Consider the following 56,928-nt stretch of genomic DNA (forward strand, 5'->3'; position numbering starts at 1 on the left):
GACAACGGCAAACCGATCCGGGAAAGCCGCGACATCGACGTGCCTCTGGCCATCCGGCATTTCTACCACCACGCAGGCTTTGCCCAACTGATGCGCACGGAACTGCCCGACCGCGAGCCGCTGGGCGTTTGCGGACAGATCATCCCATGGAACTTCCCGCTGCTGATGCTGGCGTGGAAAATTGCGCCAGCGCTGGCGATGGGCAACACGGTCGTCCTGAAGCCCGCCGAATACACATCGCTGACGGCGATGATCTTCGCCGAAATCTGCACCGAAGCAGGCGTACCCCCCGGTGTGGTCAACATCGTCACTGGCGATGGGGAAACCGGGGCCGCGCTGGTAAACGCCAAGGTCGATAAAATCGCATTCACGGGGTCGACGGAAGTCGGGCGGAAAATCCGCGAAGCGACTGCCGGATCGGGCAAGGCGCTCTCGCTCGAACTCGGCGGCAAAAGCCCCTATATCGTCTTTGACGACGCCGACATGGACTCCGCCGTCGAAGGGCTGGTCGATGCGATCTGGTTCAATCAGGGCCAGGTCTGCTGCGCCGGGTCGCGCCTGCTGGTACAGGAAGGCATCGCTGATCGGTTCTACGCGAAACTGAAATCGCGCATGGACAGGCTCCGCATTGGTGACCCGCTCGACAAATGCATTGATGTCGGCGCGATTGTTCACCCGGTGCAATTGGACCAGATCACAAAAATGGTCAACGCCAACGCCGAAGGCGAAACCTACCAAACCAAAGCCCCCGAGGGCTGTTTCTACCCCCCGACCCTGATCACCGGCCTCGCCCCTGCATCAACGCTGATGCAAGAAGAAATCTTTGGCCCCGTCCTTGCCGCGACAACCTTCCGCACACCTGCCGAGGCCGTCGAAATTGCCAATAACACGCGCTACGGGCTGGCGGCCTCTGTCTGGTCCGAGAACATCAACCTTGCGCTGGATGTCGCCCCCAAGCTCGCCGCGGGGATCGTCTGGGTCAATGGAACCAACATGATGGATGCCGCTGCCGGTTTCGGCGGAGTACGCGAAAGCGGTTTCGGGCGTGAAGGTGGCTGGGAAGGCCTGGCAGGCTACACCAAACCCAAAGGCACCCCCAAGCCGATCAGGAAAATCGACGCCTTCACCACCGAAGACGGGCAGCCCGCCGATCCGCTGGACAGGACGGCCAAGCTCTATATCGGGGGAAAACAGGCGCGGCCCGATGGCGGCTACTCCACCCCCGTCTATAGCCCCAAAGGCAAACTGCTCGGCCACGCGTCCAAGGCCAATCGCAAAGATATCCGCAATGCGGTGGAGGCCTGCAATGCCGCCAAATCCTGGTCCAGGACCACGGGGCATCTGCGCGCACAGATCCTCTATTACATTGCCGAAAACCTCTCGGCCCGGGCAGAAGAGTTTTCCGGCCGGATCAACAACATGACCGGCAAGAAGACCGGGGAAGATGAGGTCGAAACAGCGATCCGCACATTATTCACCTATGCTGCATGGGCAGACAAGTATGACGGGCAAGCCCACGGGGTGCCTATTCGGGGCGTCGCAATGGCGATGAAGGAACCGGTCGGCACGATCGGCATCCTCTGCGACGACGCACAGCCACTTGCGGGTCTGGTGAACACCGTGGCACCCGCCATCGCGATGGGGAACCGCATTGTTGTGGTCGCCAGCGAACCTTTCCCGCTTGCTGCAACGGATTTCTATCAGGTGCTGGAAACATCCGATTTGCCGGCGGGGGTGGTGAACATCCTCACAGGCAACCATGCCGAGCTCGCTACCACCCTGGCGGCGCATATGGATGTGGATGCGGTCTGGTCGTTTTCCAGCAGCGATGTATCCGCCGATATCGAGCGGGCAAGCGCCGGAAACCTCAAACGCAGCTGGGTGAACAATGCAACGGCGCTTGATGCTACGGCGCATGACTATCTGGCCGCCAGCACAGAGGTTAAAAATATCTGGATACCCTACGGGGAATAGCGCCAGACAATAATGTCGTCGGCGTCAGCCGTCCGTTGTTTCACTTCTTGGCGCGCCAGGTGTCCAGCCAGCGACTGATCCGGCCGCGCCGTTCGGCGACGCCTGCCTGTACCTCATCAACCTGTTCGCCAGCCGCATCCAGCAGCGGATCGACCGAGCGTTCCCAGAATTGACGCCACATGGCCCGAACGAAGGCAAAAACAAAGGCCAGGAACATGAAAAACACGATGTTGAACCACGGGATGATGGTGACATCGGGTCCTGCGACTGTCCGTACCCCCACCGCATTTGGATAGATGCTTGCCCAGCGTATCCGCCAGCCATAATGGGTCACCACCGCCCATTCATCCCCGCGCGCAATGCTGGCAGCCTCGGCCTGCAGATCGGAGCTGTCAAATTTGAAATAGGGCGGCCAGATCCAGCCTGTGTCTTCGTTGCGATATACCATGACTTCGGAACTGTCGCGCGGAACAAAGCCCAGCAAAAATGTCTTTTGCTTTTGCGTATTGATCAGGCGCAGGTCGCGTGTCGGCTGCTCGGTCGCGCCACTGTCGGCCTGCGCAAAGAACAAACGGTTATAAGAGCTGAAATCAGTACGAATAATCTCGGTCGATGTGATCTTGACCACGTCGTGCTGTGGCAGAACATAATGCAGCAGCAGCCCGATCAGGACAAAAGCCAGTACGCGAAAAACAGTCTTAATCTTGCGCATGTGATATCCTTAATTCGTGTTGACCACGTAGACGATAACCGAAACGACAACCACGGGGACGACGTAGACAAGTCCGATCAGTTTGGGCCGGATCGAGTTATGATACGCCTCCATCCCGTTCTTGATATAGGCATCGCGGGCCGCGGCGTCAGCCCCTTCCGGCGGATTGGCGTCAAATTCCTTTTCCAATCGTTCGCGCCGGACCGATTTGGAATAAAGCGAAATAGAAAAGTAGATAATGGTCAGGGCAACAAACCCGAAAACGACCAGCCGTACAAATTGCATCAACGCCTCCCTGTCACTGCGCCCCACGGGCCAACGCGTGTGATCAAATCCGGCTTTGGCGCCGCTGGGGCAGGTTCTGCCATGTCATCCTCGGCCCCGAAAAGGGCCGCGCGGGTCCCCGCCTTGTCGACTTGATATTCGCGTTCCAGAAACGCCGCCACATAGGCCTTCTTCTCTTCGGGCCAGCTTGCGTAGGCCCGGTAGAATACCTCCTTGTGACAGATAAAGAGCTGCCGGATATCAAGCGGCGCCAACTCCGCAAGCAACATGTTGACCAAATCAGAATCCGCCCGTGGCTTGGCCCGTAACGTATAGAAATAGGCCGGATGCTCGGACGTGATTTTGGGCCATGGGCCATCTTCGTCCGCCCAGCGCACCAATGCGGCCAATCCTTTCCATTCCTCGGGCAGATCGCGCGCATATTGACGACCCAGCCGACGCAAATCCCGGCGGCTTGCGCCGGCCAGGTCCTCACCCATTTTTGCGGCAACAGACACGACCAGAAAATCCATCTTCTGGCGCAATATTGCACTGGAATCGACACCGCGGGCTGCGATGATCGGCTCGACCAGATCATTCAGTTCCAGAAATTTTGCGATGGCTGACCTATCGTCAAAGTCAAAGACATAAGGGATCGGCAACTCCCCGACGCCATCCTTACCACCGGCCAAAATGGCCGCCGGATGCTCGACACCGCGAAAGACATACATGCCGCCAAAGTGATCCGTCCAGAAATTGTCCTGACTGAATTCCATCTGCTTGAGCCTGACGGGGTTGCGCACCACATCACCTGTTTTTTTGGCCATGCCGATCATCTGTGCAATCAACACATCGTCATGCCAGGCGTCAGGCTCGGTTTTGAAACGATCAATCATCCCGCCCAATGCGTCGGCCATGGCCACCGTGCCAGAAGTCGTATCGGCCTCAATCTGCAATTTGCGGATATCAAACAGGCGCGCGGGGGTGTCGGCCAGGTAAACCGAATTGACGATCTCTCCGGCCACCGCATCCTGGGCCGTCAGCGCAAAAAGCTGGGCCCGGTTTTCTTCGATGAATTGCTTGAGGATCCCGCGAGAGGTTGAGAATTTCGCATTCAGCAGCGGGGCGCTACTCTGCTCTGTCGTCAAAAGAATGAATTGCCGGTTGACGCCCTGATGGTTCAGATACAACGCATCATCCAACTCATCACCGATCTCGGGGCTATAGCCGGAAATGTCGATGTGAAAGGCATCCAGCGCTGTCTTGCGCCCCGACAGATGCTGTAGCGCACGATTGTAGCGTTCGACCAGCACCGGCGCATCCACCCGGATCAAGTTTCCAAACATCAGTCCTTTTTCGATCAGGCGGTGCATGGCACATCCTTCCATCTGCGGATGACTTCGGGGCTCACAGGTCATCCTCCCACATCATGAACATGACACCCAACCCGGCAACCAGCCATAGCGCCAATGCGATGGCGGTACTTTGCAGAACGGCCAGCTGATGTGGCCAACTGCGGGTGACGATGTCGAATTCGTTGAAATCAAGATAAAGCTGGAACAGCTTGTCCCAAGAGGTGAGGTCCGGCAGGCCCTGCATCGTGCTGAGCGAACTGATCAGTTGCAAAAGCCCGAACGCAAGGCTAAGCGCGATACCGACCTGGATCAGACTGGCCACCAAACGCGTTTGCGTCTGATTGACCAAAAGCCGCCCCGTCACTGCACCGGCAAACATGCACCCCAGCCAGATCAGCAGGTGAACCGGCCAAAGCTGCATGATCAGAACATCGCTCATCGTTACCAGGTCTCCTTTACCCAGCGCCTGGGCAGGCCGGCCACGGACAAAAGCATAATCGGGGCCCATATGATGGCCGCCATCAGCCCGAGCTTTCCGAAAAACGCAACATTCGCGGCCAGTCCGGGGGCCAGAATTTCCGCCACCGGCGTTCCCTGCCAAAGATAAAGACAGACGAAAAAAGCCGCACTCAGCACAAACAGGATCAGGGTCGACAAAAACGCGTTCAGCAAGAGCGGGCGCACCCCTTCGGGCAAGATGCGCGCAAGGCCGCGCGGCACCACAAACCCAAGCACCGCAATCATCAGCGCGGGCCAAAACAACGTATCGGAAATAAGACTGCCCACGGCCTACTTTCCGACCACAGCGTGATGGATGCGGCCCCGGATCATGTCTTGCTCTCAAGATACCGTTTCTTGGCGATCTCCTGGCGGCCAAAGTCACGCACCATAGCATCAATGGCAACTTCGTCGGACTTATCGGCATAGCGGAATTCACTGTCGGCGTAGCGGTTGATCTCTTGGATGACCATGTCCACCGTGATCGGCTGGCGCAGTTCGGAAATCATACCCTTTTTGGTGTCATAATCCTTGAACAGGAACAGGTCGGGCTCTTCCATCCATTCATCGGGCAGTTCAAAATCCATCGCGCGGACCTTCACCGCATCGGTGATGTTCTTGATCGCCCGACCGGTAAAGCGTTCATCCGCCTCCTGTATCCCTTTCAAATAGGTGCCCAGCTTAGCAATCGTGTCCAGATCACCCACCTGCGCATGGACCTGATCAAATACCTTCAGCAACCCGTCCTCATGAGGGCGGGCGTGGCTTTCAAAGGATGCGGCGACAGCCTTTTTGATTTCCTGTGCGCTAAAGACGTCATGCGCGCCAACCGGGATATCGTGGTTCTTGCCCATCAACAGATATAGAATGTCGATGTAATCCTCGCGGGTCTGCGGGCCATCAACCAAAAACCGGGCGCCGGCCCGCTGGCGCAATGCGTCATCCACATTCTCCGGGTAGTTCGAAAACATGCCGAATGTGCAATTGCCGCGCACAACCGTATTGGCCCCGGCAAAGCTTTCCATCAAAACGGCTGTGATCTCCAGCTGGCCAGCCGATGACTGGCGATCCCCGCGCTTGCCCGCCAATTGGTCGATATCATCAATCGTGCCAAAGCCGATGACACCGGGATCTAGCACGTTGCGGATAAAGGCCTTGGCGTTCTGGCCAGACTTGCCCTGATAGCTGTCGATATTGTCGGTACTCAGGTTTTGATAGCGGAACGGATAGCCGGCGGTCTGGCAATACTCATTGATCAGGCCGGCCATCATCTGGATCAGTGTGGTTTTCCCGGTCCCCGGTTTGCCATCCCCCATGAACGTAAAGATGAAACCTCCAAGCTCTGCGAAAGGGTTCAGCTTGCGGTCAAAATCATAGGCCATGACCATCTTGGCCAGCTTCATCGCCTGATATTTTGCAATATGGTTGCCAACGACCTCATTGGGCTTCTTGAAGGTCATCGTCAGGCTAGACCCTTTGGCCTTCCGGGCGGGCGAGAACCCGTTGATGGTGAAATCATCCGCCTCGACCCGCCAGCTTGCGGTGTTGAAACTTTCCAGCCGGCCTGCGGTGCTTGCGCGCAAGGCCACCTTGTCCATCAACTGCTCGGCATAGGCCAGCATCGTGGCAATCAGGGTCGGTTCATCCTTGGCAAATTCACCCAGCTTCTGATCAAGTTCCCAGATCGCGCCATGCAGGGCCAGTGGGGCGTTATCGGTCAACACCTCATCAACGGCGCCAACCTCGACGCTGGCCTCGGTTGAATGTGCGGCCAGCAGGTAAGACGCGGCATTTGCGAATGTGTACAAGGCCACAAGCGCCTCGGCAGCCAGATATTCGGTAAACTCCGCCGCGCGGGCATCGGGCAAACGGCCTTCCAGGTTGATGCGCTTCAATTCGGTCAGCGGCGTCTGGTCGGCATAAGCATCCGCAACCGTCAGGGCAATCGACAACGCGCGGCGCAAGGCATGCGCAACCGCGGCCTGTGCGGGGGATGTCAGCGGATCATCATCGTCCGTCTCGGCAATGCGGTCCAGCAGGCGCACGCCGCCTGCCGGGGCAGTGGTCCGGGACAAAAGGCCAGGGGTTGTTGACCGAAAGCGACGGCGGGTTGCCACGACATCCGGGGACTTTTCCGGCGTCTGCAATGACAGGCGGGCCTTGGCGATGCGTGGCGTATGGTCCAACTGCATCAACATCTCTGCCGCCGGAATATAATGCTTGCGGATATCATCCTCGCGCAGTTCCATCTGATCGCTTGTCTGGCTCATCGTGTTGTCATTTCCTCTGTTCGGTCATCTTCTGCATCACGCCACGGCGTAGGATGGGTCTTGACCCATCTTACCTGTAGCTCAGGACCCGGCCGCCATCGCTGACGACAAATTTGTGTACCTGGCTGAACCCGGGGGGATTGCGCTCTGCCAGCGCCTGATACGGGCGTTGCGGCATGATCAATGATCGTTCCATGCGGGTCGCCCCGGTATCGCCGCCGCCGCCCTCAAACGGATCAAGCGCAAAGATCTGGCGTTCCACGCTGCCGAACCAGCCTGATTTCACTTTCTCGACACGCGCCGACACCAATTCTTCCTCGGTCCAGACCAGGGCCCAATCCTCGCCCACAGGGGCCTTCGCGGCTTTCAGCACCTCGCGCAACGGGCCCGATTGCTGGGTGAACGCAGATGAATACATCGGGCCCACGTGAAAGCGGCGCAAACGGGTCGGGTGCAAATCGTCAAAATCCGCGTCAAAGCCCTTTGCAATTGTCAAAAGCTTCAGATGCGCAACAGACTGGGCCATCAGATGGGCCTGCGCCTCGGGCCAGCGGCGTTCATCCTTGGGCAGGCCCGTGCGGCCGCTATCCTCAAGATCCATCAGATAGATCGTGGGCAGATTGACCTGACTGTCATACACGGCCCAATGGATCTGAAACCGGCGGCGATCGCCCTTGTTCTCAATCCAGACGGCCTGCGGATCATTGCGCGCCCAGAACAGGCCCCCTCGCGCCAGTTCTTCATAGTAGAGCCGTTGCGACAGGGCAAATTGAAGCTTCGTGGGGATTTCTTGTTCCCCCAAAATCACCCGCACCATCTGGTCTTTCAGCGCATCGACCGATGGCTGGGATGCCAGATGCCGGTCGGCCTGAAGCGCATCATTGGCCATCTCCAGCAGCTCTTGATAAACAGGAAAGCCACTTTCATGGCGGTCAAAAGTCAGCGCACCCGCATGGGCATAACGACCCGAGAAATGGTATTTGTGCGACAAGGCCGTGAAGGTCCAATTAAGACCAACCAGATACTGCGCAAGAGCTTCAATATCAGCCCGTGAAAACCTGCCCTCGGCCTCCATCGTTGCGGCAACCTTGGTCAAATGCTCGGTAATCCTGGCAAACTTGCCAAAATACCGGCGCGTCACGCGGGTATCTTCCAGCTTCATGTGATCGGCTTGGAGGTCTGACTGAGTCATGGCTCAACCTCCGGCGATGACGTGGTCAGCGGTAGACAGAGGTCCCGGATCACGTCCGGGACGGCACCCTACCTTCAAGAGTCAGCCCCATATTGATTGCTGTCATGCTTCTCGACGATCTTCTGGAAACGGCGGACGAAACGCTCATCGGCCTTTGCCTTTTGCTCCAGAACCTCGCGCGCAAACACCATATGGTCTTCATGGGCTTCCATCATATCCGCCATCCGGGCATTTGTGGCCGAGCCAATGGCAGCCATGGCTGTCTGCGCCTCTTGGTCGGTTTTGACACCAATCTCGTTGATCTGGTGTGCAACATCCTGCTGCTGGGCCGTCTTCAAGGATTTTGACAGGGCGTCATAAAGCACAACGCGCTGCTTGGTGTCTGTCTGCAACTTGTTGATCAGGACCATCTGGGTCGCAGCCTGGTTCTGCAGACTGTCGATCCAGGTCTTGCCCTTCTCAATATAGCGTTCCAGCGTCTGGGACTTGGCCAGATGCACCTGCTCTTGCTGGACCATCTCGTTATATTTGCCGTTCAAAGCGGCCAATTCGGTTTCCAGCTTGGTGCGGGCGGCGGCATCCTGCTCGACCGAGATTTTGCCCTCAAGCTCGATGATCTTCGGATCCATCGCCAGAATATCCGCACGCACGGTCTCAAGCGCACCGACGGTTGCCTCGCGCTCTTCCAATGTGCCTGAGAGGTTCTGTTCAACGCTGACCTTCTGTTCGTTCAGAACACCCAACTGTCCCTCCAGCAGCTTCATGATCACGTCGGATTTGCTGATCAGATCCTGTAACTTGTCGTCAATATTCGCTGTCCGCACCCGTTCCTGGCGCATGCTGTCGGCCTTGGCTTTGCTGAAGAAGCCGATAAAGCTTTCCATCCCGGTCTTTGAGCGCATCTCGTCAAAGTCTTTGGAAAAGGCAGAGGTGACATCATCGAGACCCATGATCAGTTCGGCGATATTCGCATTCATCAGCTCGGTATGGGCGTGCACATCCGAAAGGCTGGCATTTTCAATATCCACCGAAATATCCGTCCCCTCGGCCATCTTGGCGCGCGCCGTCTCGATCCGGCTGGTCAGCTCGGAGATCTTGCTTTGCGCCTCGGCGACCTGCGATTGCGATTCCTGAATCTGGGTTTCAAAATTTGCCATCCAATGTCCCTCTTTTGTTATGCATTAGCAGTTACTTAAGTAGTGCTGACCCATTTTTCAATCAGGCACGCAAAAATCGCGCGCCGGTTGCACGCGATTTTGGACCCAGAATACGGCAAAGAAAAGACGTTATGCGTCGTCGAATTCCGGCGGGCGATCCAGCGCTTCCGCTTCCGGCCCCAGCAATTCTTCGGGCGAGATGATCTTGGCCGGCAGTTCAATACCGCGCCCGTAGTTTTCGGGATCAACACGCAAGGATTCCTCGCGCGACCGAATAAGAACCTTCATCGGCGCCTCGATCTGGTTGTACAGGTGGATCACATCCTGATTGAACATCCTGATACAACCGGCCGATCCGGAATTCCCGATTGATTCCAGATCATTGGTCCCGTGGATCCGGTAAAACGTATCCCGACTACCCCGGTAGAGATAAAGTGCGCGGGCACCCAACGGGCTGCGCAACCCGCCCGGAATACCCGCACGGAAGGGGCCGTAAACCTCGGGCTCTGTCCGCAGCATGTTCTGTGTGGGGGTCCAGCCTGGCCATTCCCGCATCAGTTTCATCGTCGCGCTGCCGCGAATAGAGCGCCCTGCCCGTCCTACGCCAACCGGATAGCGGGTCGTCGTGCCATCCCGCCGCACGTGATACAAAAACTTGGCATATGGATCGACATCCAGCGTATTTGGGCCCGCTTCGCCATTATAGATCCCCGACATCCGCCGGTTCACGCCTTGTAAATATTCGGTCGGGATGCCCGGCAAATTATAACCGGCATCCTGTATCGGGCCGTAGCCTTCGAGAAATGGCTGGACCTCGGGCAAAGGCGGGATTGCGGGCGGCCGCGCACAGGCGGCAGTGCTGGCCAACATCATTGCGCCAAATGAGCGCCGGGAAAACTTCGTCACTGTGGTCATCACACTACCTTGTTTCTGCGAATCCCCTCTTATCATTCCCCCGGGAAAGGGCAAAACCGACAGCGATCAATTCATGGCGAACTGTTGCACGTCCCGGGACCATCCGATGATTTAGATGCAGGAAATCCGATATCAACAAGGATTGCTGACAAAACGGACGGGCAGCCGACTGCGCGACAGGCAAAATGTCTGCAACCCACGACAGAATCGGATGTATTCCATCGCGCAGGACGGCAGCGGACCTGCCCTGACTTCACCAAATGTTACAATATTACGGCTGGTTCACGTCGATATCAGTGTCTGGCCGGCATTGTTTCAAGCTCTGTTTCAATCTTGCAGCAACGCGTCACCCCTGCGTGAGGGGGCTGCACAACTGACCGGAAAGGTTGGATAAAACGGGCAATCGAAATGAATACCACCGCATACAAAGGATCGCTCACATGAAAAATAACATCTTCTCCGTACTCGCAGCCGGCGCTTTCGCAACCATCGCATTTGATGCGTTTGGCCAGGGGCTGAGCCCGCTATTTGGCTACGCAAAACTAGCGCCCGTCGGTCTGGCCAACCAGACAATCAAAACCGTCTTCGGCGCCAGCCCGTCTGGTCTGGCCCACTTGCTGCACGTCTTTACGGGCATGATTGCCTATACGCTTGGCTATCTTCTGATCGCCCGTCCGCTGCAGCAAAAGATCATGCCCTCACTGCCATGGATCGCCACCGCCACCGCTTACGGCGTCGTGCTGTGGGTCTTTGCGCTTTACGTGATGGCGCATCTGGTTGCAGGCAATAAGCCATTCCTGGGCTTTACCGGTATCACCTGGGTTGCCTTGTGGGGTCACATCGTTTTCGCCATCGTCGCAGCCTGGGTGCTTGAGGCACGCGGTGTGGTCAAGTCACCTGCCCCCAAGGCAATGCCAGCCCACGCCTAAACCCAAATTATCCCTCCCAAGACGTCAACAGCCGGGTCAAGCCCGGCTGTTTTCGTTTCAACGACCATCCGGGTATTCGGCAGGTCCCTTGATCTCGAGCTTGTTGCCGAACGGATCGAAAATGTAGAATGAATGCCCAACCCCGCGGGCACCACCATGAACCGCCTCGCGGTCGATCTGCACCTGATGCGCCGCCAGATGGGCGCGCATGTCTTCGGGTGCGAAGGGCGAGGTTGCGATGCAAACATGGTCGACATTCCGACCGCCCTGAACAGGCGGAATGGCCGCCGCAGCCCCCGGGTGGGTGGTATCCCACAAAACAATCAATGCCGCACCGGCCCAGACCTGCTCCATCCCCAGATCAGGATAGGAATATCCCGGCTGGCACCCAAGAACATCCCTGTAGAACGCCATGGCGCGGGGCATATCATCGACCAGAAAAACGACGTGATCTATCCCCACAAGGGTAAAGGGCTGATTGCGGCTCATGTGATCTGCACCCCCAGATCGAGGCCGCGCAAGGCCTCGGCCGCCGACATGGGCCGCTTGCCTGATCGCTGAACCTGCGTGACCTCAACGGCCCCCTCCCCGCAAGCAATGGTGAACCCCGACAGCACGCGCCCCGGTGCGCCAGGACCATCCGCCAGCCGGGACCCAAGCAGTTTGACGCGCTCGCCCGCGACCTCGCACCAGGCACCGGGGAAAGGTGACAGACCGCGGATCAGCTGATCGACCTGCGGGGCCGGGGCAGTCCAATCGACGCGCGCCTCGGCCTTGTCTATCTTGGCAGCATAGGTGACCCCGTCTTCGGGCTGTGGGATGGCGGCAAGATCGGGAAGCCTGTCCAACGCAGTCACGATCAGGCCGGCCCCCATGGCCGCCAGTTGATCATGCAGCGCGCCGGTGGTCGTCTCGGCCCCAATTTGTACGACGTCACGCAGCAGGACCGGCCCTGTATCCAACCCCGCCTCCATCTGCATGATGCAGACCCCGGTTTCTGCATCGCCCGCCATGATCGCCCGATGAATAGGGGCCGCACCGCGCCAACGCGGCAAAAGCGAGGCATGGATATTCAGGCAGCCGAGGCGCGGCGCATCCAGCACCGGTTGCGGCAGGATAAGGCCATAGGCCACGACAATGGCGATATCAGCCTCTAACGCAGCAAATGCGGCCTGCGCCTCGGGCGATTTCAGCGAAACGGGGGATCGTACAGGCAGACCCAACGCCTCTGCCCGTTTCTGCACCGGCGAGGGGCGATCTTTCTTACCGCGACCCGCAGGGCGCGGCGGCTGCGAATAAACGGCAAGGATATCGTGACCTGCATCCACCAATGCCTGCAGAACAGGCACGGAAAAATCAGGCGTCCCCATAAAAATGATTTTCAATGTGGTCCCCTTTCGGCCAAGCCCGTCACGGGGCTTTGCGGCGGAGTTAGATCAAAAAACGATCTGTCGCAAACAAACCGACATGGTCAACCCGGGGAAGCGCGCCGCATCGGCACAGTCCGTGGGGCCCGCATGGAGGTCAGGTCGCGCGTTTTCTGGACTTTTTGATCAACATCTCGCGTTTGGTACGGCTGAGCCGGTCAAAAAACATCTTGCCATGCAAATGGTCGATCTGGTGCTGCACCGATGTGGCCCATAGCCCCACAAGGTCCTTGCGATCCCAGACCCCCTGATCATTGAGAAAACGCACGGTTACCGCGCGTGGACGGCTCAGCTTGGCCCAGACGCCCGGCAGGTTGGGCGAGCCTTCCTCGTGATCGCGAAATTCAACGCTTGTATGCAGGATTTCGGGATTTGCCATGCGGATCGCCTGCCCCCGGCTATCGGATGCATCAACGACGGCCAGCGCCAGATCAATCCCCAACTGCGGTGCGGCCAGCCCCACGCCCGGCATTGTATCCATGGCCACAATCATTTCGTCCCAGATGACGCGCAGATCGTCTGTGATCTCGGTGACCGGTGCGGCAGGTTTGCGCAAGATCGGGTGCGGCCACATGACAAAAGGGCGGTGGGTCATATTTCCGACCCCGTCTGGGTGATCAGCAAGCCGTTCAGATGATCCAACTCGTGGCAGACACAGACCGCGCCAATCCCCTGAAACCGGGCCGTCTGCCGGATACCTGCAGGGCTGGTCCAGGCCAGATCCACCCATACCGGGCGGGCCACATCAAAGCTGCGGTCAGGAATGGACAGGCACGCCTCGGGGCCTTGCTGTCGAAATGGGGCGGCCGCGACAATTTCCGGGTTCACAAAGGCAAGCGGCTGCTTTTCGCCCTCTTTCCAAGTCGTATCAGTCACAAATACCCGGTCCGCCACACCGATCTGCGGGGCAGCCAGACCGCGACCATGGGCGTCATACATCGTCTCGAAAAGATCGGCGATCAGGGTTTGCAGACCATCGCCGAAATGGGTCACGGGTGCGGCAGTTTCGGCAAGGATCGGATCACCCTCGAACCGCAGGGGGCGCACCGCCATCAGCTACGCGCCATTTCGCGTTTCAGCTTTTGCATCTTGCGGGTGATCATCTGCCGCCTGAGCGGCTTGAGGTAGTCAATGAACAGCTTGCCATCCAAGTGGTCGATCTCGTGCTGGACACATGTGGCCCACAGCCCGTCAAAACGCTCGCGCTGGGTCGTGCCGGACAGGTCCATCCAGGCGACCTCCACCTCGGCGGGGCGCTCAACCTCGGCATATTGGTCGGGGATCGACAGGCAACCCTCGTCATAGACATTGCGTTCGTCCGAGGACCAGACAACAGCCGGGTTGATCAGAACCATGGGGCGGGTATTCGCCCCCTCTTCCTTTTCGCAATCCATCACGATCAGCCGCTGCATTTCAGCCACTTGCGGGGCGGCAAGGCCAATCCCGGGCGCATCATACATGGTTTCAAGCATGTCATCGGCCAATCGGCGGATGTCATCGGTTACCTCCACCACGGGTGCTGTGGTTTTCTTCAACCGGGGATCGGGGTGAATAAGGATCTTGCGTAATGCCATGGCGCAGATTTAGGCGGCACTTCGCGAAATTGCAACAAGAGCAAAAGTTACCTTGAGGTTACATACGGGGTGAACTATGTAACCCTTAGGTGACTTATCAAGCGTGGGAGACGTGGAATGAACATTGTTGCAACAACCCGTTTTGTCGCGAATCTGCTGCTTGTCCTGGTTATCTTGCTGCTCTGGGTGAATATCGGCATGGATCGCCAGATATCGGGGCTGGCCTGGGCAATCGGTATTTTCATCCTCGCCGCAGGGTGTGGCCTGATCGAGGTCGCAATCGCATTTCTCAAACCAAAACAAGCCGTTGCTGCCTGGGACGAACAGGCGCGGGCATCGGTGCGGCTGTCCTATGCATGGGGCTATTGGATCGCGATGGCCGCGTTCCTGATCCTGCTGGCCGCAAGCCTGACAGATCACATTGATCCGGCATTTGCGTTCTACATCATGGGAACACCGCTGGCGGTCGGGCCGCCTATCATCATGATCTGGGCCTATGTGACGGGACGCGCGGGGTGAAGTTGCGCAACACGCTGCGCGAACACCGCAAGGCGGCCGGTCTGACCCAGGCGGCACTTGCCAATCAGGTCGATGTCAGTCGCAAGACGATCAACACGGTCGAAAACGGGGTCTTCATCCCCTCCACTGTGCTGGCGCTGAAACTGGCGCACGCATTGGGTACATCGGTCGAGACCCTCTTTCAGATCCCCGAATAGGTCTTGCGCTCGGCCTGACCTGCGATAGCTTGCGCGAGACCCAGGCCGGAGACCACAAATGACATTCGACAACACCCCAGATCGCCGCAACACGCATTGTGTCAAATGGGACGGGATGGAGGCCGCCTATGGCGTAAGCCCGGATGACGGTCTGTCGATGTGGGTGGCGGATATGGAATTTCAGGCCCCGCCCTGCGTGCAAAAGGCAGTGCAGGATATGGTCGATCACGGGGTCTATGGCTATTTCGGGGACGAAACCAAATACCGGGATGCCATTGGCTGGTGGATGGACACACGGCACAATTGGCAGATTGATCCCTCATGGGTGTTCACCACCCATGGGCTGGTGAATGGCGCGGCAATGTGTGTGGACGCATTTACCAAACCCGGTGACGGGATCGTGCTGTTCACGCCGGTCTATCACGCATTTGCGCGGGTCATAAACGCGGCCGACCGCAAAGTGGTCGAATGCCCGCTTGTGAACAATGCCGGCCGATACGAAATGGATTTCGAGGCCTATGATGCGCAGATGACCGGCACGGAACGGATGGTGATCCTGTGTTCGCCGCATAACCCGGGGGGGCGCGTCTGGTCGCATGCGGAATTGCAGGCGGTCGCGGCCTTTGCAGAACGGCATGAATTGATCATCGTCTCTGACGAAATCCACCACGATCTGACTATGCCGGGGCAAACACATATCCCCATGACGCATATCAGCGGGATCACCGACCGGCTTGTCATGATGACCGCGACGACCAAAACCTTCAACATCGCGGGCAGTCATTCTGGAAACGTCATCATCGAAGACCCCGACCTGCGGGCGCGTTTTGCCAAACGCATGGCAGGGCTTGGACTATCGGCAAACAGTTTCGGGCTGTTCATGAGCACGGCCGCCTATTCGCCCGAAGGGGCCGCCTGGGTTGATGAGCTATGCGCCTATCTTGATACGAACCGCAAGATCCTTGATGCGGGGCTTAACGCGATCCCGGGGGTCGCCTCCATGCGGCTGGAATCAACTTATCTGGCATGGGTCGATTTCAGCAATACCGGCATGGCGCCCTCCGAATTTATCGACCGGGTTCAATCCAGGGCCAAGATTGCGGCCAACCATGGAACGACCTTCGGCAAGGGCGGTGAGACCTTTTTGCGGTTCAACTTCGGGGCGCCGCGGGCACAGATCGAAGACGCTGTTGCGCGGCTGCAGGATGCATTCAGCGACCTGCAATAGCCGCATCTGTGCGCTTCCAGAATGACGTGGTGCGCAGGCGCGCTGACCCGTTCGCCTTGCGTCCACACGATCCGGCGCTAGGCTCGACGCACAGATATCGGAGAGCCCCATGCGCCATAAATTCCTGACCGCCATCATCCTCAGCCTTGTGACCAGCACGGCAAATGCACAGGTCTGCGGCGGATCCGTCGGCGACTTCATCGCGGGCATCAAGACCGAAGCCATCGCACAGGGCATTGCTGCCAGCAGTGCCGATGCCTTTTTCCAGGGCGCGCAAATTGACCCAAAGGTGCTGGCGGCGGACCGGGCGCAAGGGGTTTTCCAAAAGGACTTTATCAGCTTTTCGAGGGCGCTGATCAGCCAGAACCGCATTGATAACGGGCGCATCTACGGGCAGCGCTACGACGATACTTTTGATACGATCCAAGCACGGTTCGGCATCCCGCGTGGTGTGCTACTGGCATTCTGGGCCTTCGAGACCGATTATGGGCAGGTGCAGGGCAGCTTCAACACGCGCAATGCGCTTCTGACACTGGCCCATGATTGCAGACGCTCGGAATTGTTCAGGCCGCAACTGATCGCGGCAATCCGGCTGTTTGAACAAGGCGGTATGGATCCCGCAACCACGACGGGCGCCTGGGCAGGCGAAATCGGGCAGTTGCAAAAACTCCCGCGCGAGATTGTCGAAAAAGGCCTAGATGGGGATGGCGACGGGGTTGTGAACCTCAAGACATCCGCGCCGGACGCGCTGATGACCGGGGCAAACGTGCTGTCATCCCTCGGCTGGCGACCGAACGAGCCCTGGCTGCAAGAGGTGCAATTGCCCGACACGCTTGATTGGGCGCAAACCGGATTGGGCAAAACCGCATCCGTCAGCGACTGGGCCGCACGCGGCGTGGTCGCCCGGCAGGGCAATCTTGCAGATGGAAATCTGCAAGCCGCTATTCTGCTTCCAATGGGGCGCAACGGGCCGGCCTTTCTGGCCTATCCGAACTTCAACGTCTATTTCGACTGGAACAAAAGCTTTGTCTACGTCACAACGGCCGCCTATTTCGGAACGCGGCTGGAGGGGGCGCAAATCTACAACGCAGGCAATCCCAGCCCGGCCCTGTCAGGTCAGCAAATGCAGGCGCTGCAGCAGAAACTGACCGCGCGGGGCCATGACGTCGGTGGAATTGACGGAATTCTGGGGGCCAAAACACGCGACGCGGTACAGGCCGAACAGGGGCGGTTGGGCCTGCCCGCCGATGCGTGGCCAACCCAGGAGCTGCTTAACAGGCTTTAGGGTCAGTATCGCGATAACGGGATGGCGGGCGGGGCGCATTGCGCAGCAATAGCGACGGCCGTCATCACGCCACCATCGCAGCCGCCTTTTTCAGATCAACAGATACCAATTGCGACACACCCTGTTCGCCCATCGTCACACCGAACAGGCGATCCATCCGGCTCATGGTGACGGCATGGTGGGTGATGATCAAAAACCGGGTTTCTGTCCGGCGGGTCATTTCATCCAACAGATCGCAGAACCGGGTCACGTTGGCATCATCCAGCGGGGCATCCACCTCGTCCAGCACACAAATCGGGGCGGGATTGGCAAGGAACACCGCAAAGATCAGGGCCAGTGCGGTCAATGTCTGTTCACCGCCCGACAGCAGGGACAGCGTGCTCAGCTTCTTTCCGGGTGGCTGACACATGATTTCCAGCCCCGCCTCAAGTGGGTCATCGGATTCCACCAGCACCAGCTTGGCCTCGCCGCCGCCAAACAGATGGGTAAACAATAGCCCGAAATTCTCGTTCACCTGTTCAAAGGCAGTCAGCAAACGTTCGCGACCTTCCTTGTTGAGGCTGGCAATACCTGATCGCAAGGCGGCAATAGCGGCCTCCAGATCTGCCTTTTCGCTGACCAGGCCATCATGCTCGACCTGCACTTCCTTGGCGTCTTCCTCGGCGCGCAGATTGACCGCGCCCAGACTGTCGCGCTGGCGCTTGAACATGTTGACCTGCCCCTCAACCACGTTCGAGGCAGGCATGTCATCCACTGACATATCAAGTGTTTCCAGCAATTTATCCGGGGTAACCTCTTGGGCTTCCATGATCCGCTCTGCGGCATAGGCCACGGTTTCGCGGGCGGCATCCGCCCGGGCCTCGGACCGGGCGCGGGCCTCGCGCGCCTCAGAGGCCAGACGCTCTGCCTCGCGCTCAAGATGCCCCACATCGCGTAGAACATTCTCGGCCTCCGCCAGTTTGTCAGCCGCGGCCTTGCGGCGGGTTTCCGCGGCATCAATCGCCTCGGCCAATTCATCGCGCTTGGCGGCTATTTCCTCGGGCGCGGCCGTTGCCTCGGCCAATTCAGCCTCTGACTGGGTCTTGCGTTCAGCCAGTTCCGCAGTGCGCTTGTTGGCTGTCTCCAACCGATGCTTCCAGCCAGAGATTTCCTTGGTGATTTCCTGACTGCGCTTGAGGCGCTGTTCGCCCTCGCGCCGCACCTCGTCATGGGCCGCGCGTTTGGACATCATCGTGATGCGGGCAGCCTCAACCGTCATTTTAACGTCTTCCACCGATGCGCGTGCGGTCTCCAGATCGCCCAATTCGCCCGCCGCCTTTTCAGCCTCTGCCAGGGCCTTGCGGGCATTCATCGCCTCTTCCTCGTGACGCTTCACCGCTAGTCCAAGACTTTCCAGCTTGCCCTGCGACAGGTTGCGATCCGCCTCGGCGCGGCTGGCGGCCCGATTTGCATCACCAACAGCGCGGTCCGCGTCCCGACGGGCCGTGCGGGCCGCATGATCAGCCTCGGTCTGTTCTTTCAGCAGCTTGGTCAGTGTCTCATGGGCCTGTGCGGCACCAATCGCGGTTGCCGATGCCTCTTCCAGATCACGCTTCAACTCGGTCAGGCGGTTCAACTGCTGCAAACGCAATGCGGCGGCTGACGGGGCGTCCTCTGCGCCAGCGCGGAAACCGTCCCAGCGCCACAAGTCCCCTTCGACAGAGACCAGCCGTTGCCCAGGCTTCAGATCAGCCTGCAAACGCGGACCATCCGTCTGATCCACAAGCCCGACCTGCGACATCCGGCGCACCAGAACCTCTGGCACTGTCACATAATTGCCCAGCGCCTTCACGCCATCGGGCAAAATCTGTGGCGCGGCATAGCCAGGCAACATCGCCCAGCCGGACTTTGCCCCGGTCTCTATCGCGGGGGCGCGCAGATCATCAGCCAATGCCGCACCCAGCGCCTTTTCATAGCCCCCTTCGACGCGCAGCAGATCAAGCACCTGCCCGCCCTCGGCGGTGTCACGTTCAACCAGCTTTGCAAGGGCGGCAACCTCAGCCCGCAGCGCGCTTGCCTCGCCCTCCGCCTCAGAGCGCAAACCGCGCGCATCACTTTCGCGACCCTGCGTTTCAGCGCGGGCGGCCTCTGCAGCAATCAATGCTGCATCCGCGTCTGCGGCAGCCTGGACGGCAACGGCCTCGGCCGCGCCTGCGGTTGCAAAATCCGCCTCTGCCTTGGCCAGGGCGGCGCGTGCATCTTCCATCGCGGCCTTGGCGCGGGCCGCCTCGGCCTCGTTTTTTGTCAATGTGGTGCGGTTGTCGTCCAGCAAACGCTGTGCGGCCTGATGGCGGGCAGCCAGCCTTGCCACATCTTCGGTCAGTTGGGCGGAATCCGCCTCGCGCTGCTGCAGGATCCCTGCGGCCTCACGGGCGGCAGCCTGCGCCTCTTCAAGGCGTTGCGCATGCCCCTCGCTGGCCTTTGCAATCTCGCGGGATTCCCATTCCAGCCGTTCAATCGTCTCGCCGGCGTCCTTGTTCAGGCCCGCCTCGCGTTCCATATCATGACCCAGCTGGTCGATCCGGGCGCGCAATGTCTCGATCATCTCAAGCGCGCGGGTTTCCTGATCTTTCAGGGTGTCACGTTGCACCTGAAGCCGTTGAAGAACCGCGGCGGCAATCGCCTCCTCCTCGCGCAAGGGCGGCAAGGCATCCTCGGCCACCTGCCGGCCCTTGGACGCCTCGCGCGCATCTTTTTCCGCCTGAGCGGCCGCTGTTGTCCGGGCGCGCAACTGGTCCGCAGCCGCAAGCAGGGCTTCATCCGCCTCTTTCCAACGGCGAAACAGCAGCATGCCTTCGGCTTTGCGCAGCTTCTCACCGATCTCGCGATAACGTGCGGCCTGTTTGGCCTGCCGGGCAAGCTGCGCCAGTTGGGCGGCAAGCTGCTCGACCACATCATCGACCCGGGTCAGGTTGGTTTCAGCCCCTTTCAGCTTTAGCTCTGCCTCGTGGCGGCGTTGATACAGGCCCGAAATCCCGGCAGCCTCTTCCAGAATGCGGCGACGCGCCTTGGGCTTGGCGTTGATCAGTTCCGAGATCTGACCCTGCCGGACAAGCGCCGGTGAATGCGCCCCGGTGGACGCATCCGCAAACAACATCTGCACATCGCGGGCGCGCACATCCTTGGCGCCAACCTTGTAGGCGGACCCCGCATCGCGGGTGATCCGGCGGATGATCTCGAGGTTGTCGGCATCGTTGAACGCCGCCGGGGCAAGGCGTTCGCCATTGTCGATGACAAGCGAGACCTCGGCGAAATTGCGGGCCGGGCGGGTTGATGCGCCGGCAAAGATCACATCTTCCATACCGCCGCCGCGCATCGCCTTGGGGCGATTTTCCCCCATCACCCAGCGCAACGCCTCCAGCAGGTTCGACTTTCCGCAACCATTGGGACCGACCACGCCGGTCAGACCATCCGCGATAATCAGATCCGTGGGGTCCACGAAGCTTTTGAAGCCATTCAAACGAAGTTTGCTAAAACGCACTACTGACCTGCTCTTGATTCTCTCAAGTTGATAAATCCTGTCCCCGCAAGCCCCCCGGAGTCAACGAAAGCCATCTAGATAAGGCCAAAACACGCCAGTTATCCACAACATATTGAGAAATTCAGCCGGTTTGGGCCGAACACGGACGGCAAGCCCCCGATCTTTGCGCGGATCCGGTGATTATTCTGTGCCCCCACGGATCGGGCCGTAGGCATCATCGTGACGCCGACCAAACCGACCGTACAGGCCATGCGCGTTCCATATTTCCAATTCTCAGACAGTCCATGCTAGGCTTTGGCAACGTCAACAACCCGAGCAGTCATCATGCAAAACCCGGACCTTTGGGCACGAATTGAGCGGTACGATTTTCCAAAGGGCTTTGCGGAAAAACTGACCGAGGCAGGTATCGGATGGGGGCAAAAAACTGCCTGCGCGGAGTATCGCAGATTTGTCTACTTGATACTGGTCTCGGATGCGCCACTGACGCCGTCCGTTATTGTGGATGCGGTCTGGCATGTCCATCTCAGCTTTACGCGCGATTACTGGACAACATTCTGCGCCAAGGTTTTGAAACAGGATTTGCATCATGATCCCTGCGACGGGCCCGCATCCTTGCCGATCTATGACAGGCAATACCTTGCCACTTTGCGCCTTTATGAGCAGGAGTTCGGGGCGCCACCCCCTTCGCGCATTTGGCCAACAAAGCTGTTCTGGCGACGTGTCATTAAAGGCGGGCTGGTTGCCGCTCTTGGGACGGTTTTGGGCGTTTGGGCAGTGATGACCGGGCAGGACGGGTCGTCATGGTCAGTTGGCCTTGCCTTGTTTTTGATCATCGGGGGCGGGGTCTATGCGGCACTGAACCTGCCAAAGGATTCGTCATCGGCAAACAGCGGCGCAGGGTGCGGCGGGGGTGCAGGATGTGGCGGTGGAGGATGTGGCGGCTGATCGCGGACCTGTCATTGGTGGCCAGAAGGTCTTGTCTACTGGGCATGGCTTTTTTGGGCATCGCGCAAACGCCGATGGCTGAAACCTCGCCCCTGCGCGGCATTCCGTCAGCGCACCCAACGTCGCCAATCGCAGGATAGACGCCGGTTTATGTCTTGACGGCCCTGCAAACAAAGGCGCACAAGGTTAATCGTATGGTTCCCCGCACGTCGCAAAAGCGTCAGGGGATCAAATGGGAATGTGGACGGGCCGATCCAAATCGGGGGCCTCAAGCCACAGCCGCCCCCGCGACTGTATGCGGAGAGTGCTTTGCGAATACGCCACTGGGGCAACCCGGGAAGGCCGCAAAGCGCATCGACCCGCAAGCCAGGAGACCAGCCATGCACCGGGGCCTCAAGTCTCGGACAACAACAACGGACGGGGTGTTCCGTGGGGGTAAAGCCGCAAGACAGACGCGGTCACTCCATGAAATCCCCCCTTTATGCGATCCAAAGGGGACGAAGATGAAAAAACTGATCACAGCCGCAGGCCTCAGCCTTGCCGCCTCACCTGCACTTGCACACCACCCGCTGAACGGCATGCCGATGGAGACCTTCACACATGGTCTGATGTCCGGCGCAGGTCACCCGGTTCTGGGTTTTGACCACCTGTTCTTTGTGGTCGCCATGGGCGTTGCAGCACTGTTCACCGGACGCAAACTGATGACACCTGCGGCCTATATCGGGGCCATGCTCGTTGGCTGCGGGCTGATGTATGCAGGTATCGCGATGCCCATCGCGGAAACCGTGATTGTACTGTCGCTGATCGTTCTGGGCGGCATTGTCCTGTCAGGCAAAGCGCTGAACACAGCCGCTGCCGTTCTGATCTTTGCGACCTTCGGTCTGTTCCACGGCTCTGCCTTCGGCGGCTCCATCGCCGGTCAAGAAGGCGGCGTCGGTGGCGCAGTGCTGCTCGGCTACCTGATCGGTCTGGGTGTGGTCCAATACCTGATCGCCATCGCCGCAGGCTGGGCCGTCCAGAAACTGGGCGCCACAGATGCGACAGCCATCAACGCCCGTCTTGGCGGGGCCATGGTGGCCGGGGTCGGCGTCTTCCTTGCGCTGGAAATCGTCGAAGGGCCGCTTGTCGCCGCCATCGCCGGCGCCTAAGCGCCAAACAAAACATCGTGCATGGCGGTCCCGCAGGGGCCGTCATTCCGTTTGGTCACAGCCCACAGGACAGATCCCATGCCCGCCAAAATCCCCGCAACCGTTGTCACCGGCTTTCTTGGTGCCGGCAAAACCACGCTCATCCGCCACATGCTGCAAAACGCCGAAGGCAAGAAGATCGCTCTGATCATCAATGAATTTGGCGATCTGGGTGTCGATGGCGATATCCTCAAAGGCTGCGGCGAGGAAACGTGCACCGAAGACGACATCGTAGAACTCTCCAACGGCTGCATCTGCTGCACCGTGGCCGATGATTTCATCCCGACCATGGAACAGCTGCTCGCCCGCGATGACAAACCCGACCACATTGTAATCGAAACCTCCGGCCTGGCCCTGCCCCAACCACTGGTGCGCGCGTTCAACTGGCCCGGCATTTCCACAAAAGTCACCGTCGATGGGGTGGTCACGGTGGTCGACGGGCGCGCCGTACATGACGGGCAGTTCGCCCACAATGTCGCCGCCGTCGATGCCCAGCGCGCGCAGGACGAAAATCTCGACCATGAAACGCCGCTGTCCGAGCTTTTCGAAGATCAGGTCGCCTGCGCCGATATGATCGTCGTGAACAAGACCGACCTTCTGAACGAAGAAGAGGCAGGGGCGCTGACCAGCCGCCTGAAATCCGAAAGCCGCGACGGCGTGCAAGTGGTCAAGACTGCCATGGGCGCGCTCCCCGTCGATGTCCTTCTGGGGCAAGGCATCGGTGCAGAGGCCGACCTCGCAAGCCGCCACGAAATCCACCACCATCATCACCATGACGACGAGGATGATCACGACCACGACCACGACCACGCACATGAACATGGCCATGACGAATTCGAAAGCTTCATCGTGGCCCGCGGCGAAGTCACCGATGCCAACGCCTTTGCCGAACAGGTGGCCGATACAATCCGCGCCAACAACATCCTGCGGCTCAAAGGCTTCGTCGCTGTCGCTGGCAAACCCATGCGGCTGACCTTGCAGGCCGTTGGCCCGCGCGTGGACACCTATTTCGACCAGCCCTTCGGCGACGCCGCCCGCGAAACGCGACTGGTTGTGATCGGCGAGGCGGGCCTTGACCACGCGGCCATCACCGCCGCATTGCAGAAATGATCATCGTCGAACGGACCGACCCGCATCACCCCGGCGCTGTGGCTTTGCTGAAACAAAGCCACGCGCTGATGCAGGAGCTCTTCCCGCCCGAAGATAATTACTATCTCGAAATCGACGATCTGGTCGCCCCTGACATCCATTTCTTCGCCGCCCGCGAAGGCGATCAGATCCTCGGCACCGGCGCGCTGAAGATCAAAGCGGAATATGGAGAGATCAAGTCCATGTTCGTGGCCGAGGCCGCGCGCGGCAAAGGCGTGGCCGACGCATTGATGCGCCAACTCGAAGACACCGCCCGCGAACAGAAACTGCCGATGCTGAAACTCGAAACCGGCAACGTACTGCATGCAGCCCACAAGCTCTACCGAAGGCATGGTTTCACCGATTGCGGCGTTTTCGGGGATTATGTCGCAGCAAACTCATCAATCTTCATGGAAAAATCACTATGACCCGCCAACGCAGCCCCGGACGCAGATCCGGGGCCTCTGCCTGACATGCACCTTCTGGCCGCCACCCCCGGTGCGATCAGCGATGGCACAGAACCCGTCGATCTGGGCCAGACACCTGCCGATGTGGTCATCATCTCAGCCGCCGATACCGAACTGGCTGCCCTGTCGGATGCGCGGGCCGAAATGGACAGCCCGCCAACCCTGCGCCTTGCCAATATGATGCACCTGACCCACCCGATGTCGGTCGATCTGCATCTGGATGATTGTGCCACAAAGTCCCGCCTTGTCATCGCGCGCATCCTGGGCGGCGCGGGCTACTGGAAATACGGACTGACCCAATATGCAGCGCGTCTTCACGCGGCAGGCATCCCTTTCGTGGCCCTGCCCGGTGATGACAAACCCGATCAGGAATTGCGGGAACTCTCGACCGTCAGCCCCGAGGATTATGACACGCTCTGGTCCTATCTGGTCGAAGGCGGCCCGAAAAACAGCACGAACTTGCTGCATTATGCAAAAGCCATGCTGGATGGCGGCGACAAGCCCACGGCGCCCGCGCCCTTGCTGCGGGCTGGCGTCTATTGGCCCGGCGCAGGCATCGCCGATGTTCAAGAAGCACAGAAGACCTGGACGGACGATGCGCCGATCGTGCCAATCATCTTTTACCGCGCCCTTGTCCAGGGCGGCGGGCTGAACCCGATCAACCGGCTGACCCGCAGCCTGTCACGCGCCGGGCTGAACCCGCTGCCGATCTTCGTGGCCAGCCTCAAGGATCCGGTCAGCAAAGCCACGCTCGATACGCTCTTCGCGGCCGCCCCGCCCGATGTCATCCTGAACTGCACAGCCTTCGCTGTGGGATCGCCGCATGATGGCGATGACAGCCCGCAAAACCCGCTGCGCGCCAACAACGCCCCGATTTTCCAGGTCATCCTCTCCGGCGCGTCCGAAGCGACATGGGCGGAAAATCCGCAAGGCCTCACTGCCCGCGACATCGCCATGAACGTGGCCCTGCCCGAGGTGGACGGGCGTATCCTGTCCCGCGCTGTCAGCTTCAAGGGCGAGGCGTTCTTTGATGCGGCCACAGAATGCCCGATCGCGACTTATCAGGCACGGGGCGACAGGATCGATTTCGTCAGCCAGCTTGCAAAAAACTGGGCCGAACTGCGGCAGACAGCTGCAAAAGACAAAAAAGTCGCGCTGATCCTCGCCAATTACCCCAACAAAGACGGGCGGCTCGCCAATGGGGTCGGTCTGGACACCCCTGCGGCCATAGTGCACGTGCTGAACCTGCTCAAATCCGAAGGCTACGAGGTCACCCCACCTCCCGACAGTGCTGCATTGATGCAGCAGATCATGGACGGCCCAACCAACTGGCTCACCGACCGGGCCAACAAAGAGGGCGGCGAACATCTTCCCCTCGACATTTACAAAAAACATTTCGACGCGCTGCCATGGGACGTCAAAGAACAGATCACCACGCGCTGGGGCCAACCCGAAGACGACCCCTTCATCATCTCGCCAGAAATACTCCCCCCCGAGGGTCCGACGTCAGCAACGGGTTTCGCCCTCAGCATTCACCGCTACGGCAACGCCATCGTGGGCCTGCAGCCCGCGCGCGGCTACAACATCGACCCGATCGACACCTATCATTCGCCCGACCTTGTCCCGCCGCACAACTACCTCGCCTTCTATTTCTGGCTAAGACACCACTGGGGAGCGGATGCGATCATCCATATGGGCAAACACGGCAACCTCGAATGGCTGCCCGGCAAAGCAGTTGCGCTGTCGGAAACCTGTTGGCCAGAAGCCGTCTTCGGTCCCATGCCCCACATCTATCCGTTCATCGTCAACGACCCGGGCGAAGGAACCCAGGCAAAACGGCGCACAAGTGCCGTCATCATCGACCACCTGACCCCGCCACTCACCCGCGCCGAAAGCTACGGGCCTTTGCGCGACCTCGAAGCACTTGTCGACGAATATTACGAGGCGGCCGGGGTCGATCCGCGCCGGATCGATCATCTGCGTCGGGAAATCCTGTCACTCTCCGAGGTCACAGGACTTTCAAAGGACGCAGGCTTCACGGGCGACAACGACAGCGATCTGGGCAAGCTCGATGCCTATCTTTGCGAGCTGAAAGAAGCGCAAATTCGCGATGGTCTGCACATTTTCGGTCAATCCCCGACAGGGCAGCAGGAACGGGACCTGGCCATCGCCCTTGCGCGTGTGCCGCGTGGTGACGGCAAGGGGGCAAATGCATCGCTGCTGCGCGCACTCGCCACAGATCTTGGTCTCAGCCTCGACCCCCTTGATTGCGATATGGGGGCGCCCGCAGGCGAAAAGCCGGACTGTCTTGCCGATGGCACCACATGGCGGACAAATGGCGATACGGTCGAACGGCTCGAAAGCCTTAGCCAAACACTCCTGCGGGATGGGGGGTGGGGCGATGTGGGGGTCACCCCACGAGCGACACACCCCGTCCTGGACCATATCCAATCCCACATTCTGCCGACCATTCAGACCTGCGGGCAGCTTGAGGGATCGGGCCTCCTCACCGCCCTTTCTGGGCACTTCGTCAGCCCGGGCCCGTCCGGCGCACCAACACGCGGGCGGCTTGATGTGCTGCCGACGGGGCGTAATTTCTACTCTGTCGACAGCCGGGCCGTGCCGACACCCACAGCTTGGGCGCTTGGGTGGAAATCGGCAAATCTGCTGATTGAAAAACACCTGCAAGACCACGGCGATTGGCCCCGCACAATGCTGATCACGGCTTGGGGGACTGCAAATATGCGCACGGGCGGCGATGACATTGCACAGGCTCTCGCACTGATGGGCGTCAAGCCGACGTGGGACAGTGCCAACAGACGGGTCACCGGCTTTGAAATCTTACCGCAGTCCGTCCTCGCTCGCCCCCGCGTCGATATCACCTTGCGCATCTCTGGCTTCTTCCGCGACGCCTTTCCGCAACTCATCGCTTTGATCAATTCAGCCGCCCGCGCGGTGCAGAACCTCGATGAACCACAAGAGCTGAACCCCGCCGCCGCCCGCACAAAAGCGGGCGAAGATCGGTCCCGCGTGTTCGGCGCGAAACCCGGCGCCTACGGGGCCGGTCTGCAAGCGCTGATTGACGAACGTATCTGGTCGGACAAGGCGGATTTCGCCGAGGCCTATCTGGAATGGGGCAGCTATGCCTACGGCGCGGGCGCCGAGGGCCGGAAGGCCCGTCAAGCCATGGAGCAACGCCTGTCTCAAACCGACGCGGTCGTGCAAAACCAGGATAATCGCGAACACGATATCCTCGACAGCGATGACTACTACCAATTCGAAGGGGGGGCCGCGGCGGCCATCAGCACCCTGCAAGGACAGGACAGACCGATTTATCACAACGACCATTCACGCCCCGAACGGCCAGTCATCCGGACATTGGACGATGAAATCGGACGGGTGGTGCGGTCGCGCGTGGTCAATCCCAAATGGATCGAAGGGGTCAAACGACACGGCTACAAAGGCGCCTTCGAAATTGCGGCCACGGTCGACTACCTCTTCGCCTTTGCGGCCACCACCGGGGCCGTGCGTAACCACCATTTCGATCTGGTCGAAGAAGCCTTCATCAAGGATGATGAGACCCGCGCCTTTATCGCCGATGTCAACGCGCCAGCACTGCAGGAGATCGCGGCACGCCTGCAGGAGGCGATCGACCGCAACCTGTGGCAGCCTGCCTCAAACTCTGCCCGGGCCCGCCTGGCGGGATTGCTTGACTAGGATGGATCAAGATCCATCCTACGCCGTTGCGCCACATCTACGGCTGGCGCGAAAAGATGCAGAGACCCAGCGCGACGCGCTGGTTGCAATAGTTCAGGACTGTCCTGACCTCATGCGGTGTTTCCATCAAGCCCGCGCACTGGACCTGCCGGATTGGTGGATCGTCTCGGGCGCAATCTACAATCAGGTCTGGAACCACCTGACCGGCAAACCGGACCTTTACGGTGTCAAGGACATGGACCTGTTCTACTTTGACACAGACGTCAGCTACGCTGCCGAAGACAGGATCATTCAACGTGGGGCAATGCACTTTGAAACACCTGTTCCCGTAGAAATCCGCAATCAGGCCCGTGTCCATCTTTGGTACACAGACCACTTTGGCCAGGACTACGCGCCGCTGACCAAGACGACCGACGGGATCGACAATTTTGCCTGCAAAACCCACGCTATCGGCATGCGTCTGAACAAGGATGACAGCTTTGACATCTACGCCCCTTTTGGACTGGGCGACATTTTCAGCTTTCGTCTGACGCCACATATTATCCGCGACAACCGCGCCACCCATTTGGCCAAGGCAAAACGGCAAATGGCGCTTTGGCCCGAGTTGACGTTCGTCCCTTGGCCGGGTGACGTCTGCCTGCCCGAGGCAGACGATCACAGTTGAACGCAAGGCGGTCTTTGCCTATGCAAAGGGGGGCTTTATTTTAGATGATTTGAGAGAAGGTGGTTTTCGATATGAAGAAATTCGTAACTTTCTGCGCTATTGGCGGATTGATGGCCGCATGTGCGACAACCGACGCGGTACAGCAACCGGTCAACGTCACGCCCAAGAACGCTGAAACAGCCGTAGGGCTCGACGTGTTCGCCGCCCAGCGCGCGGCTGGCAACAGCGCCCCGCGTTATCGCGGCGATATCACAATTGATGTGGTCAGTCTGCGCGAAACGCTTGGGGCGGAGAGCGGCGTGCCGACCACAGCGGATTGCACACTTGATAGCGGCCTTTACACCGCAAGCTTTGCGACGCCCGCCAAGGTGGTTGTGCCAAATTACGGTCGGGTTTCGCCCGCAATATTCGTGCAATGCAAGTCAGGCAGCCAATCCGGAAACGTGACGCAACGCCCGCGCAATGTGACTGCCGGCGAAACCGCAGACACCGCACCGACCCGGCCTGATCAGTCTGGCGACGTTTTCAACTACGGGACCATCGTCGTAACACTGAAATAAACCCGGTTTGATCCCGCTGATGATTGCACCTCTGCCAGTTCAGCGGCACAGTGGCCGGATATCCACGGGAGTGTTGAAAGATGACCGATGACACAGAGCGCCACGCCGCAAAAATGGCCAAGAAGAAGGCTGCGCGCGACAAGATCATGGCGACGAAAACCGACAAAAAAGGCCTTGTCATCGTGCATACGGGCAAGGGCAAGGGCAAATCCTCCGCCGCTTTTGGCATGATTTTCCGCTGCATCGCGCATGACATGAAATGTGCCGTCGTTCAATTCATCAAAGGCGGGATGAGCACCGGCGAGCGTGATCTGATCCTGTCGAAATTCAGCGATACCTGCGCCTTTCACACCATGGGCGAGGGCTTCACCTGGGAGACACAGGACAAGTCCCGCGACACCGAAATGGCCCAGGCCGCATGGGCCAAAGCCAAGGAACTGATCCTTGATGAAACCAACCACATGGTTCTTCTTGACGAGATTAACATCGCGATCCGGTATGACTATGTGAATATCGCAGAGGTTGTTTCCTTTTTGCGCGACCACAAGCCGCCCATGACCCATGTGGTTTTGACCGGCCGCAATGCGCATGATGATCTGATCGAACACGCTGACCTCGTGACCGAGATGGAACTGGTCAAGCATCCGTTCCGCTCGGGCATCAAGGCGCAAATAGGGGTGGAATTCTAGATTATGCACCGCGCTGCGGGGCAGACGGCCCCCAAAGGCCAGTGGCAATGAACTGCCACTGATCCGCCCCCAAGGTAGCTACATCATGACAAACCCATTGACCCTGTCCGAGGAAAGTCTGGTTGCCAGCGGCGTCCAGCGCGCGGTTTATCTGCACCCGACCGATCCCACAAAACTGGTTAAGGTTCTGAAACCTGATACGGACCAACCCCGGCGCACCAATTTCAACGGGATCATGGACCGGCTGTTTCCAAGCACCCGCATTCGTCAAATTCGCATGGAATATCAGGAATATCTGCGGGTGATGCTACAACATCCTGAACCCGGCTTTCGCGCGCCCATCTCGCATATGTTCGGCTTTGCGACGACGAATATCGGGCTGGGCTGCCTGACTGAACGGGTCATGCAGCCAGATGGCAGTCTTGGCCAGACACTGAGTGACAAGGTCAAGAACGCCACACTGACTGATGATGATCTTGCGTTGCTGAATGCAACGGTCAGCCGGATCTTTGCGCTGGGGATCCGGGCCAGCGATATGAACCCCAAGAACTTTGTATTTGGCCATCGGGACAATGGCAGCGGTCATGGCCCGGCGGAATGCGTTTTGGTGGATGGCTTTGGCGATATTCACGCCATACCTGTGCGATCAATGGCCCACTGGTCGAACCGAATGGGGCTGGATGACAGTTGCAGACGACTTGCCAGAAACACCGGCCTTTCGTGGGATCAAGGCACGCGACACTTCGCGCGCGTGAGCCCCTGAGGTCGGGCCCCTAGGGTCAGGACCGATTAATTCCACGTCGCCAGTTTGACTGATTTTGGGCGTGACGAGGCGCAGCCCCGCCGTAATAGTGGTTCTATTTCAAGGGGATGCAACGATGGTCACGGCCAAAATCAGTCAAACCCTTCGGGCGCGGATTTCACTTCATCTCAGCGGCCCGGGCCGCTTGTCCGTAGAGCAACTATGGCCTACGCGTCCCAAACCGCTGATATTTCGTGAAATCTGCGCTGGCGACATGGAATTAATCGGTCCTGACCCTAGTCCAGCACAACAAAGTCTTTCTTGCCATACCCGCGCAACCGCTTGCAGACCTCGTAGCCTTCACGATGCCCGTCATCATTGGTGTTGCCTTCGATTGTGCCAAACATCGCGTCACCGGCTTCGGTCACGATACCGGTATGGGTCCAGTCGGTGCTGGTGCGGCGCACAAGAAAGATCGACCCGCCGGGCACTGTGCCGTCATTCGCGGCACCTTCGCGCAGGAATTTGCGTTTTTGCTTGGCCTGGGCGGCAATACTGTCGCAGGAAAAGCTGCCTGTGATGGGTTTTGATGCATCCATCTGCTCGGCGGCCTGCTCCATCAGCGTGGTCACGAAACCGGCGCACCACGGCCAGTCCTTGCCTTCATTTCCCTTCATGAAAAATCGGACCCACGGCCCCCGGTTCTGGCCGCCCACTTCGCGGGGATGGGCGGTCATGTAACGCGCCGCAAAGGCCAGAACACAGTCGGAAAAACTGTTAAACGCACCCGGGAGTGGCGCAAGCATATCGCGCATCTGCCTGGTCAGGGCATCAAAGGTTGCGTGATCAACTGCGCCGGTCGCGGGAAGCCCGCTCTTTTCCTGGAATTTTGTCACACCTGCGGTGGTGATCCGGCCATAATCGCCATCAATCACAAGGCCGATGCCATGCAGGTTCAGCCATTCCTGCACCCTTTGGGCCTTGCGCCCCCGCGCGCCACGGGCAATTTCGCCGGGAAAGGCAATCTCGTCCCGGAACCAGGATGCGAGGTCGGATACTTCATCATTCAAAATATACATCGTCAAAACCTTCCACTGAAATATGCGCCCAACCTACCAGAAACGGGGGGCGCCGCTCAGTGTGGAAATCCAGACCCGGTCTGGCTTGCATGGCCGGGGGTCCTGCCGCTAGCTTGGCATTATCCAAGAAAGCAGGTCACTGATGCGCATATTCCGTCTGGTCCCCTTCCTGATCCTACCGCTTGCAGCACACGCGCAAGCCCCGCTTGCGGCAGATGAATTGATCATCAAGCCCTACACGATCAGTGGCTCTAGCCTGGCCGAAGTGGAAGAACAGCTAAACAGCAAGGGGCCGCATGGCTACTGGGCGTGGGCGCAGACACGCTGGCGGTGGGATGGCAACTGCAACATGTCTTTCCGTGCCGAGATTACCATGCCCCGGCTGGAAGACCCCGGTCGGCTGACAGCGGCAGAGCAGGCCGAATGGGATCGCATGTATGCGGCCTTGCTGGACCACGAGATGGGGCATGTGACCATCGGGCGCGACACCGCGCTTGCGATCAAGGCGGCAGATTGCAAGGTCGACAGCCAGGCCTATGATGCGGAATTCCGCGCCGCGCAAAAGGCCTATGACGCCCGCACCAATCACGGCATTGATACCGGTGCCACGCTGAATTACTGACAACACAGCACCACATCCACGCCGGAGACTGCAATGCCCAAACACCGCGTCCTCACCGAATTTGGCATGGGCACCAGCCTGCGCCGGCAAGATTATACACAGGCTGCACGCCGCGGATTGCAGGATGCGCTATGGCATAATTCGATCAATATGGCTGAACTGTTTGGCTTCCCCAAAGAGGCGATGCTGATTGATGTCGAGATCGGGGTGCAGCAGCCCGAAAAGGTGGATCAGGCGGCTTTGCTTGATATCTTTCCCTATGGCCAACCCGCAATCACGGTCCATCATGGTGGGCTGGACATTCCACGCCCCGATGGCAAACCAACCGTCATTGCCAATGTCGCGATCAACGTCTCGTTCGATATGGTGCCGTCATGACTGACCAACGCATGATCATCGAAATGGGGATGGGCAACGACCTGCACGGGCAGGACTACCAAAAGGCAGCGCGGCGGGCGATAGAGGACGCAATGCGGCATTCCACCCTGCCGATTTTCCAAAGTATCGGGGTGGATCATCAGCAGATGCGGGTGCAGGTGACGGTGGGCGTGCAGAAACCCGATCAACTCGACCTGACAGCCCTCGCAGCCGCATTGCCGCGTGGGCGCGCAACAGTGACCGCCGTTAAGGGTGGTCTGAATATCGCCAATGATGAAACCGGTGAGACAGCCATTGTCGCCACCGCGGCGATAGAGGCGTTTTTGCCCAGTCAGGCAGACAATTGGCGTCTGCGCGAAAGCGAGGGTCAGGCGATCGGCCATCCAGACATGTGATGCGCCGCAGGCGCGCTATTTGGTCACGGCGGCCTGTCGGATATCGCGCAGTGTGGCGCCGGTCGACAACGCCTCCGCATCAACCTTGCAGTCAAGAACCGCAACAGTGCCTGCACCTTGCGCGCGCACAAACGCATCCGCGAAATCAGCATTGCGCAATACCGTCTCGCCATGGCCGCCATAAGCGCGGGCGAGTGCGGCAAAATCCGGATTGTGCAATTCCGTGCCGGATACACGACCCGGATAGGTCTTTTCCTGATGCATGCGGATCGTCCCGTAGCGGCCGTTATTCATCACAACCACAATCGGCTTGGCCCCATGCTGGACGGCGGTCGACATCTCGTTGCATGTCATCTGAAAGCAGCCATCACCCGCAAGGCAGACCACCTGCCTGCCCGGATGTTCCAGTGATGCAGCGACAGCAGCAGGGAACCCATAGCCCATCGACCCCGATGTTGGGGCCAATTGCGTTCCATATTGGCGATAGGAAAAGTAGCGGTGCAGCCAGGCTGCATAATTCCCGGCCCCATTCGTCACAATGGCATCATCGGGCAACTGATCCGACAGCCATTTGATGGCCGTCTCCTGCTTGAAGGCGCCCGGGCTTTCCGCCGGATGCGCCCAGGTCTCGTAATCAGCGCGGGCAGCGGCTGTCCAGTCAGACCAGTTGCCTGCCGGGGCCGCATCAGCCAGCCCCGCCAACACCGCCGGGGCGGTGGCAGCGACGCCGATATCAGGCACATAGACGCGCCCAATCTCGGACGGGTCTGCATGTACATGCACGATTGTCTTTTGCGGGTCTGCCGGGTCAACAAGCGTATACCCCTGCGTTTCGATATCGCCAAAACGGGTACCCAGCAAAAGCAGAAAATCAGCCGATCTGACCCGGTCGGCCAAACGCGGGTTCATTCCCACATTCAGATCACCCGCATAATGCGCATGATGATTGTCGATGTAGTCCTGCCGGCGAAATCCGGCAGCAACCGGCAGCGCCTGGGTCTCTGCAAAGGCCTGCAGCTGCGCCTGGGCGGTCCGGCTCCAATGGGGGCCACCAACCACGACAAGCGGTCTGGTCGCCTGCGCCAGCGCATGCATGATGGATTGGACCGTATCTGCAGGTGTTTCCCCCTGCATCGCCGGTATTCGCAGATCAGGCACATCCGCTGTGGCGCTCAGCATGTTTTCAGGCAAGGCCAGCACAACAGGTCCGGGCCGCCCGGATGTGGCCACCCGAAAGGCGCGGCCGATATATTCGGGCAAACGCGCCGTGTGATCCACTTGCGCAACCCATTTGGCCAGGCCGCCGAACATGGCCCTATAATCAACCTCCTGAAATGTTTCGCGATCTGTCTGGCGGTTATCAATCTGGCCAACAAACATCACCAAGGGCGTGCTGTCCTGCATCGCCACATGAATGCCCGCCGTCGCGTTGGCCGCCCCCGGCCCGCGTGTGACAAAGCATACGCCCGGCTGACCGGTCATCTTGCCATGAGCCTCCGCCATCATCGCCGCACCGCCCTCCTGCCGACACACGATATTGGCAATCCCACTGTCATAGAGGCCATCAAGCGCGGCCAGAAAGCTTTCCCCCGGCACGGAAAAGACCCGGCGCACGCCCAGCTTGATCAACTGATCGGTCAGAATTTTGCCCCCATGCCGGATCATCCGCATCCCCTTTACATTGCCTGCGCCGACAATGTGCCAAGCGACCGGCTTGCGCAATTGCGCAAACGGATTAGGTCCCACCCCAACGCAAGAAAGGACGACGCATCATGACAAAACTTCTGGGTATCTCGGGCGCGCTACGCAAGGATTCAACAAACACGCTGCTGATCAGAAATGCCGCCGAAATTTTCAATCCCGACACGTTCACCGAGGCCGATCTGCATCTGCCGCTATACGATGGTGACCTTGAGGCCGCGTCCGGTATTCCGGCATCGGTTCAGACCCTGTCTGATCAAATTGCCACCGCTGATGCAGTGATCATTTCGACGCCCGAGTACAACAAGGCTATTTCCGGTGTTCTGAAAAATGCGCTGGATTGGGTCAGCCGCACCAAAGGCGGCCCCTGGGCAGGCAAACCGGTTGCGATCATGTCCGCCACAGCCGGTCGCGCCGGCGGGGAAAGAGCGCAATTTTCCCTACGGCTGGCGATGATGGCCTTTCGTCCGCGGCTCTTGCAAGGCCCCGAGGTACTGGTGGCCGCCAGCCACAAGGCGTTCGACGCCGATGGCAAGCTGACAACCGAAAGCTACGTCAAGCTTCTGACAGAGTTGATGGAAGAGTTGCGGGCGATGACCTAAGCACGCGTCACCTACAGGGCGTTTGAGACCTCAATCAGGTTCCCGTCGGGATCGCGAATGTAGATGGACAGGATTGGTCCGGCAGCCCCGGTGCGCTGAACCGGGCCATCCAGAACATCAACCGCCAGATCCGCAAAATGGCGCTGCCAGTCGGCCAACCCGGTGTCTGACAGAAAACATAGATCGGCAGATCCCGGCTGTATCGAGCCGGCCTTGGGCTCAAACGGTGCTGCGGCTGCATGCAGATTGATTTTCTGGCGTCCGAATTTCAGCGCCCATCTTGTCGTACCATCCGCCGCCGTAAATCGCGCGGATGTCATCCCAAGCACGCGCGTATAAAACGCAACCGTCGCGTCAATATCGCGCACCGTCAGCACCAGATGATCGAGCTGCGTCAGTGAAGGGGTCATTTGCCTGCCTCCGACCTTATTTTCCGGCGCATCATGCCTGCGCCGCCCGAAACCCGTCGGGGATCAGGTCGCGCCCTTCCAGCAGCAGATCGGCCATCACCTCGCCCACCTTGGGCGCCATGCCAAATCCGATTTTGAAGCCACCATTCGCCACATACTCCCCTTGTCGGGTTGGATGCGCCCCCAAGACCGGCGCCCGGCTGCGGCTGCGCGGGCGCACGCCGGCCCAGCGTGCCGTGACCGGCGCGTCCATCAAAACCGGCACAGCATGCCGGGCGCGGACCAGGACCTCATCCAACGCCGCATCGGTCGCGCCCGGGGTCTCGAATACCCTTTCCGAGGTCGATCCAACCGCAACGGTCCCATCACCATGCGGGATGATATGCAGCCCATCGGCAAAAAGCTGTGGCTGCCCACGCGCGTCATAAGACAGCAGCGCCGCCTGCCCCTTGACGCCATTGCCGCCGAGTTCCGGCATCCCCGCCCAGCCGGTTGCCCACACCACCTGCCCTTCGGGTGGACTATCGCCGGCAATCACCCCGCCTTTGGCGACAAGTGCTGCGGCAAGGGCATGGACCGCCCGGCGGGGGTGGATTAGCGCAGACAGGGTATCGCGCACCATCAACCCGGTTGGGCTTGGCGGCACCCAGCTGGCATCGGGCGCCGCAATGACCTGCCAGACGGCCTGCCCCTGCCAAAGATCGGCCGCCGAGGCCGCCCGGCTTCGGGCCAGATCGACCGCCCGGGTATCGGCCAGCGGCTGCAAGCGGCCTGTGCGGGCGTATCCCGTCGCAGCCCCCGATACCGCGGTGATCTCGGCCCAGAAATCAGCTGCCATGATCAGGCTTTCAAACTGAAACGCCTTCTTTGGGTTCCAGTTTTCGGGGACATGGGGGGCAAGCGCGCCAACCAATCCGCCGCTGGCCCCCGCGCCGACGCCGTTGGGGTCAATCACACGCACAGCCGCACCGCGCCTGGCACAGCAATAGGCAACACACAGGCCGAATATCCCCGCACCCATAACTGTCACATCTACCGTTGCCATTTTACGCCTGCCTGCCCAAAGATGGCTTAACACTTAGGGTATTGGCGAATGGCGGACCAGACAGCAAAACTGCAATGGCGTGACGGTGTCCCGATCGCCACGGCCTTTGATGACCCGTATTACTCGCTCGATAACGGGGTTGCCGAGACAACCCATGTTTTCCTGACGGGCAACGACCTGCCTGACCGGTTCGGAGGGGACTTCCAGATTGCAGAACTTGGGTTCGGCACGGGGCTGAACTTGTTGGTGGCCTGGCAGGCATGGGATGCGGCGGGCCGCCCCGGATCGCTTTGTTTTACCTCATTCGAGGCATTTCCGATGGCAAAGGATGACACGGCAATGGCCCTCGCACATTTTCCGCAACTCGCGGCCTATGCCCGACAGCTTTTGGACAGCTGGGCACCGGATGGCGGGGCAATCCAGTTCGAAGATGGTCCAAGGCTTGAGGTGATCACCGGCGACGCGCGCGTCACCCTGCCCTTGTGGGAGGGCCGCGCAGATGCGTGGTTTCTTGACGGGTTCTCGCCTGCCAAGAACCCCGAACTCTGGCAGGCTGATCTGTTGATGGCGGTGGGACAACACACCACGCCCGGCGGCACGGCTGCGACCTATAGCGCTGCCGGTCGTATCAGGCGCAGCCTGTCGGACGCCGGATTTGAAGTCACGCGGCACCCCGGCTTTGGCCGCAAACGCCACATGACCCGCGCCAGGAAACCAGATGCAGAATAATACCCGGCTGGGCATCCTGCTGATGGTGGCCACGTCATTTGTGTTTGCGGTGCAGGACGGGATTTCACGCCATCTGGCCGGCGAATACAACGTGATCATGATCGTGATGATCCGGTACTGGTTCTTTGCAGCATTTGTAATCAGCATCGCAACCCGCCAAAGCGGGTCGATCCGGGCCGCTGCCCGCACCAGCCAGCCCCTTTTGCAGATCGGTCGGGGGGCTCTGCTTGCGGTGGAAATATGCGTGATGGTCACGGCCTTTGTGGCGTTGGGCCTTGTGGAAAGCCACGCGATCTTTGCCTGCTATCCATTGCTGGTCGCCGCACTATCGGGCCCAATTCTGGGTGAACGGGTTGGCTGGCAACGCTGGGCGGCGATCGGGATCGGGTTCGTGGGGGTGCTGGTGATCCTGCAACCAGGGCGCACAGTGTTTGCGCCCGCAGCGATCATCCCGCTTGCCTCGGCCTTGATGTTTGCGCTTTACGGGCTGCTGACCCGGTTTGCGGCGCGCAAGGACAGTGCCGCGACCTCCTTTTTCTGGACAGGGACAACGGGTGCCGTTGTGATGACAATCATTGGCATCTGGTTCTGGGAACCGATGAGCCGCGCAGATTGGCTCTGGATGCTGGCGCTGTGCGTCACCGGGGCCTTGGGCCACTGGTTCCTGATCAAATGCTACGAAGTGGCCGAGGCAAGTGCCGTCCAACCCTTTGCCTATCTGCAGATGGTTTTTGCAAGCGCCATCGGGATATTTGTGCTGGGCGAAACCCTGGAACCCAAGGTGGCGATTGGCGCCGCAATCATCGTGGCCGCCGGGCTATTCACCCTGTGGCGCGCTGCGCGTGCACGTCCGGCATAGTCCGGGCGGTGACTACCCGCGTGCTGGCCGCGCAATCGGCCGGATGCTTGGCGTGTCCTCCACAGCCTGCGGCAAAGGTCGCGCGCGCGGGCGCAGCAGCGGCTTTTCCCCGATCAGCAGATCCGTAAAGGCGACGGGACCGGCCTGCCCGGTCAGCCGGGCCTGATAAATCGGGATACTTTCGGTGACGCGCATGACGTAATTGCGGGTTTCGCGGAACGGAATATGTTCGATCCAGTCGATCACGTCCATCTCACCCAGACGGGGATCACCGCGTTCATCCATCCATGTCTTGGGCCGGCTTGGGCCTGCATTATATCCGGCTGCAATCATCACCGGCGTGGGGCCAAAATCCTCTTGCAGGATCGACAGATACTTTGCGCCCAAAGTCGCGTTATATTCCCAATCGCTTGTCAGGCGCCCCCGCGAATAGGGCAAGGCAAGAAAACCTGCGACCTCTTCGGCTGTCGCGGGCATCAACTGCATCAGACCCAGCGCGCCGACCGGACTGCCGATCCCGATGTTGAACTCACTTTCGCGGCGCGCGATGGACAGGGCAAGTGCCGGATCAACGGGCAGCTCCATCGCCGCAAGATCATGTATCGGGAAATAGTTTTGCGGAACCATGATACCCCGCCGCAAGGCCCGCTTGCCCAGCAACAAGGTGTAATATTGTTCGTCCATCTCATCGAGTGCGGCACCCACCTGCGCCAGATCGCCAGGGTTCAAAGTTGCACCCAGCTCGGCGAAAAATGTAACCGCATGTCCGCGTTCGCCGCCCGCAAGCAGCAGGAAAGCTGCGCGCACCAGGTCAGCCGCAAAGACATCGGATTGCGGAACGATAGGCGTTTGCGCCCAAATCGGGTCCAGGGGGCGGCCCAGTTTTTCGGCCGCGAGTAACCCGTAAAAGCTTGTCTGGTGGGTTGCGGCGATGCCATAGGCCTCGGCGGCGGCGTCTGCTGCGCCCATGACCGCATGTGTCCGCCCGATCCAGTAATGCATGCGACCCAGCGAAATCGGGCTGTCCACGACACCGGCTGCCGTCTGGAAATGATCAAGTGCTGCTGCAGGATTGCCCAGATAGGTCAGGGCAATATAGCCGGAAAGCCATTCCAGATCCGCGAAAGCCGCCCCATCCGTCAGATAGTGACGCGAGGCCAGCGCATAAGCCTGATCTGCCCGTCCTTCGCGCATTTCCCAACGGGCCAATGACCGGCGCCAGCCGGCCCAGCGAAAGGGTTCGGCCAGTGCCGACGCACTTGTGGACCGGTCCAGCAATATCTTGACCGCTTCGGTCCGCCGCCCCCGGTCGGCCAACCAGTTGTACCGGTCATAGGCCAGCCCGGGATCCTGGCGCAGATTGGCAGGCACCGCGTTGACCTTGGCGGTAATATCACCCGCCTTCTTGATATAGGCGATGCGCGCTGCAGCCAAAGCGCGTTGATCCGGCGATAGCAGGGGCAGCATGCGCGCCGCATCCGAGGTGCGCCAGCGCCATAACAGCGCATCGGTGCGCGCCAGATGGAAGGGTTTCAGAATATCCGGAAAGGCCGCGATCAATGCCGCGTGCCCATCACCGCTAAGCCGGTTGCCGATCCAGACCTCGCGCAACATCGCCTCGGCTGCCTCGGGCGCGCCGGTTGATATCAGCGCGCGGGCCAGATGCACGGCGCCTTCACCGGTCTGCGGTGTCGCGTCGCCAAAAAATGCAATCACCGCCTCCGCATCGGTGGTCTCGTGCAAAGCCCCCTCACCAGCTGCGCGCAGCCGCGACAGGCCGGGCCAATCCGCATGGGTTTCCAGAAAGCTTGTATATTCGGCCAGCCGTCCTTCGCCAGCGCGCAGCCGCATCCATGTCAGCACATCCCGGGTCAGCGGATCGGCCTGCGCGGCCAGAATGCGCGCATCCTCCCAGCTGTCATCAGCCGCCCTGATCACCGCAACGGCGGACGGGTCAACCGCCTGCGCGCGCGCTGTCTCGGCCGTCAGCAAAGCCGCTGCCACAATGGACAATAATCGCATCAAATGCACCACCGATCCCGTTTTGTACCAAAGGTAACGCCGCCCCGGCGAAGTACAACTCACAAACTTGGCAATCGGCAGAAAGCAGTCTAGGTTCCGCCCGATTTTGACTCGGGTCTGCCAGACCCACCATACAAGGAAGCGTGCCATGTTTAAGGGATCCCTCCCCGCCCTCGTCACGCCGTTTTCGGACGGCCAGGTTGATGTGGTCGCGCTGAAAAAACTGGTGAACTGGCATATCGCGCAAGGGTCAAACGGGTTGGTGCCCGTGGGAACAACAGGCGAAAGCCCGACACTGACCCATGAAGAACATGATATGGTCGTCGAAACTGTGGTGGCAGAGGTTGCGGGCCGTATCCCGGTAATTGCCGGGGCCGGGTCCAACAGCACCCGCGAAACGGTTCGTCTGGTCGAGGCCGCCAAGAAAGCAGGCGCCGACGCGGCCCTTGTAGTGACCCCGTATTACAACAAGCCAACCCAGCGTGGGCTGATCGCGCATTTCACAGCGGCTGCCGATTGCGGTCTGCCGATTGTGATTTACAATATCCCGCCCCGCTCTGTCATTGACATGACACCGGAAACCATGGGCGAATTGGCCAAGCACGAGATGATCGTGGGCGTAAAAGACGCCACTGCGGACCTTGCCCGTGTTCCCGCAACACGATTGACCTGCGGGCCGGATTTCATCCAATTGTCAGGCGAAGACGCAACCGCGCTTGGTTTCAACGCCCATGGCGGGGTCGGGTGCATCTCGGTCACCGCGAATATCGCACCCAAGCTGGTTGCCGAGTTTCAGGCCAGCACGCTTGCGGGCGACTATGCCACGGCCCTGACCCAGCTTGACCGGCTTATGCCCCTGCATCAGGCCGTGTTCACAGAGCCCGGTCTGGTGGGCGCAAAATACGGCATGTCCCTGTTGGGTCTGTGTTCTGAAGAGGTGCGCCGCCCGCTGACCGGACTGACAGATGAGACAAAGGCGAAAATGCGTGCCGCGATGGTGCATGCAGGCCTTTTGAATTGATGCACCGCCCGGTCGCAAGACCGGGCGACCAAACCTGATATTGGACTAGCTTGCCGCAACCTTCACCGGCTTGAACCAGGCGTTGTTCAACCACCAAAGCCCGAATGCCAGCGGGATCGCGACCAGCCCGCCGATGACATAGGCCAGCGGTTCGTCATAGAAATTTTCGAACGTCTGCGTATAGGCGTAGATCCCGGCAAAGGTCATGGTCGTGTAGAACATCCCGGGCCGGTTTGTCATTGCCGCCCAAATGCTGAGCCCCGCCAGCAGAACCGCCCAGATGACAGAGTAGACATGTTCATGGATGACTAGTGTTGATGCCCTGAACGCATCCAATGCGGCCCGATACGCATCAGTGTCATGGCCATTGCCTTCCAGTCTGAAGTCGGCGTCGCGCGGCCTGAACAATGCGCTGCCCACCTCATCGCCCCAAAGACTGCCGACCAGAAAGCAAAGATTGGCCACGATGAACGCCATGATCATCAAGATACCCGCTTGCCGTCTGATCGCACCGTTACTGCGCCCGGCGATCCACAGGCAGACAGCAATCAGCAGGCCCATATGCAGGATGCTCAATGTCGTCTCAGGGGAATTGAAGATATAGACATCACGGAAATGAAACCTGCCGGTGTCCAGCATCTGCGCAAACGGAATGATCGCACAGGCGGTCACAACGCGCAGATCAAGAAATCCGCCAAGCAAGGCAATCACCGCAAAGACGTAAAAATGCACAAACGGCATGGGCAAGCCAGGCAGATAGAAAACGTCAGCTATAAAATACACGCCCTCCAGATGCAGTGCCGCCCCCATAAGCAATATCGCCCCATAGGCAAAGCGCAAATGTGCCGGTGCCGCCCGGAAACGCCACAGGCAAAACGCCCCGATCAGCCCGCCCATGGCCATCATCGCTGGCCCCGCAATATCGGTGTACTTGTCGACCAACTCGATCCCGGTGCCCGAAATCAGCATGCCCGCACCGATCATCGCACTTGCATTGCCAAACATCCGATAAAGCGGCGCACCACCGCGCAGGATCAACAGCCCAGCCACCAAGAACAGCCCCCCGCACAGCGCAACACTCAGCGCGGTGCCAAGGTAAAAGACCAACCCAATAGTCGCCGCCAGAATACCCGCAATCAGCAGCGTGTTGACACATAGCGCAACCATCGCCGCGCGCGCGCGTGATTTGATTTCATCCGCCTGCACATCGCTGATGATCCCGTCATCAAGCAAACTCTGCGTTTCGGCCACATAATACATCTGTCTCTCCAGGTCGTTTCCCGGGGAGATATCACAAAATTGAACATTGTTCAATATTTATGTCTGGCGGAGCCATCCAGACGCATAGTCAAGCTCTGCGCAGCCGCCGAACCGGGCGGCGCGTGCCAATTCGCCCTCTAGCGCCGCGATCCGCCCTGCCCCCATGCGCACACCCGGTTCCGGCCAGAATGCCGTGACGCGCAACACGTCCTTGTCCCGCGCCATATCAATCCGGCCAATCATGCGATCCCCCTCCATCACCGGAAACACATAATAGCCGTATTGCCGCTTGGCGGCGGGAACGAAAATTTCGATCCGGTAGTGGAAACCGAAGAGGCGTTCGGCCCGCTTGCGATCCCGCAAGGCTGGGTCGAAGGGCGAGAGGATACGCAAGCGCGGTGTGGATGCGGGGATGGCGGCGTCCATCACGTCGGGCCATGCGAAAGAGCGGCGCAGCTTGCCATCAGTGCATGCGATATCGACTTCTATGATCCGCTTGTCGGCGAGGGCTGCCGCGCACCAGTTTTTCGCTTCGGCGGGAGTAACTGTGTCCCAGAACGCCGACAACTCGCCGCTGGTTGCGAACCCAAGCCGGTCCAATGCGCCCGCACAGAGTGCTTCGATGGTGTCGTCCACATGCGGTCGTGCGTTGAGTGCTTCAGGCGGTATCACCTTTTCAGTCAGGTCATAAATCTTGCGGAAATTCACCCTTTTCGTGACCGAGAGTTGCCCGGACCGCCACAGATATTCCAGGGCCGTTTTGGATGGGTGCCAGTCCCACCAACCGCCCGAACCCTTGACCTCGTCCGTGCCCACATCACCGCTGCCGCAGGCCCCATTGTCGCTGATATGGCGCAGCACGTCGTCAATCTTGGCGGTAAAATCCCCCCTGCGCCATTCCTTCCACCGGGTTTCCATCCGGGTTGCATCGCGCGCAAACCGCAACCGCCAATGTGGAAATAGCGCCATGGGAATGGCGGCGGCATCGTGGGTCCAGTGTTCAAAGACCGACCGGTTTTGCAGCAAGGTTTGCAGCGCGCGCGGGCGGTATTGCTGCCGCCGCGCCCACAGGATCAGGTCATGCGCCCGGGCAAACGTATTCACGCTATCGAGCTGCACAAACCCCAGATGATCAAGCACATCGCAAAGGTCCGCCCCTTTGCCTGGTCCAGAGGGGCGGTCATCCAGCCCGTGTTTGTGCAAAAACAGATGCCGCGCGTCCCTGTTGGGCAGGATCGGCACGGTCACGTGTCAGCATCCTGCATGGCAATTTGTTGCAAGCGCAGCTGGCGCAGCATCTCGACCATCGCGGCCGTCACCAGACCAATATTCAGCAAGCCGTTCAATGCAGCCATCCCCCCAAGCAGCCGCCATTCGACCGGCAGCAAAACATCACCAAAGCCAAGCGTCGTAAACGCCACCAGCGCGAAATAGACCGATAGTTCCAGCGTCTCGAAGATGTCCAGCGCCAGCATCGCAAATGCCCAAAGCCAGACCGCCGCCGTCATCTGCGCCAGAATCCACAATGCGGCACCGCAAAGGACAAGGATCAGCTTGGGCCTGTGGGGCGCCCGCGTTAACCATGGGCGCATCCGGGCGATCCGCGCCTCCATCAGCCAGAAACTGACCCCGGCAATCAGGATTGACGCCATCAGCAAGACTGAGCCGAGTGCAATTTGAACAAACATCCGTCTTCTCCGGTCCGGTGCGGCCCCATCTTGTGTCGCGACGCGCCATCGCCTATCTCTGCCCAACTATGGCCAAGAAACCGGAAAACAAAAACTACAAAGTCGTCGCCGAGAACCGGCGCGCCCGGTATGACTATGCCATTGATGATGACATCGAGGTGGGCATCATCCTGACCGGGTCCGAGGTGAAATCCCTCCGGGTCGGCCAATCGAATATCGCCGACAGCTATGCCAGCGTTGACGACGGCGAATTGTGGCTGACCAACGCCTATATCGCCCCCTATGACCGCGCCATGTTCACGCATGAGGAACGCCGCAAACGCAAGCTGTTGGTCAGCCGCAAAGAGCTGTCAAAGCTGTGGAACGCGACCAAGCGCGAGGGTATGACGCTGGTGCCGCTGGTGATGTATTTCAATGACCGTGGACTGGTGAAGCTGAAAATCGCGACCGCCAAGGGCAAGAAAAACCATGACAAGCGCGCCACCGAGGCAAAGCGCGATTGGGGCCGGCAAAAGCAGCGGTTGCTGCGGCATGGGGACTGACCCTTTGCGCAAGGGGCCGGTCCATGCCTGACATCACAATTCAGGTCACGCTGTTCCTGTCGGTGTTTGCAACGGCTGCCATGTCCGCCTCTGCCGCCATTCAGGCGGTCCGTCACGAATTTGATGCTTTTGGGGCGGCGGTGCTGGCAGCGGCGACGGCGATGGGCGGCGGCACAGTGCGCGATCTGCTTTTGGGGCGCACGCCGGTCTTTTGGATGACGGACCTGACCTATCTGGCGACCGCAGTACCAGTCTCGCTTGCCGTCTTTTTCTGGGCGCGCGGACTGAACCCCGGTAATGGGCGGCGGCACCGCATGCTGATGTATTTCGATGCTGTGGGCCTTGCGCTGTTTACGCTGACCGGGCTGCAGATCGGCTTGGCCGCAGGTATGTCCGCGCCGATTGCCATTATTCTGGGCTGCATCACGGGGACCTTCGGCGGCATGATCCGAGATGTGTTATGCAACGTCACCCCCAGCGTGCTGAAAGAAGATCTGTATGCGACGATTTCGCTGTTGGGTGGCGCGTTGTTTCTGGCACTGGACTTTGCAGCACTGGGCGAGCTTGTGGCCGTCTGCGCCAGCTTTGGCGTGATGTTTGTCATGCGCGTTATCGTTGTGGCCCGCAGTATTCGCTAGCACCTTTCGCCTGATGCGGCTGACGGTGTCAGAAAATTGCGTGTCCGACGGCAGAATCCCCAGCCCGGCGTTTACAGATGCCGCCTTGCGTCGTAGTGACGGGCCAGGAATTCTGGCCGAAGGGGGTATTGTATGTCTGACGATCCCAAGACGCTTGTCAGCACCGATTGGCTGGCGGCCCATATCAAAGATCCCGATCTGCGTATCCTTGATGCGTCATGGTACCTGCCCGACATGGACCGCGACCCCAAGGCGGAATATCTTGATGCCCATATCCCCGGCGCGCGCTTTTTCGATATCGACGAAATCAGCGACCTGCGGTCAGAGATGCCGCATATGGCCCCGCCTGTCGAAAAATTCATGTCCCGGATGCGGGCCATGGGCGTCGGCGACGGGCATCAGGTGGTAGTCTATGACGGGATGGGAATATTCTCGGCGGCCCGGGTCTGGTGGCTGTTTCGACTGATGGGGCAGACCAACATTGCGGTGCTTGACGGCGGGCTGCCCAAATGGCGCGCCGAGGGGCACAAGGTGACGGCCAGCCCACCCGTGATCCGCGACCGGCACATGACGGTGAAAACACGCGGCGATCTGGTCAAGGATGTGACCGAAGTGGCCCGGGCGGCAAAACTGGGTGATCACAGTATCATTGATGCCCGCGCCCCCGTCCGTTTCCGGGGCGATGCGCCAGAGCCGCGCGAAGGGCTGCGCAGCGGGCATGTTCCGGGGTCTCGAAACGTCTTTTATCAAGATCTTCTGAAAGAAGACGGCACCATGAAAGCCCCCGCTGCCCTGCGCACCGCATTTCTGGATGCGGGCGTGGACCTGTCCAAACCGGCGATCACCACCTGCGGGTCCGGCGTGACCGCCGCGATCCTTTCGCTCGCCCTTGAACGGATCGGCAAGACCGATCATTCCCTCTATGACGGCTCGTGGTCCGAATGGGGCATGTATGCCGATCTTCCCATTGCAACCGGAGCTGCCTGATGCTGGAAAACCTGTCCCCACAACCCGCTGACAAAATTCTGGCCCTGATGGCCGCGTACCGTGCAGATCCACGCGATGACAAGGTTGATCTGGGTGTGGGCGTCTACAAGGATGCAACCGGCAACACGCCCGTGATGCGCGCCGTCAAAGAGGCCGAACGCCGGATCCTCGCGGATCAATCAACCAAAGCCTATACCGGACTGGCCGGTGATCCGGCATTCGGGGCCGCGATGCGTGATCTTGTGCTGGGCGACAGTGTCGCAGCTGACCGGGTCGCCGCAGTGGCCACGCCCGGCGGGACCGGTGCGATCCGGCAGGCGCTGGAGCTGATCAAGATGGCTGCCCCCGATGCGACGGTATGGTTGTCCAACCCCACTTGGCCAAATCACCCGTCCATTATCAAATATCTCGGCATGAAAATGGCCGAATACCGCTATTTCGACAATGAAACACGCGGCATCGACTATACCGGGCTGATTGCCGATCTTGATCAGGTACAGCCGGGCGATGTGGTGCTGCTGCATGGCTGCTGCCACAACCCGACCGGCGCAAACCTGCGCGCCGATCAGATGGCAGAGATCATCGCCTTGATGCAGAAAAAAGGGGCGGTGCCATTTGTGGACATTGCCTATCAGGGGTTTGGTGACGGCTTGGACGCTGACGCGCAAATCACCCGCCAGATTGCCGCTGCCTTTGATAATTGCCTGATTGCGGCAAGTTGCTCGAAAAATTTCGGCATCTACCGCGAGCGGACGGGCGTCTTGATGGCCATCGCCAAGGATCCCGAACAGCAGGCGCTGTCGCAGCAAACGCTCCAATTTCTGAACCGTCAGAACTATTCCTTCCCGCCCGATCATGGTGCGCGTGTTGTGACGACGATCCTGACTGATCCCGTCCTGCGCGCCGATTGGGAGGCCGAGCTGGAGGAAACCAGAAATGGCATGCTCGCCCTGCGCCAGCAATTGGCGGACGAACTGCGCCGGCTGACGAATTCCGACCGGTTCGACTTTCTGGCGCACCATCGCGGCATGTTCAGCCGTCTGGGCACGACCCCGCAGATGGTCGAAAAGATCCGTGCCGAGCATGGGATTTACATGGTTGGTGACAGCCGGATGAATATTGCAGGCCTGAACGAAAACACCGTGCCAATCCTGGCAAAAGCCATTGTTGCCGCTGGTGTCTAGAACAGGCGCCGTGCCGCAAAGAAGCTAGACAGGTCGCAAAACCGACATCTACCGTCGATGCAGAACAGCGTCGAAAGGGATGTCATGGCAGAACCGATCAAGGCACCGCCGGAACCGGCGCGTGGCCGCCGGTCTGGCGGGCGGGCCGCACGGGTCGCGCTGCGCGCGGCACCTCTGGCCGACCATCTGCGCCCGGTTCGCCCGGGGATGGCCGGTGGGCTTTACAGCCCGCTGACCGATGCGGATGTCAGCCGTATCCATAACGCCGCACTAAATGCGCTCGAACAGATCGGGCTCTCGCTGGCCCCGCAATCGGGGATCGACGCGATGACAGCCGCTGGCGCCATCCTTGGTGATGATGGCAGGCTGCGATTTCCCCGCGCCTTGGTCGAGGACATGCTGGCCATTGCCGCGCGCGACATCACCTTATGCGGACGTGACCCGCAATATGATCTGGACCTGTCGGGGACCAATGTGCATTTCGGGACTGCGGGGGCCGCTGTGCATATCGTTGATCCGGTCGATAACAGCTATCGGGATTCGACGCTGCAGGACCTCTACGATGCGGCCCGGCTGACCCAGAACCTTGATAACGTGCATTTCTTTCAGCGTGCCATGGTCGCGCGGGACATCACCGACAATTACGAACTTGATCTGAACACGCTTTACGCCAGCTGTGCAGGGACCAAGAAACATGTCGGCACCTCCTTCACCGAAGAGGCGTTTGTGCCTGACTGCATCAGCCTCGCGCATATGATCGCAGGCGACGAAAAGACCTGGCGGGCCCGGCCATTTGTGTCGAATACCAATTGTTTCGTGGTGCCGCCCATGAAATTCGCAACCGAAAGCTGTCAGGTGATGGAGGCCTGCATTCGCGCGGGCATGCCCGTCTTGCTGCTATCCGCCGGTCAGGCCGGGGCCACAGCACCCGCACCGATTGCGATGGCAATCGTACAGGCCGTCGCCGAATGTCTGGCCGGGCTGGTTTATGTCAACGCCATTGCGCCGGGTCATCCGGCTGTCTTTGGAACCTGGCCCTTTGTGTCCGACCTTCGCACCGGCGCGATGTCGGGCGGGTCCGCAGAACAGGGTCTTTTGACAGCAGGTTGCGCGCAGATGCACCGGTTCTACGGTCTTCCCGGTGGGGCGGCGGCGGGCATGTCGGACAGCAAGATGCCCGATATGCAAGCGGGCTGGGAACAGGCCATAACCAACACGATGGCCGGCCTGTCGGGGCTGAACATGGTCTACGAGGCGGCTGGCATGCATGCCTCTTTGCTGGGGTTTTGCTTTGAAAGTCTCGTTCTGGGCGACGATATCCTGGGCCAGGTTCTGCGTTGTGTGCGCGGCATCGAAGTGACCGAGGATAATACGTCAATCGAGGTGATGCGTGATGTCTGTCTGGACGGGCCGGGGCATTATCTTGGCAGCGATCAGACCCTCAGCCTGATGCAGACAGAATATATCTATCCAGCAATTGGCAACCGGATGAGCCCCAAGGAATGGGCCGAAAATGACAAACCCGACCTGCTTGAAACCGCGATTGCGCGCAAAAACGCGCTGCTTGCCGCAGCCGAGCATCAGATCGACCCAAGCCTGGATCTGGCGATCCGGGCCAATTTCAGGATACGTTTATAAGTGAAATATGGTGTTATTGGGCTGGGCAATCTGGGCGGCAATCTTGCCGCAAGTTTGGCCCGCAACGGGTTCGACGTTGTCGTTTGCGACAAGAACCCCGCCGAAGTGGCCGCGCTGACCGAACTGGGCGCCGCCGCCGCGACCGATCCGGCCGCAATCGCCGCCGCCTGCGATGCGATCATCACCTGCCTGCCATCGCCCACCGCGTCAGAAACGGTGCTGGATCAAATCCTGACAACCGCCAGGCCGGGCAGTACCTGGATTGAAATGTCCACGCTGGGCCGGGATGATATTCTGCGCCTTTCGGCCAAGGCCGCCGCAAAAGATGTTCGGACCCTCGAATGCCCGGTAACGGGCGGCGTGCATCTGGCCGCGACCGGGGACATCACGGTGCTTGTCGGCGGTGATCACGACCTTTTCGCCGTGCATGAACCTGCCTTGCAGGCCCTGGGCGGAAAGATCATCCATATGGGCCCGCTTGGTTCTGCTGCAGTGATCAAGGTCATCACGAATATGCTGGCCTTCATTCATCTGGTGGCCGGTGGCGAGGCGATGATGCTGGCAAAACGCGCGGGCCTTGACCTGACCAAGGCGTGGCAGGCCATTGCGGCCTCGTCTGGGAATTCCTTTGTACATGAAACCGAAGGTCAGTTGATCCTCAACGGCAGCTATGACGTGGCCTTCACGATGGACCTTGCCTTGAAGGATTTGGGCTTTGCTGCTGATTTTTCTGCAGAAACCGGCACACCGCTTGCGGTTGCCGATCTGGTGCATGAGATCTTTAAAGCGGGCAAGACGGCCTATGGCGGCGCGGCCCAATCAACCCAGATCGTGAAATTGCTTGAGGACGCGCTTGGCACTGATCTGCGCGCCCCGGGGTTTCCCGCCCGGTTGTAGCGTTGCGTTGCGGCATTGATTGCTGCGGCTGCAAAATCGCTCTTGCAGCAATCCACGTAACATTATAACGATTTTTTCGTCAGTTACGTAATTTTCATACCCAAAGGATCGTCGATGTCATTCCGCCTGCAACCAACGCCCCCTGCCCGCCCAAACCGCTGCCAGCTATTTGGACCGGGTTCGAACACCAAGCTGTTCGAGAAAATGGCCGGGTCTGCAGCAGATGTCATCAATATGGATCTGGAGGATTCCGTCTCCCCCTCGGACAAGGAAATCGCCCGCAAGAACGTGATCGCCGCCATCAACGACGTGGACTGGAATACCAAGCGGGTCAGTGTCCGGATCAACAGCCTTGATACCCCCTACTGGTATCGCGATGTGGTCGACCTGATGGAACAGGCGGGCGACAGGTTGGATCAGATCATGATCCCAAAGGTCGGCTGTGCTGCAGATATCTACGCGGTTGATGCGCTTGTGACGGCAGCCGAGACCGCCAAGGGCCGCAAGAAGCCCACCGCGTTCGAGGTGATCATCGAATCTGCTGCTGGCCTTGCGCATGTGTCGGAAATCGCCGCGGCCTCGCCCCGTCTGGAGGCGATGAGCCTTGGCGCCGCCGATTTTGCAGCCTCGATGGGGATGCAGACAACCGGCATTGGTGGCACCCAGGACAATTACTACATGCTGCATGGTGACAACCGGCACTATTCGGACCCGTGGCATTGGGCGCAGACGGCGATTGTGGCCGCATGCCGGACCAATGGCATTTTGCCCGTTGACGGCCCCTTTGGCGATTTCAGCGATGATGAAGGTTTCCGCGCGCAGGCACGTAGATCGGCAACGCTTGGCATGGTTGGCAAATGGGCGATCCATCCCAAACAGATTGCGCTTGCCAATGAGGTGTTCACGCCCACAGATGCTGCCGTTGCCGAAGCCCGCGAAATCCTTGCAGCCATGCAAGAGGCCACAGCACGCGGCGAGGGTGCAACAGTCTACAAAGGACGCCTGGTCGACATCGCGTCGATCAAGCAGGCCGAAGTGATCGTCCGACAGTCCGAAATGATATCAGCCCCCTAAAGCGTTTCGATGCATACTTGAAACACAATTCGCTGCCTCTCCCTTCGGTCGAACGCGATTTGGGATCTGCGATGTTTCAAGTTAAAATCGAAACGCTGTAGATCGCAGCCCCGCCGTTGATATCCCGCGATCCTTGGGCCATATATCCCCAAAGGTTGCAGAAGGCATGTGCCCCCGATGGTCCAATATCTCGAGTTTGAAAAACCGCTTGCCGAAATTGAAGGCAAGGCAGAGGAATTGCGGGCCATGGCCCGCGACAATGCCGAAATGGACATCGAGAAAGAGGCCGCCGCGCTGGACAAGAAAGCAGGCGATCTGCTGAGATCGCTCTATGCCGATCTTAGCCCATGGCGGAAATGTCTTGTCGCCCGGCATCCGCAACGCCCGCATTGCAAGGACTATATCGAGGCGCTGTTTACCGAGTACACGCCATTGGCCGGCGACCGGAACTTTGCCGACGATATGGCCGTGATGGGCGGGCTGGCCCGGCTGAACGGGACGCCGGTGATGGTCATTGGCCATGAAAAGGGCAATGACACCAAATCCCGGATCGAACGGAACTTTGGCATGGCCCGGCCGGAAGGGTATCGCAAGGCCATTCGCCTGATGGACCTCGCCGACCGCTTTGGGTTGCCGGTGATCACCCTTGTTGACACACCCGGTGCATATCCGGGCAAAGGGGCCGAAGAACGCGGACAATCCGAGGCTATCGCACGCTCGACCGAAAAATGCCTGGCACTTTCGGTGCCATTGATCAGCGTTGTGATCGGCGAGGGCGGCTCTGGCGGGGCTGTGGCATTTGCAACGGCAAACCGTGTTGCGATGCTTGAACACTCCATCTATTCGGTCATCAGCCCCGAGGGCTGCGCCTCAATTCTATGGAAAGACGCCGAAAAAATGCGCGAGGCTGCCGAGGCGCTGCGTCTGACGTCAAAGGATTTGATGGCGTTGGGGGTGTGCGACACGACCGTGGCCGAGCCGCTTGGCGGGGCGCATCGGGACCCGCAGGCAGCCATCACGGCGGTTGGCGCCGCGATTGAGGCCCAGCTGGCAGAGCTTGGCGACAAATCAGCCGAAGAGGTCCGTGCCGACAGGCGCCGCAAGTACCTTAGTCTTGGCGCGGCGGGGCTGGCGGCCTGATTTCCATCTTCCCTGATAACGGGCTGCGCCACATCGTTTCTTAACCTGCACCGGGTATGTCCTGACATGATCATGTTCAGGAGACGGCAAATACGCCATGCCCATATGCTGCCCCATCAGGCGGGCCCAGATAGTCCGGCACTGTTCGTGCAATAGGATGCAGGTCACCGCATGACCGGATGGGTGCGCAAACTGAACCCACGGTATTGGAGCATTCGTGGCCTGGTCATCGCCATCCCGGTGCTGGGTGGGTTATCCGTGACGCTGTTGCTCTTTTTCGGCATGCAACTGGCTGATCGACACCTCCAGCATCTGGAAAACGATGTCAAAGCGTCGCTGACTTATCAGCATACGGCCCTAAAACTGCCGATCCTCGTCAAGCAGATCCACGCCGATCTGTATCAGCTGGCCGCCTTGCGTGAAGGCGGCGCCCCCCAGTTTGAGATATCGCGAACCAAAGCCGCCATTCAGCGCGATTTTCGTCGTATCCAGATATTACGCCTTGGGCTGGATCCGCGCATGCGGATGCTGGATGTGGATAAACGACTGGATGCATTGGCCGAAATCGTGACCCAAGCCGCAGGCGCGAATATGGCCGATGCCATCGCCGTTTCACAGAACTACGATAGCCATCTGAACGCCGCTGCCGCTACTTTTTCTGCCATGGCCGCGCAAACCCGCCTGCTGGTTTTCGAAGACATGGACACAATGCGCGCCGACACAACGCGCCTTGTTCAGGCGTTTTTTGTTGGGCTCGCCCTTCTGGCCGCCATCATGTGCCTTGTGGCGTTGTCGGTCGCGCGGAATATTTCCACCCCGATCCTGAAACTCGCACATAATGTCGAGGCGCTGGACAAAGGCGCGCTGGATATCAAGATCCCCGGCACGGGCCGCACAGACGAGATTGGCAAAGTGGCGCGGGCGGTGTCCCGCCTGCAAGGCAGCCAGCGAAGGACAGGACAGCTTGAACAGGAACGCGACGACCTGAACCGTACGCTTGAACAAAAGGTTGCGGCACGCACCTCTGAACTGGCGGTCGAACGGGAACGACTGGCCAACGCGCAGGCCCTGGCCGAGCAGACGCGTCAGGAAATGACCGCCCAGTTGCGCCAGGAATTCGGGCAGGTGATCAACGCAGCCAGCGCTGGCGATTTTACACAGCGTGTACATACGGAATTTTCGGACGAGAACCTGCAGGCGCTCGCCAATGACATCAATCACTTCGTCGATCGCGTCGATGGCAGCGTCGCCGCCGTTGGGCAGGCCATGCATGACATGGCCGAAGGTCGTTGGGACGCGGGGGCCGATCACGCATTTACCGGGTCATTTGCCGAAATTATGGACCAAATCCATGATACGGGTACCCAAATATCCCAACAATCGGGCCAATTGACCCATATCGCCCTGCATGACGCCCTGACATCGCTGCCCAATCGCCGCTTTCTTGAGGAACGGCTTGCCGATTACAACAAGCTGCTGGCGGTGACCGAACTGCCATTGGGGGTGCTTCATATTGATCTGGACCGGTTCAAGGAGATCAATGACAGGTTGGGCCATGCCGCCGGCGATGCCGTACTGAAGCAGGCCGCCCAAATACTTGATGAGCTTGCCCAGAACGACGATTTTGTGGCCCGGGTCGGCGGTGATGAATTCATGATGCTCTGCCCAATGATGGATGACAGCGGGCAGGAGCGTGACCGCATCATCGCATTGGGCGAGGAGATTGTCGCCAAACTGTCGGAACCCGTTCATTTCGAGGATGAGCTGGCGTTTTTCGGGGCCAGTGTCGGCATTGCATTCAGCCAGCCCGACACCACGGACCTTGCGACCCTGGTTGTTGATGCCGATATCGCCCTCTATCAGGCCAAGGAGGATGGGCGAAATCAGGCGGCTGTGTTCTCGACAGAAATTGCCGCCGCAATTGCGGGCAAACGGACGATGCGGGATGATCTGCTGGCCGCATTGGAGCACGGCGAACTGGAACCCTATTTTCAACCAAAATATGATGCGCGCAGTCTGCAACTGAAAGGGGTGGAGGCGCTCGTGCGCTGGAACCACCCGCAACGGGGCCTGCTGACCCCGGATAAATTTCTGCCGGCTGCAGAAGACATGAATGTCGTCAGCGTCATCGACCACCAGATCCTCTGGCGATCTGTTGAAATCATTTCCGAACTGAATGCGGCGCATGGCTTTCACATCCCCGAACTGTCGGTCAATATCAGCCAATCGCGGCTCTACGATCCCGAACTGCTGCGCAGTGTGGACGGGCTGTCACCGCCATTCGCCTTGTCATTCGAACTTTTGGAATCGATCTATTTCGACGATGGCGATGATCGTTTCTACTGGATGCTTGATCTGTTGCGCGAACGGGGGATCGGCATTCAGATTGACGATTTTGGCAGCGGGCGGGCATCAATATCCGCATTGATCAATATCAACCCCGACAGGCTGAAAATCGACAGATCGCTTGTCAGGCCGCTCACCGAAAAAGCCGGTAGCAGCCAACTGATCAAGGGGATCGTCGACATCGCGCGGTCGATGAATATCGGGGTGACAGCCGAAGGGGTCGAAACCCAGAAACATGCAAATCTGCTGCGCGATCTGGGGTGTGACATGCTGCAGGGCTACGCATTTGCCAAACCGATGCCTGCTGACGCACTCAAGGAATTTTGCCTCAAGGCAGCCAGCTAACAGTCGTATATCGGGCAAAAAGAGCTTGTGTGCGACCGCGATCTGAACCACGCAGAACACGTGCAAAGATCATCGGCGCCGGGTTTCAGAATATGCAGATCATCAAAGGGCATTGGCAACTTATCTTGTTGACCGCATTGATCTTTGGCTTGTGGCAAACCCCGTTTCTCGTCCCATTGAAGATACTCATCGTTTTCCTGCACGAGCTTTCGCACGCAATCGCCGTCATCGTCACCGGCGGGCAGGTCGAAAGCCTGTCATTGTCCCCGCGCCAAGGCGGGATGGTGCTGGCACGCGGCGGGAACCGGTTTGTGTCGCTCAGTGCCGGTTATCTCGGCTCATTATTGATCGGCATGGCGCTGTTGCTCGCCGCGCTGCGCAGCCGGGCCGACCGCAAGGTGGTCGCATTCTGCGGCGCGGTCACTTTGCTGGTCACGCTGCTTTATGTGCGCGAGGCATTTGCCCTGACCTTTGGTCTTGCCACCGGTCTTGGGATGCTGGCAATGGCGCGATTTCTGGGGCATGGCCCGAACGATCTGCTGCTACGGGTCGTTGGGCTGACCAGCATGATCTATGTGCCATATGATATCTTCAGCGACACCATCGCGCGCAGCGCCCTGCGATCTGACGCCAGAATGCTGGCTGAAGAGTTTGGTGGAACAACGATGATGTGGGGCGGCATCTGGCTGATCATCAGCCTTGCGGCAATTGCCTGGTGCCTGCGATACGGGTTGGGACGGCAAAGTAACCTACGACTGCGCTAGGCTTACCACATGGTCTTGGCGGCGCGTGCGTCCCATTCCTGATCATAGCGCGCCCCGTCAAAGCCGGCTTCTTGTTCCGCCAGCAACGCACCGACGCTTGGCAAATCCGCTGCGCCCTCGCCGGACCAAAGCCCGGCCCGCAGCAACGCACGCGCGCACTGGCTGTAAATCTCGGCGATCTTGATCACGACGACTGATCGGGGTTCATGCCCCTTCCGGGCAAAACGCCCCAGTAACGCGGGATCAATCGAGACATGTGCCGCCCCGTTCACGCGGATCACGTTGTTGGACTGCGGCACCATGAACATCAGGCTGATCCGCCCATCCGCAACGATATTGCGCAGCGTATCCATCCGGTTATTGCCCCGCCAATCCGGCAACAAAAGCGTGTGGCGATCAAGCGCCTGCACAACCGGGCCGTCATCGCCCCGCGGGCTGCCATCGGTG

56 protein-coding genes and 1 riboswitch (2 of these 57 cut by a window edge) are annotated in these 56,928 nt (G+C 59.5%); of the genes, 32 read left to right on the plus strand and 24 right to left on the minus strand.

What is annotated here, in order from left to right; translation table 11 throughout:
* Positions 1–1,974, plus strand: partial view of an aldehyde dehydrogenase family protein gene (locus AABB31_RS10800; protein ID WP_373635742.1) — the 3' portion only. It extends 345 nt beyond the left edge of the window; the window shows 1,974 of its 2,319 coding nt (coding positions 346–2,319); its start codon lies off the left edge, out of view; it ends in the stop codon at positions 1,972–1,974.
* Positions 1,975–2,014: 40 nt separating this feature from the next.
* Here the strand turns inward: AABB31_RS10800 and AABB31_RS10805 are convergent, their stop codons facing one another.
* The 9 genes from AABB31_RS10805 to AABB31_RS10845 all read right to left on the minus strand — a co-directional run bounded on the left by AABB31_RS10805 (position 2,015) and on the right by AABB31_RS10845 (position 10,337).
* Positions 2,015–2,686: a DUF1523 family protein gene (locus AABB31_RS10805; protein ID WP_342078132.1), complete on the minus strand. Its 672-nt coding sequence runs from the start codon at positions 2,684–2,686 to the stop codon at positions 2,015–2,017.
* A 9-nt stretch (positions 2,687–2,695) separates the two neighbouring features.
* Positions 2,696–2,971, minus strand: coding sequence for a hypothetical protein (locus AABB31_RS10810; RefSeq protein WP_342078131.1), 276 nt, complete (start codon positions 2,969–2,971; stop codon positions 2,696–2,698).
* Positions 2,971–4,323 carry a DUF6638 family protein gene (locus AABB31_RS10815; RefSeq protein ID WP_373635743.1) on the minus strand — a complete coding sequence of 451 codons (1,353 nt, stop codon included), beginning with the start codon at positions 4,321–4,323 and terminating at the stop codon, positions 2,971–2,973. The genes AABB31_RS10810 and AABB31_RS10815 overlap by 1 nt, the downstream gene beginning before the upstream one ends.
* A gap of 34 nt (positions 4,324–4,357) precedes the next feature.
* Positions 4,358–4,744, minus strand: a complete 387-nt coding sequence (locus AABB31_RS10820) for a hypothetical protein (RefSeq protein WP_342078129.1) — start codon at positions 4,742–4,744, stop codon at positions 4,358–4,360.
* A 2-nt stretch (positions 4,745–4,746) separates the two neighbouring features.
* The gene (locus tag AABB31_RS10825; RefSeq protein ID WP_342078128.1) at positions 4,747–5,091 is read right to left on the minus strand and encodes a hypothetical protein; all 345 of its coding nucleotides are present in this window, start codon (positions 5,089–5,091) and stop codon (positions 4,747–4,749) included.
* A gap of 41 nt (positions 5,092–5,132) precedes the next feature.
* A complete protein-coding gene (locus AABB31_RS10830; RefSeq protein ID WP_373635744.1) occupies positions 5,133–7,073 on the minus strand; it encodes an ATP-binding protein in 1,941 nt (646 codons plus the stop codon).
* A 70-nt stretch (positions 7,074–7,143) separates the two neighbouring features.
* Positions 7,144–8,265: a hypothetical protein gene (locus tag AABB31_RS10835; RefSeq protein ID WP_342078127.1), complete on the minus strand. Its 1,122-nt coding sequence runs from the start codon at positions 8,263–8,265 to the stop codon at positions 7,144–7,146.
* Positions 8,266–8,339: 74 nt separating this feature from the next.
* A complete protein-coding gene (locus tag AABB31_RS10840; RefSeq protein WP_342078126.1) occupies positions 8,340–9,422 on the minus strand; it encodes a hypothetical protein in 1,083 nt (360 codons plus the stop codon).
* 129 nt (positions 9,423–9,551) lie between these two features.
* Positions 9,552–10,337, minus strand: coding sequence for a L,D-transpeptidase (locus tag AABB31_RS10845; RefSeq protein ID WP_342078125.1), 786 nt, complete (start codon positions 10,335–10,337; stop codon positions 9,552–9,554).
* 440 nt (positions 10,338–10,777) lie between these two features.
* On the opposite strand from AABB31_RS10845, the gene AABB31_RS10850 reads away from it, so the two are divergent.
* Positions 10,778–11,266, plus strand: a complete 489-nt coding sequence (locus tag AABB31_RS10850) for a hypothetical protein (protein WP_342078124.1) — start codon at positions 10,778–10,780, stop codon at positions 11,264–11,266.
* A gap of 57 nt (positions 11,267–11,323) precedes the next feature.
* Here AABB31_RS10850 and AABB31_RS10855 read toward each other — a convergent pair whose 3' ends face one another.
* The 5 genes from AABB31_RS10855 to def (AABB31_RS10875) all read right to left on the minus strand — a co-directional run bounded on the left by AABB31_RS10855 (position 11,324) and on the right by def (AABB31_RS10875) (position 14,267).
* Positions 11,324–11,755: a VOC family protein gene (locus AABB31_RS10855; protein ID WP_342078123.1), complete on the minus strand. Its 432-nt coding sequence runs from the start codon at positions 11,753–11,755 to the stop codon at positions 11,324–11,326.
* Entirely contained in the window at positions 11,752–12,651 is a 900-nt protein-coding gene (gene fmt, locus AABB31_RS10860) for a methionyl-tRNA formyltransferase (RefSeq protein ID WP_342078122.1), read from the minus strand. The genes AABB31_RS10855 and fmt overlap by 4 nt, the downstream gene beginning before the upstream one ends.
* 139 nt (positions 12,652–12,790) lie before the next feature.
* Positions 12,791–13,288 carry a peptide deformylase gene (gene def, locus AABB31_RS10865; protein WP_342078121.1) on the minus strand — a complete coding sequence of 166 codons (498 nt, stop codon included), beginning with the start codon at positions 13,286–13,288 and terminating at the stop codon, positions 12,791–12,793.
* Positions 13,285–13,746: a peptide deformylase gene (locus tag AABB31_RS10870; RefSeq protein WP_342078120.1), complete on the minus strand. Its 462-nt coding sequence runs from the start codon at positions 13,744–13,746 to the stop codon at positions 13,285–13,287. The genes def (AABB31_RS10865) and AABB31_RS10870 overlap by 4 nt, the downstream gene beginning before the upstream one ends.
* On the minus strand, positions 13,746–14,267 hold the full coding sequence (def, locus tag AABB31_RS10875; protein WP_342078119.1) for a peptide deformylase: 522 nt from the start codon (positions 14,265–14,267) through the stop codon (positions 13,746–13,748). Before def (AABB31_RS10875) ends, AABB31_RS10870 begins: the two co-directional genes overlap by 1 nt.
* 117 nt (positions 14,268–14,384) lie before the next feature.
* Here def (AABB31_RS10875) and AABB31_RS10880 point away from each other — a divergent pair, with 117 nt between their 5' ends.
* The 4 genes from AABB31_RS10880 to AABB31_RS10895 all read left to right on the plus strand — a co-directional run bounded on the left by AABB31_RS10880 (position 14,385) and on the right by AABB31_RS10895 (position 17,496).
* Entirely contained in the window at positions 14,385–14,786 is a 402-nt protein-coding gene (locus AABB31_RS10880; protein WP_342078118.1) for a hypothetical protein, read from the plus strand.
* Positions 14,783–14,983 (plus strand): helix-turn-helix transcriptional regulator, encoded by a 201-nt coding sequence (locus AABB31_RS10885; RefSeq protein ID WP_373635745.1) that lies wholly within the window; start codon positions 14,783–14,785, stop codon positions 14,981–14,983. The genes AABB31_RS10880 and AABB31_RS10885 overlap by 4 nt, the downstream gene beginning before the upstream one ends.
* Before the next feature lie 58 nt (positions 14,984–15,041).
* Positions 15,042–16,211, plus strand: a complete 1,170-nt coding sequence (locus tag AABB31_RS10890) for a MalY/PatB family protein (RefSeq protein ID WP_373635746.1) — start codon at positions 15,042–15,044, stop codon at positions 16,209–16,211.
* A 109-nt stretch (positions 16,212–16,320) separates the two neighbouring features.
* Entirely contained in the window at positions 16,321–17,496 is a 1,176-nt protein-coding gene (locus AABB31_RS10895; protein ID WP_342078116.1) for a lytic murein transglycosylase, read from the plus strand.
* Positions 17,497–17,560: 64 nt separating this feature from the next.
* On the opposite strand, the gene smc is transcribed toward AABB31_RS10895, so the two are convergent.
* On the minus strand, positions 17,561–21,016 hold the full coding sequence (gene smc / locus AABB31_RS10900) for a chromosome segregation protein SMC (protein ID WP_342078115.1): 3,456 nt from the start codon (positions 21,014–21,016) through the stop codon (positions 17,561–17,563).
* Positions 21,017–21,340: 324 nt separating this feature from the next.
* Between smc and AABB31_RS10905 the strand changes: the two genes are divergently transcribed.
* The 9 genes from AABB31_RS10905 (at position 21,341) to AABB31_RS10945 (ending at position 31,136) form a co-directional block, all read left to right on the plus strand.
* Positions 21,341–21,961, plus strand: a complete 621-nt coding sequence (locus AABB31_RS10905; protein ID WP_342078114.1) for a hypothetical protein — start codon at positions 21,341–21,343, stop codon at positions 21,959–21,961.
* Between the two features lie 178 nt (positions 21,962–22,139).
* A riboswitch (cobalamin riboswitch) is annotated at positions 22,140–22,359 on the plus strand.
* A 105-nt stretch (positions 22,360–22,464) separates the two neighbouring features.
* The gene (locus tag AABB31_RS10910; protein WP_342078113.1) at positions 22,465–23,109 is read left to right on the plus strand and encodes a HupE/UreJ family protein; all 645 of its coding nucleotides are present in this window, start codon (positions 22,465–22,467) and stop codon (positions 23,107–23,109) included.
* A gap of 78 nt (positions 23,110–23,187) precedes the next feature.
* The gene (cobW, locus tag AABB31_RS10915; protein ID WP_342078112.1) at positions 23,188–24,258 is read left to right on the plus strand and encodes a cobalamin biosynthesis protein CobW; all 1,071 of its coding nucleotides are present in this window, start codon (positions 23,188–23,190) and stop codon (positions 24,256–24,258) included.
* A complete protein-coding gene (locus tag AABB31_RS10920; RefSeq protein ID WP_342078111.1) occupies positions 24,255–24,704 on the plus strand; it encodes a GNAT family N-acetyltransferase in 450 nt (149 codons plus the stop codon). Before cobW ends, AABB31_RS10920 begins: the two co-directional genes overlap by 4 nt.
* Before the next feature lie 45 nt (positions 24,705–24,749).
* Complete coding sequence (cobN, locus tag AABB31_RS10925) at positions 24,750–28,460, plus strand: cobaltochelatase subunit CobN (protein WP_373635747.1); 3,711 nt, start codon at positions 24,750–24,752, stop codon at positions 28,458–28,460.
* 1 nt (position 28,461) lies between these two features.
* Positions 28,462–29,124 carry a nucleotidyltransferase family protein gene (locus tag AABB31_RS10930; protein ID WP_373635748.1) on the plus strand — a complete coding sequence of 221 codons (663 nt, stop codon included), beginning with the start codon at positions 28,462–28,464 and terminating at the stop codon, positions 29,122–29,124.
* A gap of 71 nt (positions 29,125–29,195) precedes the next feature.
* The gene (locus AABB31_RS10935; protein WP_342078109.1) at positions 29,196–29,684 is read left to right on the plus strand and encodes a hypothetical protein; all 489 of its coding nucleotides are present in this window, start codon (positions 29,196–29,198) and stop codon (positions 29,682–29,684) included.
* An 80-nt stretch (positions 29,685–29,764) separates the two neighbouring features.
* On the plus strand, positions 29,765–30,373 hold the full coding sequence (gene cobO, locus AABB31_RS10940; protein WP_342078108.1) for a cob(I)yrinic acid a,c-diamide adenosyltransferase: 609 nt from the start codon (positions 29,765–29,767) through the stop codon (positions 30,371–30,373).
* An 85-nt stretch (positions 30,374–30,458) separates the two neighbouring features.
* The gene (locus AABB31_RS10945) at positions 30,459–31,136 is read left to right on the plus strand and encodes a YrbL family protein (protein WP_342078107.1); all 678 of its coding nucleotides are present in this window, start codon (positions 30,459–30,461) and stop codon (positions 31,134–31,136) included.
* Positions 31,137–31,411: 275 nt separating this feature from the next.
* Here the strand turns inward: AABB31_RS10945 and AABB31_RS10950 are convergent, their stop codons facing one another.
* Positions 31,412–32,194, minus strand: a complete 783-nt coding sequence (locus AABB31_RS10950; protein ID WP_373635749.1) for a peptidoglycan-binding protein — start codon at positions 32,192–32,194, stop codon at positions 31,412–31,414.
* 142 nt (positions 32,195–32,336) lie between these two features.
* Here AABB31_RS10950 and AABB31_RS10955 point away from each other — a divergent pair, with 142 nt between their 5' ends.
* Genes AABB31_RS10955 through AABB31_RS10965 form a run of 3 tightly spaced genes read left to right on the plus strand, consistent with a single transcriptional unit; the run spans position 32,337 to position 33,589 of the window.
* On the plus strand, positions 32,337–32,816 hold the full coding sequence (locus AABB31_RS10955) for a DUF922 domain-containing protein (RefSeq protein WP_342078104.1): 480 nt from the start codon (positions 32,337–32,339) through the stop codon (positions 32,814–32,816).
* 33 nt (positions 32,817–32,849) lie between these two features.
* Positions 32,850–33,194, plus strand: a complete 345-nt coding sequence (locus tag AABB31_RS10960; protein ID WP_342078103.1) for a Lin0512 family protein — start codon at positions 32,850–32,852, stop codon at positions 33,192–33,194.
* On the plus strand, positions 33,191–33,589 hold the full coding sequence (locus AABB31_RS10965; RefSeq protein ID WP_342078102.1) for a Lin0512 family protein: 399 nt from the start codon (positions 33,191–33,193) through the stop codon (positions 33,587–33,589). Before AABB31_RS10960 ends, AABB31_RS10965 begins: the two co-directional genes overlap by 4 nt.
* 15 nt (positions 33,590–33,604) lie before the next feature.
* Here the strand turns inward: AABB31_RS10965 and AABB31_RS10970 are convergent, their stop codons facing one another.
* The gene (locus AABB31_RS10970; RefSeq protein WP_342078101.1) at positions 33,605–35,254 is read right to left on the minus strand and encodes a thiamine pyrophosphate-binding protein; all 1,650 of its coding nucleotides are present in this window, start codon (positions 35,252–35,254) and stop codon (positions 33,605–33,607) included.
* Positions 35,255–35,361: 107 nt separating this feature from the next.
* Between AABB31_RS10970 and AABB31_RS10975 the strand changes: the two genes are divergently transcribed.
* Positions 35,362–35,892: an NAD(P)H-dependent oxidoreductase gene (locus AABB31_RS10975; protein WP_342078100.1), complete on the plus strand. Its 531-nt coding sequence runs from the start codon at positions 35,362–35,364 to the stop codon at positions 35,890–35,892.
* An 11-nt stretch (positions 35,893–35,903) separates the two neighbouring features.
* Here the strand turns inward: AABB31_RS10975 and AABB31_RS10980 are convergent, their stop codons facing one another.
* On the minus strand, positions 35,904–36,302 hold the full coding sequence (locus AABB31_RS10980; RefSeq protein ID WP_342078099.1) for a VOC family protein: 399 nt from the start codon (positions 36,300–36,302) through the stop codon (positions 35,904–35,906).
* A gap of 31 nt (positions 36,303–36,333) precedes the next feature.
* Positions 36,334–37,347 (minus strand): FAD-dependent oxidoreductase, encoded by a 1,014-nt coding sequence (locus AABB31_RS10985; protein WP_342078098.1) that lies wholly within the window; start codon positions 37,345–37,347, stop codon positions 36,334–36,336.
* Between the two features lie 48 nt (positions 37,348–37,395).
* Between AABB31_RS10985 and mnmD the strand changes: the two genes are divergently transcribed.
* Complete coding sequence (mnmD, locus tag AABB31_RS10990) at positions 37,396–38,076, plus strand: tRNA (5-methylaminomethyl-2-thiouridine)(34)-methyltransferase MnmD (RefSeq protein ID WP_342078097.1); 681 nt, start codon at positions 37,396–37,398, stop codon at positions 38,074–38,076.
* Positions 38,066–38,935: a DMT family transporter gene (locus AABB31_RS10995; RefSeq protein ID WP_342078096.1), complete on the plus strand. Its 870-nt coding sequence runs from the start codon at positions 38,066–38,068 to the stop codon at positions 38,933–38,935. The genes mnmD and AABB31_RS10995 overlap by 11 nt, the downstream gene beginning before the upstream one ends.
* 12 nt (positions 38,936–38,947) lie before the next feature.
* Here the strand turns inward: AABB31_RS10995 and AABB31_RS11000 are convergent, their stop codons facing one another.
* On the minus strand, positions 38,948–40,957 hold the full coding sequence (locus AABB31_RS11000) for a lytic transglycosylase domain-containing protein (protein WP_373635750.1): 2,010 nt from the start codon (positions 40,955–40,957) through the stop codon (positions 38,948–38,950).
* A gap of 148 nt (positions 40,958–41,105) precedes the next feature.
* Between AABB31_RS11000 and dapA the strand changes: the two genes are divergently transcribed.
* Complete coding sequence (dapA, locus tag AABB31_RS11005; protein ID WP_342078092.1) at positions 41,106–41,978, plus strand: 4-hydroxy-tetrahydrodipicolinate synthase; 873 nt, start codon at positions 41,106–41,108, stop codon at positions 41,976–41,978.
* A gap of 45 nt (positions 41,979–42,023) precedes the next feature.
* Here dapA and AABB31_RS11010 read toward each other — a convergent pair whose 3' ends face one another.
* Genes AABB31_RS11010 through AABB31_RS11020 form a run of 3 tightly spaced genes read right to left on the minus strand, consistent with a single transcriptional unit; the run spans position 42,024 to position 44,926 of the window.
* On the minus strand, positions 42,024–43,238 hold the full coding sequence (locus tag AABB31_RS11010) for a hypothetical protein (protein ID WP_342078091.1): 1,215 nt from the start codon (positions 43,236–43,238) through the stop codon (positions 42,024–42,026).
* Positions 43,239–43,295: 57 nt separating this feature from the next.
* Positions 43,296–44,486, minus strand: coding sequence for a winged helix-turn-helix domain-containing protein (locus tag AABB31_RS11015; RefSeq protein ID WP_373635751.1), 1,191 nt, complete (start codon positions 44,484–44,486; stop codon positions 43,296–43,298).
* Positions 44,483–44,926: an ion channel gene (locus tag AABB31_RS11020; protein ID WP_342078090.1), complete on the minus strand. Its 444-nt coding sequence runs from the start codon at positions 44,924–44,926 to the stop codon at positions 44,483–44,485. The genes AABB31_RS11015 and AABB31_RS11020 overlap by 4 nt, the downstream gene beginning before the upstream one ends.
* Positions 44,927–44,994: 68 nt before the next feature.
* Here AABB31_RS11020 and smpB point away from each other — a divergent pair, with 68 nt between their 5' ends.
* From smpB to AABB31_RS11070, 10 genes are all read left to right on the plus strand, one after another.
* Positions 44,995–45,468 (plus strand): SsrA-binding protein SmpB, encoded by a 474-nt coding sequence (gene smpB, locus AABB31_RS11025; protein WP_342078846.1) that lies wholly within the window; start codon positions 44,995–44,997, stop codon positions 45,466–45,468.
* 23 nt (positions 45,469–45,491) lie between these two features.
* Positions 45,492–46,106 (plus strand): TRIC cation channel family protein, encoded by a 615-nt coding sequence (locus AABB31_RS11030; RefSeq protein WP_342078089.1) that lies wholly within the window; start codon positions 45,492–45,494, stop codon positions 46,104–46,106.
* 132 nt (positions 46,107–46,238) lie between these two features.
* Complete coding sequence (sseA, locus tag AABB31_RS11035; RefSeq protein WP_342078088.1) at positions 46,239–47,093, plus strand: 3-mercaptopyruvate sulfurtransferase; 855 nt, start codon at positions 46,239–46,241, stop codon at positions 47,091–47,093.
* On the plus strand, positions 47,093–48,277 hold the full coding sequence (locus tag AABB31_RS11040; RefSeq protein ID WP_342078087.1) for an amino acid aminotransferase: 1,185 nt from the start codon (positions 47,093–47,095) through the stop codon (positions 48,275–48,277). The genes sseA and AABB31_RS11040 overlap by 1 nt, the downstream gene beginning before the upstream one ends.
* A gap of 84 nt (positions 48,278–48,361) precedes the next feature.
* Positions 48,362–49,915 (plus strand): trimethylamine methyltransferase family protein, encoded by a 1,554-nt coding sequence (locus AABB31_RS11045; RefSeq protein ID WP_373635752.1) that lies wholly within the window; start codon positions 48,362–48,364, stop codon positions 49,913–49,915.
* A complete protein-coding gene (locus AABB31_RS11050) occupies positions 49,916–50,812 on the plus strand; it encodes an NAD(P)-dependent oxidoreductase (protein WP_342078086.1) in 897 nt (298 codons plus the stop codon).
* A 114-nt stretch (positions 50,813–50,926) separates the two neighbouring features.
* Complete coding sequence (locus AABB31_RS11055) at positions 50,927–51,886, plus strand: L-malyl-CoA/beta-methylmalyl-CoA lyase (RefSeq protein WP_342078085.1); 960 nt, start codon at positions 50,927–50,929, stop codon at positions 51,884–51,886.
* A 177-nt stretch (positions 51,887–52,063) separates the two neighbouring features.
* Positions 52,064–53,026 (plus strand): acetyl-CoA carboxylase carboxyltransferase subunit alpha, encoded by a 963-nt coding sequence (locus AABB31_RS11060; RefSeq protein ID WP_342078084.1) that lies wholly within the window; start codon positions 52,064–52,066, stop codon positions 53,024–53,026.
* Between the two features lie 171 nt (positions 53,027–53,197).
* On the plus strand, positions 53,198–55,717 hold the full coding sequence (locus tag AABB31_RS11065; RefSeq protein WP_342078083.1) for an EAL domain-containing protein: 2,520 nt from the start codon (positions 53,198–53,200) through the stop codon (positions 55,715–55,717).
* Between the two features lie 128 nt (positions 55,718–55,845).
* The gene (locus AABB31_RS11070) at positions 55,846–56,481 is read left to right on the plus strand and encodes a M50 family metallopeptidase (protein WP_373635753.1); all 636 of its coding nucleotides are present in this window, start codon (positions 55,846–55,848) and stop codon (positions 56,479–56,481) included.
* Between the two features lie 2 nt (positions 56,482–56,483).
* Here the strand turns inward: AABB31_RS11070 and AABB31_RS11075 are convergent, their stop codons facing one another.
* A protein-coding gene (locus AABB31_RS11075; protein ID WP_342078081.1) for a pyridoxamine 5'-phosphate oxidase family protein crosses the window boundary here: on the minus strand, positions 56,484–56,928 show its 3' portion. 161 nt of this gene lie beyond the right edge of the window; only the last 445 of its 606 coding nucleotides appear in the window; its start codon lies beyond the right edge, outside the window; it ends in the stop codon at positions 56,484–56,486.

Source organism: Yoonia sp. SS1-5 (assembly GCF_038443705.2).
Lineage (GTDB): Bacteria > Pseudomonadota > Alphaproteobacteria > Rhodobacterales > Rhodobacteraceae > Yoonia > Yoonia rhodophyticola.

What these genes read in the sequence shown, in the direction of transcription:
- AABB31_RS10930 (WP_373635748.1), top strand. Translation starts at nt 28,462, where the DNA reads ATGGATCAAGATCCATCCTACGCCGTTGCGCCACATCTACGGCTGGCG.
- AABB31_RS11000 (WP_373635750.1), bottom strand. Translation starts at nt 40,957, where the DNA reads ATGCGATTATTGTCCATTGTGGCAGCGGCTTTGCTGACGGCCGAGACA.
- AABB31_RS10995 (WP_342078096.1), top strand. Translation starts at nt 38,066, where the DNA reads ATGCAGAATAATACCCGGCTGGGCATCCTGCTGATGGTGGCCACGTCA.
- def (WP_342078119.1), bottom strand. Translation starts at nt 14,267, where the DNA reads ATGGCATTACGCAAGATCCTTATTCACCCCGATCCCCGGTTGAAGAAA.
- AABB31_RS10955 (WP_342078104.1), top strand. Translation starts at nt 32,337, where the DNA reads ATGCGCATATTCCGTCTGGTCCCCTTCCTGATCCTACCGCTTGCAGCA.
- AABB31_RS11045 (WP_373635752.1), top strand. Translation starts at nt 48,362, where the DNA reads ATGGCAGAACCGATCAAGGCACCGCCGGAACCGGCGCGTGGCCGCCGG.
- AABB31_RS11065 (WP_342078083.1), top strand. Translation starts at nt 53,198, where the DNA reads ATGACCGGATGGGTGCGCAAACTGAACCCACGGTATTGGAGCATTCGT.
- AABB31_RS11040 (WP_342078087.1), top strand. Translation starts at nt 47,093, where the DNA reads ATGCTGGAAAACCTGTCCCCACAACCCGCTGACAAAATTCTGGCCCTG.
- AABB31_RS10895 (WP_342078116.1), top strand. Translation starts at nt 16,321, where the DNA reads ATGCGCCATAAATTCCTGACCGCCATCATCCTCAGCCTTGTGACCAGC.
- cobO (WP_342078108.1), top strand. Translation starts at nt 29,765, where the DNA reads ATGACCGATGACACAGAGCGCCACGCCGCAAAAATGGCCAAGAAGAAG.
- def (WP_342078121.1), bottom strand. Translation starts at nt 13,288, where the DNA reads ATGACCCACCGCCCTTTTGTCATGTGGCCGCACCCGATCTTGCGCAAA.
- AABB31_RS10855 (WP_342078123.1), bottom strand. Translation starts at nt 11,755, where the DNA reads ATGAGCCGCAATCAGCCCTTTACCCTTGTGGGGATAGATCACGTCGTT.
- AABB31_RS10935 (WP_342078109.1), top strand. Translation starts at nt 29,196, where the DNA reads ATGAAGAAATTCGTAACTTTCTGCGCTATTGGCGGATTGATGGCCGCA.
- AABB31_RS10845 (WP_342078125.1), bottom strand. Translation starts at nt 10,337, where the DNA reads ATGACCACAGTGACGAAGTTTTCCCGGCGCTCATTTGGCGCAATGATG.
- sseA (WP_342078088.1), top strand. Translation starts at nt 46,239, where the DNA reads ATGTCTGACGATCCCAAGACGCTTGTCAGCACCGATTGGCTGGCGGCC.
- AABB31_RS10890 (WP_373635746.1), top strand. Translation starts at nt 15,042, where the DNA reads ATGACATTCGACAACACCCCAGATCGCCGCAACACGCATTGTGTCAAA.
- cobW (WP_342078112.1), top strand. Translation starts at nt 23,188, where the DNA reads ATGCCCGCCAAAATCCCCGCAACCGTTGTCACCGGCTTTCTTGGTGCC.
- AABB31_RS10815 (WP_373635743.1), bottom strand. Translation starts at nt 4,323, where the DNA reads ATGCACCGCCTGATCGAAAAAGGACTGATGTTTGGAAACTTGATCCGG.
- AABB31_RS10960 (WP_342078103.1), top strand. Translation starts at nt 32,850, where the DNA reads ATGCCCAAACACCGCGTCCTCACCGAATTTGGCATGGGCACCAGCCTG.
- mnmD (WP_342078097.1), top strand. Translation starts at nt 37,396, where the DNA reads ATGGCGGACCAGACAGCAAAACTGCAATGGCGTGACGGTGTCCCGATC.
- AABB31_RS10980 (WP_342078099.1), bottom strand. Translation starts at nt 36,302, where the DNA reads ATGACCCCTTCACTGACGCAGCTCGATCATCTGGTGCTGACGGTGCGC.
- AABB31_RS11010 (WP_342078091.1), bottom strand. Translation starts at nt 43,238, where the DNA reads ATGTATTATGTGGCCGAAACGCAGAGTTTGCTTGATGACGGGATCATC.
- AABB31_RS10975 (WP_342078100.1), top strand. Translation starts at nt 35,362, where the DNA reads ATGACAAAACTTCTGGGTATCTCGGGCGCGCTACGCAAGGATTCAACA.
- AABB31_RS10840 (WP_342078126.1), bottom strand. Translation starts at nt 9,422, where the DNA reads ATGGCAAATTTTGAAACCCAGATTCAGGAATCGCAATCGCAGGTCGCC.
- AABB31_RS10910 (WP_342078113.1), top strand. Translation starts at nt 22,465, where the DNA reads ATGAAAAAACTGATCACAGCCGCAGGCCTCAGCCTTGCCGCCTCACCT.
- AABB31_RS10950 (WP_373635749.1), bottom strand. Translation starts at nt 32,194, where the DNA reads ATGTATATTTTGAATGATGAAGTATCCGACCTCGCATCCTGGTTCCGG.
- smpB (WP_342078846.1), top strand. Translation starts at nt 44,995, where the DNA reads ATGGCCAAGAAACCGGAAAACAAAAACTACAAAGTCGTCGCCGAGAAC.
- AABB31_RS11020 (WP_342078090.1), bottom strand. Translation starts at nt 44,926, where the DNA reads ATGTTTGTTCAAATTGCACTCGGCTCAGTCTTGCTGATGGCGTCAATC.
- AABB31_RS10805 (WP_342078132.1), bottom strand. Translation starts at nt 2,686, where the DNA reads ATGCGCAAGATTAAGACTGTTTTTCGCGTACTGGCTTTTGTCCTGATC.
- AABB31_RS10970 (WP_342078101.1), bottom strand. Translation starts at nt 35,254, where the DNA reads ATGATCCGGCATGGGGGCAAAATTCTGACCGATCAGTTGATCAAGCTG.
- AABB31_RS10835 (WP_342078127.1), bottom strand. Translation starts at nt 8,265, where the DNA reads ATGACTCAGTCAGACCTCCAAGCCGATCACATGAAGCTGGAAGATACC.
- AABB31_RS10850 (WP_342078124.1), top strand. Translation starts at nt 10,778, where the DNA reads ATGAAAAATAACATCTTCTCCGTACTCGCAGCCGGCGCTTTCGCAACC.
- AABB31_RS10870 (WP_342078120.1), bottom strand. Translation starts at nt 13,746, where the DNA reads ATGGCGGTGCGCCCCCTGCGGTTCGAGGGTGATCCGATCCTTGCCGAA.
- AABB31_RS10905 (WP_342078114.1), top strand. Translation starts at nt 21,341, where the DNA reads ATGCAAAACCCGGACCTTTGGGCACGAATTGAGCGGTACGATTTTCCA.
- cobN (WP_373635747.1), top strand. Translation starts at nt 24,750, where the DNA reads ATGCACCTTCTGGCCGCCACCCCCGGTGCGATCAGCGATGGCACAGAA.
- AABB31_RS11060 (WP_342078084.1), top strand. Translation starts at nt 52,064, where the DNA reads ATGGTCCAATATCTCGAGTTTGAAAAACCGCTTGCCGAAATTGAAGGC.
- AABB31_RS10965 (WP_342078102.1), top strand. Translation starts at nt 33,191, where the DNA reads ATGACTGACCAACGCATGATCATCGAAATGGGGATGGGCAACGACCTG.
- AABB31_RS10830 (WP_373635744.1), bottom strand. Translation starts at nt 7,073, where the DNA reads ATGAGCCAGACAAGCGATCAGATGGAACTGCGCGAGGATGATATCCGC.
- AABB31_RS10985 (WP_342078098.1), bottom strand. Translation starts at nt 37,347, where the DNA reads ATGGCAACGGTAGATGTGACAGTTATGGGTGCGGGGATATTCGGCCTG.
- AABB31_RS10810 (WP_342078131.1), bottom strand. Translation starts at nt 2,971, where the DNA reads ATGCAATTTGTACGGCTGGTCGTTTTCGGGTTTGTTGCCCTGACCATT.
- AABB31_RS10945 (WP_342078107.1), top strand. Translation starts at nt 30,459, where the DNA reads ATGACAAACCCATTGACCCTGTCCGAGGAAAGTCTGGTTGCCAGCGGC.
- AABB31_RS11030 (WP_342078089.1), top strand. Translation starts at nt 45,492, where the DNA reads ATGCCTGACATCACAATTCAGGTCACGCTGTTCCTGTCGGTGTTTGCA.
- AABB31_RS10920 (WP_342078111.1), top strand. Translation starts at nt 24,255, where the DNA reads ATGATCATCGTCGAACGGACCGACCCGCATCACCCCGGCGCTGTGGCT.
- AABB31_RS10820 (WP_342078129.1), bottom strand. Translation starts at nt 4,744, where the DNA reads ATGAGCGATGTTCTGATCATGCAGCTTTGGCCGGTTCACCTGCTGATC.
- dapA (WP_342078092.1), top strand. Translation starts at nt 41,106, where the DNA reads ATGTTTAAGGGATCCCTCCCCGCCCTCGTCACGCCGTTTTCGGACGGC.
- AABB31_RS11055 (WP_342078085.1), top strand. Translation starts at nt 50,927, where the DNA reads ATGTCATTCCGCCTGCAACCAACGCCCCCTGCCCGCCCAAACCGCTGC.
- AABB31_RS10880 (WP_342078118.1), top strand. Translation starts at nt 14,385, where the DNA reads ATGAACATTGTTGCAACAACCCGTTTTGTCGCGAATCTGCTGCTTGTC.